The following is a 43,416-nucleotide window of genomic DNA, read 5'->3' on the forward strand; positions in this document are numbered from 1 at the left end:
AAATGAATATCAACACACTTAGGTTAGAATTTCTTTACAGAACTACAGGCATGAAAAAACGCTAGAAAGAATAATCTTCCTAGCGTTTAAGCATTAATTAAATGTTTCAATTTTATCCATAATAGATTGTAACTCTTCAACATTAAATTGAATTCGTCCATGGAACACAAATTTATTAAAGAACTCATCTAATTGTTCAGGACCTACTAAAACTTTAACACTTGAACTTTGTGCATAATTTGAAATCGTTACATCTCCATCATGTTTAGGATTGAAATACATAATAGACGTTGGCGTATATTTCGTACCTAATTGTGTTTGTAAATCAGTCGCTAACTTTTCAATTGCTTCAAGCTGGTCTGAGTAATTTACAAATGATAAAGAAGATTTGTCATCATTCTGATCTAACACCAATGTTTGAGGTGATTTCGGATCTAAATCAAGTGTGTTAAACACTTGTTCCATCATAGGTAACTCTTGGAATTGATTACCACTAATACCATTGTAAACATGCCCTTTTAACAATTGAGAGTCAATAATATAAAGACCAGTACGTGTTAATACTAAATGACTAATGCGTTGAATATCATTAAACTCATTACTTGGTAAAAAGATATTCGCCATAATATGCATATCATCACGTCGAATACGCTTCTCATTCACTAATCGGTCACGAATACCAATTAATCGCATGTCCGTTACATATTCACTTGTATTTTTAGAGAAAAGTTTTAAAGCATCAATTTCACGATTTTTTCCGCTAATTGTGGCATCGAAATCTTCTTTTTGTCGAGTAACTTGTTTCTTGTTTTCGATACGCTCTTTTTCTAAAGCCTCTTCATGCGACTCAAGCATTTGCTTTTCTTTAAGACTGTATTCTTCTTTCGTATTCTGTTTGATATTATTTTTACTTTTCAAGGTAACTAAGAATAATATTAAACAAATGATTGCTACAACAATTGCTGCAATTAAACCAATTTCTATTGGTCCAAATGAATTCATTAAAACAACGCTCCTTCAGACTGTAGACAATTTCTTTCAGTCATTATACTTAAAATTACTTTATCGACAAGCTTACTTCTTTACTATCAATAGTCCTAATTATAATAGAAATGATTAATAATTTCGATATAAAACATCAAATTTTGTATAGAGGTAATTATGCTTGTACAGCATCTTTTAAGACATTAACTTTGTCTAATTTCTCCCATGGTAATAGGACATCAGTACGTCCAAAGTGACCATAAGCTGCTGTTTGTTTATAAATTGGTTGTTTTAAGTCTAACATTTTAATAATGCCCGCTGGTCTTAAGTCAAAGTGTGCTCTAACCGCTTCAACTAATTGTGCTTCTGATACTTTACCAGTATTAAATGTATCAATAGAAATCGAAACTGGTTCAGCTACACCAATTGCGTAAGCTAATTGAACTTCACATTGATCAGCTAACTCAGCTGCGACAATATTTTTAGCTACATATCTTGCTGCATATGCTGCTGAACGGTCTACTTTAGTTGGGTCCTTACCACTAAAGCAACCGCCACCATGACGCGCATAACCACCGTACGTATCTACGATAATTTTACGTCCTGTTAAACCAGCGTCACCTTGAGGTCCACCGATTACGAAACGACCTGTTGGATTAATAAAGAATTTAGTTTCGTCATCAATTAAGCCTTCTGGTACCGTAGGATAAATGACATGTTCTTTAATATCACTTTGAATTTGTTCTAATTCAATATCATCAGCATGTTGAGATGATACAACGATTGTATCGATACGTTTAGGTTTGTCATCTTCATCATATTCTACAGTTACTTGAACTTTACCGTCAGGACGTAAGTAATCTAAAATACCATCCTTACGTACATCTGATAGACGTTTAGCAAGTTGATGAGATAAGAAGATTGGTAAAGGCATATATGTTTCAGTTTCATTTGTAGCGTAACCAAACATTAAACCTTGGTCTCCTGCACCAGTTGCTTCAATTTCTTCTTCTGAAATATCTTCACGGTACTCTAATGCTTTATCTACACCTTGTGCAATGTCTGGAGATTGTTCATCAATTGCAGTTAATACTGCCATTGTTTGATAATCATAACCATATTTTGCGCGTGTATAACCAATATTTTTAATTGTTTCGCGTACAACTTTAGGGATATCTACATATGTAGAAGTTGAAATTTCTCCTGCAATTAAAGCCATACCTGTTGTCACTGTCGTTTCACAAGCGACACGTGCATTTGGATCATCTTTTAAGATTTCGTCTAAAATGGCATCAGAAACTTGGTCAGCGATCTTATCAGGGTGGCCTTCAGTCACTGATTCTGAAGTAAATAAACGTTTATTATAAGTCATGTTTTGCTCCTTTTATTATTTAAATTTACGAAAATTCTCTTTCAAATTGTGAGCTCAAAATAAAAGAGCCCTCTTCACTATAAAAGATAGAGAGAAGGCTCTTAAACGTCCATTCGCTCTTATCGTTCAGACCATATATGTCTGCAAACGGTTTGGCACCTTTCTTTTGTTAAAAAGAGGTTGCTGGGTTTCATTGGGTCCATGTCCCTCCACCACTCAGGATAAGAGAATCCGTTACTAACTATACTACCGAATCCCCTCATCAATGTCAATTTCGATTTTTAAAAGTTTTTGTCTTTTCCAGGTGGAATAAATAAGGCAATATGTTATACTAATTTAATGTAAAGGCTTACACGAAATATTTCAATAAATTGATGCTGGAGGGATTGGGTATGTCAGTAGATACATACAGCGAAACACCTAAAATTAAACATTTGTTAGAGAAAGAAAGCTCACTGTTTCAACTTTCTACTACACAACTTTACAACAAGATTTTAGATAATAACGAGGGCGAATTAACTGAACTAGGAGCAATCAATGCAAGTACAGGTAAATATACTGGACGTTCTCCTAAAGATAAATTCATCGTAACTGAACCTTCTTATAAAGATAATATCCACTGGGGAGATATTAACCAACCTATTGATGAAGAAACCTTCTTAAATCTCTATAATAAAGTTTTAGACTATCTTGAAAAAAAAGATGAACTTTACGTTTTCAACGGCTATGCTGGAAGCGACAAAGATACTCAACTTAAACTAACGGTTATCAATGAATTAGCATGGCATAACCTATTTGCACAAAACATGTTTATTAGACCTGAATCAGTTGAAGAAGCTAAAAATATTAAGCCAAACTTCACAATTGTTTCAGCACCTCATTTCAAAGCAGATCCAGAAGTAGATGGCACTAAGTCAGAAACATTTGTTATTATTTCATTCAAACATAAAACAATTTTAATCGGTGGTACTGAATACGCTGGGGAAATGAAAAAAGGAATCTTCTCAGTAATGAACTACTTATTACCAATGCAAGACATTATGAGTATGCACTGCTCTGCAAACGTAGGTGACAAAGGCGATGTAGCTTTATTCTTCGGTTTATCAGGAACTGGTAAAACAACGTTATCTGCTGCACCTGACCGTAAATTAATCGGTGATGATGAACATGGTTGGAATAAAAATGGTGTCTTCAATATTGAAGGTGGATGCTATGCTAAAGCAATTAACCTTTCAAAAGAAAAAGAACCTCAAATCTTCAATGCTATTGAATATGGTACAATTCTAGAAAATACTGTAGTTGATGAACGCGGTCGTGTAGATTTCGACGATAACACTAATACTGAAAATACACGTGCAGCTTACCCTATTCACCATATCGATAATATTGTGTTACCTTCAAAAGCAGCACATCCTAATACGATTATCTTCTTAACTGCAGATGCATTCGGAGTACTTCCTCCAATTGCTAAATTATCTAAATCACAAGCAATGTATCATTTCTTAAGTGGTTTCACTTCTAAACTAGCTGGTACAGAACGCGGTGTAACAGAACCTGAACCATCATTCTCAACATGCTTCGGTGCACCATTCTTACCATTAAACCCTATTAAATATGCTAATTTATTAGGTAAATTAATCGATGAGCATGATGTAGATGTTTATTTAGTAAACACAGGATGGACTGGCGGTAAATACGGTGTAGGACGTCGTATTAGCTTACACTATACACGCTACATGGTTGACCAAGCTATTACTGGTAAATTAAAAAATGCTGAATTCATTAAAGATGAAAAATTCGGCTTAAGCATTCCTACTGAAATGGAAGACGTACCTAAAACAATCTTAAATCCAATCAACGCATGGAGCGATTCAGATAAATATCGTGCTCAAGCTGATGATTTAATTAAACGCTTTGAAGATAACTTCAAAAAATTCGGTCCGGAAGTTAAAGAAATTGCTGAAACTGGCGGATTCAATAAATAATTATTAAATAGGAAAATGCCCACTCCACTGACATCTTGATGATGTATCAGTGAGACTGGGCATTTTCTTTTTGTTCTTCAATTTTTTTCATCCAATCATGAATATAATTCAACGCTTCTTTCATTGCTTTAGGGCGTGGCACATGACCTTCTTCTAATTGATAGAATGTATCGTACAGAGCCTCCTTTTTCTGCAACTGTTCTTCCAAGTAATAACCTTGATGAATGCCAACCTGCCAATCTTTGCCTCCATGTACAATCAATATTGGTGGGCTCGTACTATCAATTGATTTGAGTGCATCACGTTTCTCATACTCGTCTTTATCTTTCTTCGGATGACCAACCATCCGTCTCAACATGCCACGCAAATCTACTCGTTCTTCATACATTAATCGCACATCAGAGACGCCACCCCATGCAATATAACTATCAACTGGATAATCTTGGAAAGTTAGCAACCCTTGAAGTCCCCCTCTTGAGAATCCAATCATATGTACATAAGCCTTTGGATATTTCTTTTTTAAAATGTGCACGAGTTCTGTCACGTCGTTTAAATCTGCACGACAAAATTCATCTCGACCTTCACTACCATTACTTCCTCTATAATATGGTCCTACAACTAATGTATTTAAATTCGCAAACTGCATCAATCTCGCAGCACGTACACGTCCAACTTGCCCCTTGCCTCCACGTAGATATATCACTATACGTTCTACATGCTCATTGTAAGGCGTCATTTGTAAGGCTTTGACTTTAAGATGATTAACCTCATACGTTATCTCTTCAAAACGGTGCGTGTGTGATTCAATCGGCATTTTTTTAGTAGCTATAATACCCAAGCTCAATCACCCTCTCCAAACATTTGAGAATAGCGTCATCTTGAATTAAATAACTTTGATACGCTTCAGAAATATCATCAATACGCTTAAATAGCTCTGGACCCTTAGTTTCTAAGTAGTCATTTTTATTTTGAATCTCTTTGACATCAATGACATAAACATCTTTAGCAAACTTAGAGCCATCATTAGTATGCACTTGATATTGAGCAATATAATTTATATCATCAGCAATTGCACCTGTTTCTTCGAACAACTCCCTCTCAATCGCTTGTTGACTAGATTCTCCTTGTTCAACTTTACCACCAGGAAATTCAATACCTCTTTGTTTATGTTGCGTAAATAATAGCTGTTTTCTGAAAATGGGAATAGCTAAAACGTGATTACCATTCGGTTCATCATTATTGGTTTTAAACTGCATTGTGACACGTCTATTATCTTTATCTACAAACTCCACGTTCCTCACTACTCCTTTGAATGTGTTAAACTGTTTAATAATCAATCAATGCTGGAGGGTTCCTATGTTTAAAAAATTCTTTTTAGGCATTATTCATATATATCAACGCTATATTTCACCTATGACGCCACCAACTTGTCGCTTCTATCCTACTTGTTCAGAATATACTAGAGAAGCAATTGAAGTCTATGGCGCCTTTAAAGGTGGATATATGGGTGTGCGTCGTATTTTAAAATGTCATCCACTTCATAAAGGTGGTTTTGACCCTGTCCCTTTGAAAAAAGATAACAACGATCATCACTCATAAGGTATTAATTGTGTTTTATTAACGATTGGGGGATTAAAATGAATCAATCCCTCTTTTAATTTCCCTGTACCTTGCGTAAAATCTTTATCAAAATAATAGCCATTTGGTGTAATATCTCCTGGATAATCTCCTTCGTTTGCTAGTAAGGCTGTAAAGTAACGGCTCAAACCATACTCGTACATTCCGCCAACTACCACTTTAACTTGGTGTTGATGTAAAGTTTGAATTAATTGTTGTGCTTTATCAAACCCACCTACTCTAAATGGTTTAATAATCACCACTTCGATTGGATAACGCTCAATGATTGAAATAATCGCTTCTTCATTAAGTGCTTTTTCGTCTATAGCAATAGGTGGATAATTATTTAAATCTACTTCATTAAGTAGAGATAACGATTTAAAAGGTTCTTCGATGTATATAATATTTTGCGACGTCACTTGTTCTACCTTTTCCAAATCACTAATAGTTAATGATTCATTAGCATCTAAAGCTAAATAGTAATTGTGCTTGAGATGTGTATCTAACTTACGAATATCCTCATTTAAATGATTAGACCACTTAAGCTTAATGCGAGGCGGTTGCGTCGTTTGAAGTGTTTGTAACTGTGACTTCGTTAAACCACTAGCAGTCGCACCATACTCTACGGTGAAACTAGGTAGCTGATGATACATTTGATAAATTGCCATCACTGCTGTACAACGTGCTGCTGGATAAGACTCAAGCTGATTCAAATATGGCTCCCAATCCGTAAAACTATTAAATATAACTCCTTTAATGTTTCTCGCCCAATCTTCTAAAATGCTTTTTACAGAATAAATAGTTTCTTTATCATACCAATTTGTTTCAAACGAATTGCATTCTCCAAAATATAACTGATTTTCATCAGTAACTAATTCTATAATAAGCGCTTTTCGATGTGTCATTTCCACTTTAGGCGTAACAATTGGAGAATGAAATGACGCATTATAATAATAAAAATTGACTTTTTTAATTTTCATACTGATTTACCTGTGAAATCACTTTATTACGTTGTAACTTTCCAGTAGAAGTATAAGGTAATAATTCTGTACGATGATAATATTTAGGAACTTTATATTTAGCTAATTTATTTTGTAAAAATTGGATAAGTTCATCATGTGAAATTTCATTTTCAGAAACATAATAAAGCACTGGAATTTGGCCCCATGTTTCGTCATCCTGTGGCACACATACCGCGTCTTCTATACCCTTATATTTCTTAGCAATCGTTTCAATTTCATATGGATAAATGTTTTCGCCGCCACTGATAATCAAGTCTTTACGACGATCATAGACCATAACATAACCTTCATCATCAATTTCAGCAATATCGCCCGTTTTGAAATAGCCATCTTCAAACGTGTCATCCAGTTGCTTAGGATATAAATAGCCATTCATGACATTATTTCCTTTGATAAGAAGCTCTCCATGCCCTTCTTCATTTGGATTTTTAATTTTAACTTTCACATTTTCACTTGGTTTGCCAACAGTATCATAACGTTGCGCAAGCATCTCTGGCGTTGCAGTTAAGAATTGAGAACATGTCTCCGTCATCCCAAACGAATTATAAATTGGTAAGTGATTACTAAGTGCTTGATCAATTAACGTTGATGATAACTTCGCGCCACCTAGTAATATTTTTTCAATTGAAAATGGTTGATTTAACCCCGCATCCATGAGCCATTTTAATGTCTGTGGTACAAGTGACACATGAGTAGGTTGCTCTTCTTCTATAATATTAAGCATTGTTTGAGTATCATATTTCTTTAAAATGGGAACTGTGAAGCCTTCAATAATTGAACGTAAAATCACGCTTAAACCTGAAATATGATAGATAGGCAGTACAGATAGCCATATTGTATCTTGATCAAAGCCTAAACTCTGTTTACATCCTATGGCACTCGCATAATGATTTTCAAAGGTTTGTGGAACTGCCTTTTGAGGACCTGTAGTACCAGAAGTAAACATAATTGAAGCAATGCGCGAAATGTCGAACGTTTGCGTATTCGAAGAAGGTTCCAATGTGTTCAATTCATTGAAAGATACAATTTTAAAAGAAGATAAGTCAAAATTCGTAGTCGTAATAATTGTAGAAATATCTACAGAGCACATTTGATTAATCATTTCTTGTTGCGTCAGACGTGTATTAATCATAGCAACTTCAATATTAGCTAACCAGCATGCGTTCACCAATATTACTGAGTCAATGTCATTATGAATATATAGCCCTACTCTATTTTCATTTAATGATATTAACTGTTGAGATAATTCGAAAGCACGATGATATAAATCTTCAAACGTCATAGCAAATTTACCATCAGTAACTGCAATTTTATTTTTATTCTTTATACTTTGTTCTTTTAACCAAAAATCCAAAATACATTCCTCCATATAATATACATATTTATTATAACGATTTTCTTTAGAGTTAGCAGTGGATGTGATTAAAAGAATTAAATAATTATCTCCTAGATTCATTACATAAGTGTTAAAAATAAAAAAGAAGACAATTTGAATTGCCTTCTTTCTTAATTCATTAGCTCATAACAAATATTAATCATTTTGAGCTTCAATATGGAGAGTATGGGATTCGAACCCATGAGACGCGATAAAGCGTCTACACACTTTCCAGGCGTGCTCCTTCAGCCAGACTCGGACAACTCTCCCCTATTATAAAATTGTATAAATAAAAAAACAGAAGCGATATTTCACTTCTGTTTGGATGACTCCTACGGGACTCGAACCCGTGTTACCGCCGTGAAAGGGCGGTGTCTTAACCGCTTGACCAAGGAGCCATGGCTCCACAGGTAGGATTCGAACCTACGACCGATCGGTTAACAGCCGATAGCTCTACCACTGAGCTACTGTGGAATAATGTTAATAATGGAGCGGGTGATGGGAATCGAACCCACAACATCAGCTTGGAAGGCTGAGGTTTTGCCATTAAACTACACCCGCGTAGTAAACGATTATGGGGCGGTTGAAGGGAATCGAACCCTCGAGTGTCGGAACCACAATCCGATGCGTTAACCACTTCGCCACAACCGCCAAAGTGTAAATGGTTCAGGACAGAGTCGAACTGCCGACACATGGAGCTTCAATCCATTGCTCTACCAACTGAGCTACTGAACCATAATAAGTAAGTAATGGCGGTCTCGACGGGAATCGAACCCGCGATCTCCTGCGTGACAGGCAGGCGTGTTAACCGCTACACTACGAGACCTACTAAATTATGTATTGCGGGAGGCGGATTTGAACCACCGACCTTCGGGTTATGAGCCCGACGAGCTACCGAACTGCTCCATCCCGCGCTAATATTATTATTTATTTCTTAAAATCAAGTACTTTATTAGTATATCATTTAAGTCTTAGTAGTGTCAATACTTTTTTTAATTAAATTTTACATTTAATTAATTTAAGCTTTATATATTTATGCGATAATTACTTTTTAAGCACCGCTCTTTTGAATACTTTATTAGTATATATACTATGCACTTTATAGTCAATAACAATTACAAAGTATTTTGTGTAAAAAAACGCTACACTTAGAAAATTTTAATTAAATATACGAATTGGATATTAATTACCTTAGTAATGCCCGATAAAATGCTACTTTTGCTCATAAAAAATCACCGTTTAACCTTTCTTATAATGATTATAGATTAGGCCAAACGATGATGTATATCCCCTATTTAATTAATAATCACTCTAAATTATCTTGTCATATAGATTTGCATTCTTTCTTGAAGTTCGGTAAAAGAAACAAATCCTTCTTCTTCAAGAAAATGGCCGCCCTCTTCTACGATTCTCATATGACCACCCAATGTTTCGAGAAGTTTTTCTGTTTCTTTATATGAAACATGTTGATCTGTTTTAGAAGCTAATCCATAAAAACGTTTAACTTTACTTTTAATCGTAGAATAATCAATATTTATTGGATCGATATTGACATTTTTGTCTATATCTTCAGCATCTTCTTTAAAACCAGCTATACTGAAAAATCCTGCTAATGATTCTTCAATATTCAAATCTTCAATATATTTCAATGCTGCTATTGATCCAAATCCATGTGTAACAAAATATGTATCTGAGCTAGGAATTTCAATTTGCTTATTCATTTCTTTGACCCATTGATGAATATTATGGTTATTATCATTATCTAAATGAAATAATTGAACATTATAGCCTTCCAATTTCAAATTATGTTGCAACCATTCATACCAATGATTATGTGAATCTCCTATACTTGAGTGAACAATAATGACATTTGTCATAGTTAATCCTCCTATTGAATAATTGATTGGTTTAACTTAACTTTATTTAAACATAACTTAAAATAAAACACTTTAAAGAGACGGTTTAATTCTCTAAAAAGTGTTCTAATATTATCCATTTATAATTCATCTATAAGTTCTTCTACTGCATTTTTCCCTTGTTGAATACAGTCAGGTAGTCCTACTGCTTCAAAGGGTGCACCAGTAATTCGCAAACCTTTATACGTTGCTTTCACATGATTCTGGATTTCACGTATTTGTTTAATATGGCCGATATGGTATTGTGGCATACTTTTTGGCAAACGATTGACGATAGTAAAATCTGGATCACCTTTGAAGGTCATCATTTTATTCAAATCACGACGAGCAATCGCTGCTATTTCTTCATCTGTATGATCATCTACTACAGTATCACCAGGTTTACCTACATAAGCACGTATTAAAACTTTGCCTTCAGGGGTTGTAAATGGCCATTTTTTCGTAGTCCATGTACAAGCAGTTATATTCGTATGACTTGTTCTTGCGATAACAAACCCTGTACCATCATACGTATTCTCGATGTTCTTTTCATCGAATGCGAATACAACCGTCGCTACCGTAGTTGAATCCATTGAATTAAAGTAATTAAACGCCTGATCGTGATTAAACCATTTCATGAAAGTGTGATGAGGTGTTGTGACTAAGACACCATCAAATGGTTCGCTTCCACTATTGGTAACTATTTCATAATTATCTTCATTGATTTTTATATCGTCGACAGGGGTATTGTAGCGAATTGTTACGCCTTTAGATGTCACATCTTCTTCTAATGCTTCAATAAAAGAACTTAGCCCATGTCTAAATTGTTTAAATTGGCCTTTAGGCGCGCCTGGATATAATTGGCGCTGCTTAATGCGCTCTGCCTTTTCATGTTGCATTCCTTTAATTAAACTACCAAATTCTTCTTCTTTTTCTTTAAAATTAGGAAATGTACTCATAAGACTTAAATTGTCTATGTCTGTACCATATATACCACCCATAAGTGGCTCAATTAGATTTTCAAGAATTTCATTTCCTAAGCGTCGTCTAAAGAACTCCCCTACTGATATATCATCCTTCATTTGGATTGGAGATTTAAATAAATCTAGACCTGCTCTTAACTTTCCAAGTGGCGAAATTAATCTCGTTTTAAGAAATGGTTTAATATCTGTTGGAATGCCCATGATTGAGCCACCAGGAATAGGATAAAGTTTATTCTTCGCAAAAATGTAAGACTGACCTGTTTGATTAGTGATTAAATCATCTTCTAAGCCGATATCTTTAGCAATATCCGTCATAATCGTCTTGCGCCCTAAGTAAGATTCTGGCCCAAGTTCAATCGTATAGCCATCTTTGCGATAAGTTTGAATTTTACCACCAGGTCTTTGAGTTGCTTCAAAAATAGTTACATCAATCTCTGGTTTATAATGTTTAAAATAATATGCGCTAGCTAATCCAGTAATTCCAGCACCTATAATTGCAACTTTTTTACTCACTATGAGTCCCTTCCTTTATTAAAAAACTGTTTTTACTTCATCAACGATTGCACCAATAAATAATGGATGTGTATCTGGCATAGCTGGGCGGTAATAATTTGCGCCTACTTCCTCACATACAACTTTACATTCATAATCGTTATCATACAAAACTTCTAAATGTTCACATACGAAACCAACAGGAGTATAAATAAAGTTTTTATAATGATGTTCGTTGTAAAGGTCACGTGTTAAATCTTGAACGTCAGGCCCTAACCATGGCGTGCCTGTATTCCCTTCAGATTGCCAGCCTTGCGCCACATGTAAAATATTAGATGAAGATGCTAAGCGTTTCATTGTATCTTGTAGTTCATTTGGATAAGGGTCGTTATTTTTTTCAATAAGACCTTTAGGTAAACTATGTGCAGATACAACTAAAACTGTTTCATCATGTTCTTCACTAGGAATTTGTTCTAACGTTTCATTAATTTTATTAGTCCAATATTCAATAAATTTAGGTTGTTGATAGTAGTGTTCAACATGATAAAGTTTAATACCGTATTTATCCGCTTCTTCTTTCGCACGTTTATTATAAGAACCAACTGAGAAGCTTGAATAATGAGGCGCTAGCACTACAGTTACCGCTTCTTCAATACCATCTTTATTCATTTTTTCAACCGCTTCTTCAATAAAAGGAGAAATGTGTTTTAATCCTAAATACAATTTGAATTCCACGTCTTCATATTCATCGTTTAAAGCCTCTTTCAATGCTTCAGCTTGACGGTCAGTTGTACCTGCTAATGGAGAAAGTCCTCCAATAAATTCATAGCGCTCTTTTAAATCTTGAAGTTCTTCTTCAGATGGTTTTTTACCATGTCTAATATCTGTGTAATATGGTTCAATATCGCTTTCTTTGTATGGTGTGCCATACGCCATAACTAATAAACCTACTGTCTTAGTCATTATATAAAACCTTCCCTTTTATTATAAATTGCTATATTAACAATGATTATTTTTGTGTGTAATCATGCACAAATTGTGTCACGCGTTTAAGTGTATCTGGTTGAACTTCTGGAAAAACACCGTGTCCTAAATTAAAGATATGTTGACCTCTTTCTAATCCTTCGTCAAGAATAGATTTAATTCTTTTCTCAAGAACTTCCCAAGGCGCAAGTAATAAAGATGGATCTAAATTGCCTTGAAGTGTTTTATTAACGCCTAAATGATTCGCTTGTGTAATGGATGTACGCCAATCTAAACCTAGAACATCAATTGGTAAATCATTCCATTCATTAATTAAGTGACTCGCTCCAACACCGAATAGAATAACCGGAACATCATAACGTGATTTAATACCATTAATTAATTGTGTCATAGATGGTTTAATATAGTAGCGATAGTCTTCAACATTAAGTGCACCTACCCATGAATCAAAAATTTGAATCAATTCAGCATCTGCTTCAACTTGAGCTGCCACATAATCAATAGAGATCTCTACAAGGTGATTCATTAACGCAAACCACGTTTCTTCATCTCCATACATCATTGCTTTCGTAAAGTTGTGATTCTTAGAAGGTCCGCCTTCAATCATATATGAAGCCAATGTAAATGGTGCACCAGTAAAACCGATTAATGGAACATTTAGTTTTTCTTGGGTAAGAATTTTAATTGTTTCTAATACATAAGGTACATCTCTTTTAGGATCTATCTGAGTAAGTTTTTCTACATCTTTAACAGATTTAATTGGATTATGAATAACTGGACCAATGCCTGATTTAATTTCCACATCTACCCCAATTGGTTTAAGTGGCGTCATAATATCTTTATAAAGAATAGCAGCATCCGTATTATAATTGTCTACTGGTAAATGTGTTACATAAGCACATAATTCTGGTTGGTGTGTTATTTCAAACAGTGAGTACTTCTCTTTCAATTTGCGATATTCTGGTTGTGATCTTCCAGCTTGGCGCATAAACCATACAGGTGTATGGGATGTCTGTTCACCTTTTATTGTTTGTAAAATCGTATTATTTTTATTATGCACCATAATATCCTCCTAAATTAAAATCATTCTTATCTATAATATCATATCACGTTTATTTTATCGTTTATACTACATTAAATGTCATAAAAATGACATAGCACTTTAGTATATATATTTAATGAATATAAAATTACTTTTAACAGTAATTATAAACTATTTAATATAAACAAAACTATCATTCATAAGGTCTATTTTAACTTTAAAATAATTAAATTATATAAATAATTGATATAGCAACAATCCCTATTTAATCGTATAATAAAAGCAATAAGGGAGGTATGATTCATGAAAATATATACAACTTACGGAACTTATGGTTACTTAAATCAAATCCGCTTAAATAACCCAGAAAGAAATTTATTTTTATTTTCTACGGATGATTCTTCTGTCATTATTGAGGAAACAGAAGATAAATCAATATTAAAGCACCCTACTGTTTATGATACAGTCGTTGAAATCAACGAATTAAGTAATGATCATTTTTATTCAGCATTATTCATCCCAACTTCAGATGATCATTCATATCAATTAGAAAAGAAACTTGAAAATTTAGATTTAAAATTAGAAAACTTCGCTGGTTTTAAAAGTTACCGCTTCCTAAAACCTGAGGAAGGCACAACTTATAAAGTATACTTTGGCTTTGCTAATCGTCAAACATACCAAGACTTTAAAGAATCAGATTTATTTAAAGATTACTTTTCAAAAGAAGCGTTAAGACGCTACTTTGGTTCAAGTGCACAACATTCTAGCTATTTTGAAAGATATTTATACCCAATTAAAGATTAGTATTATAAAAAATAAAGGTTGTCTTAGTTAATTGAGATGTATTTCTCACTAACTTGAGACAACCTTTTTTATTTAATCTTTTAGTAAAGATTCTTGATATTGTAATTTTTTGATTGTACTGCGAATAGTAAGCCATCCTACTATAAAGAAGACAATCGCGAAGATAAAGTATTGCGGATAAATGATAACAAACGTTATGGAGAAAATAACCCCAATGATTATCATTAAACGATATAAGAACTTTTCATAGCCTTTAATCACTTCTGCATCTGATACCGGCCAAACTTGAGGCCATAATCCATATGCTTGTTGAGTATAGAATTGAGACATTTGTAATAAAATAATGTACATAAATAGGCTTCCAATAATCACTGTAACAATTGGGAATGATAACCAAATCATCAAAATAAGTGCAATCACAAGTAATCTTAAGATGATTGTAAATGCATCTCTTCCCCTCATGAAGCTACGCGTAAATAAATATAAATACATATTTTTAGAGTTAAAACGTTGTCCTTTAGGCGTTGGTAACAAGAAGTCCAAATATTGTCGTCTTACTGCACTTTCTTTTAAATGTTTAACATCAGTAAACATATTAACGAATTTATAGTAATTTGTATGATGACGTTCTTCAATTAATATCATGCGTTCCCATGGGAATAAGTAGCTATGCTTCATTTTCGGAAGTAAGAAAATCGCTAGCACTAATATAATTGTAAAAATAATTCCCCAGTACATTTGATGACCTAACACTAAATAATATGCTAATCCATTAAGTACAAATAAAATGATATTAAGAGACCAACTTTGTAAATGTGATTGGTACCACTTCCATCTTAGTAATAAAGCAAGAAACGGATGAATAAGGACTAAAACGATAAAGAAAATATAGCCTAAACTTAGTCCATGATTAAGTTTGTAAAATAATGGAAATAACACGATTAATAAAATGATTTGGATAATGATTCGGTTGAAATAGCTATATCTTAAGCTTAAATTCATATATTCTTTCATGTGCTTCTCAAACGGTAAAAGGAATATACGGTCAGCATCTTTTAAAAAAGTTCTCATTGGAAATATAGATGTGATTGCTAAAACAAGACTCGCAAACAAGGCATAATCGATGTGTGTTGGCATATGTTTTAACCATTGGCCATAACCAAGAATGAACGCGCCAAGTAGTATTAATAAGAATACTGAGAAATGCCCATTAAATATAAATTTATTATAATAGCTTTTTTCCTTACGAATCGCTTTATGACGCTGTTGAAATAATGCTATAGCTGATTTATTCATGTATGTTGCCCACCTTGTGTAACATGAATATAAATGTCATCAAGTGTATGGTGATTTAAGCCTGTTTGCTCACGGAGTTGGTCTAAATTGCCAAAGCCTACAACTCTACCTTTATCTAGAATAATGAAGCGGTCACAATAACGTTCTGCCGTTGCTAGAATATGCGTACTCATCAATACTGTTCGTCCTTCATTCTTCTTCTCTACCATTAAATCAAGCATAGACTGAATACCTAAAGGATCGAGTCCTAAGAATGGTTCATCGATAATATATAGTTCAGGATTAACAATAAAGGCACAAATAATCATAACTTTTTGTTTCATCCCTTTTGAAAAGTGACTCGGGAAGACTTTAAGTTCATTTTCTAATCTAAATGTTTTTAGTAACGGACGAGCACGTTTCATAGCTTCTTCTTCACTAATTTGATACGCCATTGCCGTCATAGCGATATGCTCTTCTAATGTTAATTCTTCATAAATCACTGGTGACTCAGGTATATAGGATAACTTTCTGCGATAAACTTCAATATCATCGGTGATATTTGTATCTGAAATAGAGAGCGTACCTTCCATAGGCGTTAATAATCCCAACATATGCTTAATTGTTGTACTTTTACCTGCCCCATTAAGCCCTATTAAGCCTACGATTTCTCCCTCTTTTAATTCAAAATTTATATCTTCAATTACAGGACGTTTGCCGTAACCTCCTGTAAGATGTTCAACTTTTACTGTCATAAGGCACCTCCATGACTTACATTGTACCAAAATCATTCTCTAACTACTAAAGTTAGCTATAGCTTACTAACGAAATTTTAATACAGTAATGATATAATATTGAATAAAATAAGGCATAAGGAGTGTATTCAAATGGCAGAAACAGTATTTGGTAAAATTTTAACTGGCGAAATTCCAAGTTATAAAGTTTATGAAAATGAGTACGTATACGCTTTTTTAGATATTTCTCAAGTGACTAAAGGTCATACTTTATTAATTCCTAAAAAAGCTTCTGCAAATATTTTTGAAACAGATGAAGAAACAATGAAACATATTGGTGCTGCAATACCGAAAGTAGCAAATGCTATTAAAAAAGCATTCAATCCTGATGGTTTAAACATTATTCAAAATAATGGCGAATTTGCTGATCAATCTGTATTCCATCTTCATTTCCATTTCTTACCACGTTATGAAAATGATATTGATGGCTTTGGTTATAAATGGAATACGCATGAAGATGAAATTGACGATAATAAGAAAAAAGAAATTGCAGAGCAGATTAAAGCTCAATTTGAATAATTCTGCATATTGTATGTCTTTAAAGGGTAATATAAAATTAAATTGAGTTTTAAAAAATTAAATTTACGATATTAAACTAATAATTTAATTTAAACTTATTAAAATGACGATATATTAAGTGAGGAGAATATAATATGAAAGTAACACGCGTATTATTTGGTATTGGTGTTGGCGTAGCAGCTGGTGTCGCTGTTTCATGGATGAACCGTGATGATCGTGGCGTAATTGAAGGCGATACTAATGGCGTTAAAGTGCCAACTGGTGCTCGTTCTGAATTAGAACGCGAAATCGAGTCAGTTAAACGCAGTTTCCACAACATCATTGATTATAGTAAACAAGTAAAAAATGACGGTGTGCAATATGGTAGCGAGATTGGCGATGAATTCAAATCATTAATTGGTGACTTTAAATCAGATATCAATCCTAATATTGAAAAATTAAAGTCACATATTGAAAATCTGCAAAATCGCGGTGAAGAAATCAGCAATACATTTTCAAAGGATAAAAAATAATATTGTTGATAGTTAATGAGGAGTAAAATAGGAATCTATTTAAAGATTTCTGTTTTACTCTTTTTTGTTTATTAATTTCATTTTTAACTGAATGAAATAAAAAATAGCTTCTTCACTTTGCCGGTATGTGTAAATATTATCTTGATTTTATCTATAGTAAGTTAGATAATACTTAGCGTATATATGACCTATTAAGAGGTGGAATTATGTTTCTATGCAAACAGCAAATCGATATTCACGCTCGTTTTGGGATACCAAGAATAGCATTTCTTAGCTTTGTAACTACGGTGATTGCGTTTTTAGTAAGCTATGAAATTATGTATTACTTTGTTGATACACCGTTATCAGATAGATACTTTTTAATTTTATTATTTTTTTTATTTATGATGTATCCTATTCACAAATTTATTCATTTGTTATTCTTTTTACCTTATTTCAAATCTTTTAGAGCGCATAAATTAAATAAAAAGCGTTATTTACCATATTTTAATACGTATGTCAGCACACCTGTGCACAAAATTTATTTTTGTATTAATTTAGTTATGCCTTTTTTAACTATTACAAGTATTTTAATATTCTTAACTACGCGTTTTCCAGAATATGGACATTATTTTATGTTTTTATTAGCATTAAATTCTGGCATTTCAGTTATGGATTTTTTATATTTGAAAATAATTATTTTTTCTAATGAAGGACAGTTTATTGAAGAACATCAAACAGGCATCAGTATTTTAAATAAAGTACCCTACCATTCACCATATTAATATTTAGGAGTGGAACAGAAATTTAGATAATTTCTTTACAACCCCAACTTGCTTTGCTTGTGGACTTTCTTTTTGAAAGTCTTTTTGTTGGGGCCCCAACCCCAGTGGGCTTTCTTTTCGAGAGGTTATGGTCAACATGTAAATCTGCCTATATGTTAGCGAAGGCTGAGACAATCTACTTTGTCTCAGCTTTTTTTAATTCTTAAGTCGTATAGGCACTACTACTTTGGTAGTAGTGCGTTGGTTTCTAATTGGTGAAGCGCTTAGAATATGTTATAGTTACGTTGTTATTAATGTAAAAGGAGCTATCAACTATGAAAATTATGAATAAATTAATTGTTCCGGTAACAGCAAGTGCCCTGCTTTTAGGTGCTTGTGGTAATCATTCTACTGATTCGGAAAGTAATACGCTTATTTCTTCAAAAGCTGGAGATGTAAAAGTTAAGGATGTAATGAATAAAATTGGCGATGATCAAATTGCAAGTACTTCATTTAGCATTGCCTTAAATAAAATTTTAGCTGATAAATACAAAGATAAAGTCGATACTAAAGATATTGACAATAATATTAAAAAAGAAGAAAAACAGTATGGTGGTAAAGATCAATTTGAAAGCATGCTTAAACAACAAGGTATGACTTTAAATGATTATAAAGAACAGAAAAAACTAGCTGCTTATCAAAAACAATTATTAGCAGACAAAATCAAAGTATCTGATAAAGAAATAAAAGATAATACTAAAAAAGCTTCACACATTTTAATTAAAGTTAAATCAAGTGATAGCGATAAAGAAGGCTTAAGTGATAAGAAAGCTAAAGCTAAAGCTGAAGAAATACAAAAAGAAGTTGAAAAAAATCCAAGCAAATTTGGAGAAATCGCTAAAAAAGAATCAATGGATACATCTAGTGCTAAAAAAGACGGTTCATTAGGTTATGTTGTTAAAGGCCAAATGGTAAGCAGTTTTGAAAAAGCCTTATTCAAACTTAAAGAAGGCCAAGTATCAGACGTTGTCAAAACAGATTATGGTTACCATATTATTAAAGCCGATAAAGAAGACGACTTTGATAAAGAAAAATCTAGTCTAAAAACTAAGATCATTGAGCAAAAAGTTCAAAAAGATCCTAAATTATTAACTAATGCATATAAAGACTTACTTAAAGAATACAATGTAGACTATAAAGATAGAGACATTAAAAAAGCTGTAGAAAATACGATTTTAAATCCAGACAAATTAAAACAGCAACAATCTCAACAAGATAGCTCATCTGCTGGCCTATCTTCATAATTTTCAAAAGTTAAAAAGTTATTAAAAACGATAGTTGCAACTGATTGAAGTTGCAACTATCGTTTTTTGTATTATCAAGATATTTTATTTTTAATCTAGTTTCTCTGGGTTGTAGAATTGACGATTTTCCATACCAAAAATACGTTCTGTAAATTGCCCTTTTTCTGTTTTCTTGAAAGCTTTTTCAAACATGTTCATTTTTGCATCAATATTATCGATGAAGAATAAAATTTCCGCTTCTTTTAAATGTGGTAATTTAGGAGAACCGAATTCCATTTTACCGTGATGCGCTAAAATCATGTGACGTAACAACATGACTTCTTCGCTTTCTATGCCAAGTTCTTTAGCAGCTTCGGCTACTTCATCACTTGCGATTGAAATATGACCAAGTAAATTACCTTCAACGGTATATGTCGTCGCTACAGGACCGCTTAGTTCTCTCACTTTTCCTAAATCATGTAAGATGATAGAACTATAAAGTAAACTACGATTTAATAATGGATAAATATCACATAGTGATTTAGCGATTCGTAACATTGTTAAAACATGATAGCTTAAGCCACTCGCAAAATTATGATGATGTGAACTTGCTGCAGGATAAGTGAAAAATCTGTCTTGATATTTTTTTAATAAGTGACGTGTAATACGTTGTAAAGTCGCATTTTCAATATCTAATATATAATGTGAAATTTCTTCTTGTAATTCAGCTGGTGTTAAAGGTGCACCATCAATAAAATCTTGCGCTTTAAATCCTTCTTCAGGTTTAGCCAATCTAATTTGATTGATTTTCATTTGTTTGCGTCCTCGGTAATTAATAACATCACCTTTAACCCAAACAATTTCTTCAGGTTTCAAAATTTGCATTTCTTCTTTTGTAACTGTCCACAGTTTTGATTCTATATCGCCACTTTTATCTTGTAAGAAAAGCGTCATATAATCTTTTCCCTGAGCAGTAACGCCTTGTGTTGCTCTATGAATCATGAAGAAATTTTCAACTGAATCTCCTGGATTTAATTTCTCTACGTTTCTCATCGTTTACCGCCTTCCTCTATTTTATTTAATATCAGCATTTCTTTAGAAGGAATCGTAGTATCTTTTGTGCATGTGAAGTAAAGCACTTGATAATCATATGCTAACTCTCTTAAATAGTTTAACATCATTGATTTTCTTTGTTTATCAAAATGTACGAACGCATCATCTATTATGATTGGGAATGGATAATATGGTCGTAATACTTTGATTAAACTAATTCTTAACGCTATATATAATAATTCTTTTGTTGATTGACTTAATTCTAATGGATGGTACATCTGTCCATTATGATGTTTGACCATGATTGAATCATTTTCGTAAGTAATCAAATTATAATTATCATTTGTTAAAGATTTAAAGATAGTAATGGCTTCATTTATTACTTGTGGTAAACGTTTATCTTTAATTTGCTTAATGTGCTCATTTACTAGCGCTTCTAAATAACTTAAACTAGCCCAGTCTTTAGCGATGGAGTTCATTTTATTTTTTAAACTATGATAGTTATGACGTAGTTCTGATAACGTCTTATCTGTTTCCATTTGATTAATTTGTGCAGTTAATTCGCTTACTTCCATTTGTTTCCCTAAATACTGATCATTATAATCATCTACTTGTTGCGCTAACAACTGATCTTCATCTTCCACTTGAACCGTTGTTTTACTACTTAAAATAGAGCTATCCTCATAAGAAAAGTGGTGATTTTCTAAATAAGTAGTTAAATCATTAAAACGCGCTAAATTTTGTTGATACTGTTGATATTGCTCATAATGTTGATAATAATCTGTTTCATTATCTACATTAATGAAGTTAAACAATGATTGAAGTGTTTCGTCATTTTCAGTTAATCTAAGTTTTAACTGTTTTATTTCATTTCCTAATAATTGAAGTTGATTTTGCAATTGATTTTTCTTTTCTTTATTTGCTTCGTAGGTAGAAAGCCACTTTTTCATGTCATTAAATAAAGATATTTTATTAAAGTGAGTTAACTCATGAGCAATTTGGTTTTGCGCTTTTTCATAAAATGAAACTAATTTTTGATTTAATTCATCTCTTTGTTTAATTAAATCTTTCAGATGATTATCGTTTGTCTTTAATTGATTCATTGTAGTGAAACTACCAATTAATAACTCATCAGTCATTTTTTCAGGTAATTTAATATCAGTCTTAACTTCTTGTAAATTGCTAGATATCTCATTCAAGTCCTTATTTGTTTTATCTAATAACTTTTGCTGATGTGCTGATTTATTAATTAAGACATTTTTACTTTTAGTAGCGTTATTCCAACGTTCACGAAGATGATATTGTTGATCTAAATCAAAGTTTAAATCATAATTTGCTTCTAATTCTTTTATTTGTTGTTCTAAGTTACTAATTTCATCACTAAACGTTTCACTATAATCCACGTCTTTTGATTTCGTCATGAATATGCCAACGACAAATAATATTGTAAGAATAGTAAAGATGATTCCAAATATCATATTGGCTGTAATAAATGAAAAGATAGTTAATCCTAAACCAATTAAGCTTAAAACAATAAAACTAACTCTTAACCACCAATTACGTTTATTCTTTCTTTCTTTTTCATTTTCAAATGTTTCTTTTAATTTGTTGTATAAATTTTCTTTTTCATGAAGTTCTAATTTTTGTTGATTATATTCTTTTTTCTTTTCAAGTGACGTTTCGGAAACTAATTCTTTTTCTAGCGTTGTAATCTCTTTAGCATTCGCTTGTTGTTCGATTTTAATTTCGTCAATGATTCTTTCAATTTGTTGTTTCTGACTTTCTTGCTCGTTACGTTCTTTAATTTTTTGGCTCACATAGTTCTTCATTGCTTCAGACGTATCTGTTTCATGATGGACATCTTGCCAGCCTAAATTTGTTTTTAGTGTTTGTTGTTCTCTTTGAGAGTCATCGATCTCTTTATTCAGTGATGCAACTTTTAATTCATTTTGTTGAATAGCACTTTCTTCTTGAGATAAACGATAGAAATTGTTAACTGCTTCTTCTGTTGGAAGTTCAATTTCATTAAAGTCTCTTTCAACTTTCTTTAATCTCTCTTCTTGTATACTGATGTCTTTTTCTAATGATTGCTTATAACGGGCAGCCGTTTCGTATCGTTCAATCCCTTTTTCAGGGAATTTAAGTGGCTCGATATTTAACTTTTGTTCTAAACTTTTCCACTCTTGTGCTTGCGGATGAATAGCGAGTTCTTTTTGTTTATTTTCATGCATTTTAGATAATTGAGTTAAATTATCTTTAAGATGCGTTAAATGACGTTGAGATTTATCTCTATCATCTATTAAACGATGATACTCGTTTAACTTCGCTTCTTCATTTCTAATTTGTAATTCTATCTGTTTTAAATCTTCAATTTGTTGATTTAAAATCGGATTCTTCCCTGCTTTTTTATAAAGTGTAGCTTTCTTTTGGGCAATCATATTTCCCATTGAAGTGAATTCAGATGAACCAAGCGCACCTGCTTCTAATAGATAATTTTGTAATTGCTTTTCATCCATATTGCGATGTATATCTTGTAAACCTAAAACATTAAAAGAAAATATGCCTTGATATGTTTTTTTAGAAATATGATTTAGTTTCTTCTTCAACCATGCTTCATCACGAATAAGTTCATTTTCAAGATAAACTTTAACGTCCCCTTGCGCACTTCCTTTAATACGTTCAACAACTACTTCGGATTTATCATCAAAGATGAGTGTAAGTTTCCCACCATATTGATTACCCATACGAGGTTCTAGACGTGGTTCTTTCTCTTTTTTCGTTGGAAATCCAAATAATATTGAATGGATAAATGCTTGAATAGTAGATTTACCTGCCTCATTTTCACCATAAATTTCAGTAAATGAATCGTTAAAAGTAATCTTTCGTTCTACAAATTTACCATATCCATAGATTTCAAGTGATTTAATGATCATAGTTATCACCTCGCATGTCTTCTTTCAATAATTTCTCAGCTCGATTAACTAACTCAACTTTATCGAAATTAGTATAATCATCTAAATATTTGGAAGCTCTAGGATTTAAATATAGTTCAGTCATCGCTTCTTCGAATAACTTAGTGTCATCAATTAATTCTTTTGAGAATTCTCGAACAAGTGGCGCGTCTTCGTTTTGAATATAATTAAATATTAAATCTTCAATGACTATAAAGTGATTCTCATTTTCTTCATACTCATCAATCATAGCTTTGATTTGGCTAATATCTTGAGGTGATATCGCTTTTTCGCTATCTATATCTAAAGTCAGTCTATAGAATGCTTTCCCTTGAGAACGCACACTATCTTTGAATTGTTGTACTACTTCATAGATGCCTTGTTTATTCGTTTTATCCGTCTCAATTGTAGCTGTATCGAAACGAATAGATTGTGTAGGAATAAATTTCGTTGTAAGTTTTAGGCTATCCCCTTCAACAAGCAAACAACCTTTTTCTCCTTGCTCTCCAAAATGTCTACCTTGAATATTACCTGAATAATGAATTGGCGGCATATCGCTTAATTCTTGACGTTCATGAATATGGCCCAGTGCCCAATAATGATAAAGTTTACTTTTTAAGTCTTCTAAAATAAATTCTGTGTAGCGATTTTCAGCACTTGATTTACTATATGTGCCATGAAGCATACCAATATGAATGCCGTTAGCACCTTGGCTAGATGGATATTCATCAATTTTATTTTCATAACTTGCATTATTTTGATAACTAAAACCATGTATATTAATTGTTTCGCCATCTTTAGTTATCGCTTGATATGTTTCAACTCTATTTGAAAAGACAGATACATTATTAGGCCAATCATCTGTAATTCTTTCAGTTAATGGGTCATGATTCCCATGGACTATGTATACAAAGATTTGTTCTTTTTCTAAACGTTTAAATTGTTCTTTTAAGAATACTTCAGCACGTAAAGTACGATTCTCTTGATCAAATAAGTCTCCTACAATAAGTAAAAAATCTACTTCTTCTTTAAGAGCAATGTCTACGATATTTTTAAAACTTTCATAAGCACTATTTTGCACATCTTCAAAAATCTTTGGCGCTAAATGGCTTTTAGATTTGAAAGGACTATCAAGGTGCAAATCCGCACAGTGAATAAATTTAATCATCAGTTTAGGCTCCTTAGTATTAGGATTAGATGTCTCTATTATGTATTTATATATTTTATCATATCTTATTTTATTTGGGTCGATGAACATTAAACATTAAAAAAAGCTACAAGACTTTCTATAAGTAGAAAGTTTTGTAGCTTTAGACTGACAATTACTCTATCAGTCTTTATATAAACATTTCATTATCTAAAACCTAAGCTATTAATTAGTCAGCGTAGATTTCATCTAAAGGTTTTACGATAATTTGATTAATTTCTTGGAATACTTGGCTCATTTTTTGTTCAGCTTGCATTAATTCAGAAATATTTTCATCTTTTTCAATTGCTTGAGCTTGTTCTTGAGCTTTAGCTAAATCTTCCTCAGGAATTTCTTCACCTTGCATTTGTTTTTGTTGGAAGTTTAATTGAGTTTCGCGGAACTCATCAAATAATTTTTTAGATTCTTCATTGTCTTTAACTTTAGAGAAAGCATCTTTAATTGCTTTGTATTCATCGCTATCTCTTAAAGCTTGTTCTAAATTGTTTGCGTAATCATATAAATTTACTGCCATGTCTATATTGCACTCCTTCGTGTAATGATGTTTTAACAACTCTTTATTACCATAACATATTATGGTTCGTTAGACAAAGATTGCGACTAGACCTTGGAAGAAACCAATAATTCCTCCTAAAATAAAGCCTAATGACATAATTAATTTAAGTTCTTTATTCGCAATCTCAATAATTAAACGTTCAATATAATCCAAATCAAATGTATTAATTTGGTCTTCTACTAATTTACGTAAATTAATTTTTTCCATAATTGTTGAAACATGTTTTGACGCTTGTTCAACAACTAAATTTGTAATTTTATTAGCAATTTCTACTTCTAAATAATTAATAAATTGAGGTGCCAAATCGCTAAATGGCGTATTTACTTTATCATTTAAATTTAAATAAGATGTTAGCCATTGAGTTGTAGACTCAGATATTTTTGAAAATTGCTCTTCTTTTACCACTTGTCCTAAAGATTGATTTTTTAGTGTTTCATACTCATTATGAATGACTTGATCAATAATGCCTTTCGCCTTAGGATGACTTGTTAAACGTATTAATTCATGTTGTATTCTGTCGGCAATGCTCTCTTTAGTCATAAACATTTGTAACAGACCAACAATTTTTCCTTTTTCAGCAAAAAATGTATCTAACATATCGTAAATATCGCGAGCGCCTTTGTCTGAAGATAAATAGATACGTGCTCTTTCACATAATAAATCACCGACGTTCTCCATCTTATCATCAATCATTGAAATAGCTTCTTGAGGTAAAATCTCTGCGATAGGTACATGGCGATGCTCTTGATAATATTGATTTAGTTTATTAGAAATTGTGTCATCTAATTTATCATTAATTAGATAATCGATATCAATATCAAAATTATGTGCAAAATTTCGAATCGTCGCATCATCACGTCTAAGTTTAGAAATTTGTTCAACAACAAATTCATTAATCGTTGCTCTTGTATTAGGTTCATTTAATTTATTATGAATAACGGACTCGGTAATGAGATGTTCTTCGATGACTTGCCCAATCTTAGTCGCAATTTCATCTCTACGTTTAGGAATAAGCCCTGGCGTAAATGGAATACGCATTTTAAAGATGTAATGAGGCTTATAGGGGTGAAATAACATGCGAATCGCAATTACATTGGTCACGCCACCAATGACCGCCCCCACTACAATCATAAAAAGTATTACTAAAAAAGCTTGCATTGGTTATTCTCCTTATTGTGTTATAACATTAAGCAAATTATATCATGCACTGTCTAAAATCTCATGACTGAATAGCTAAAATAAGTTAATTGTAATTTGCTTATAACTATTTCTTCAATGTATCTAAAAAGACGAATTTATTGCACATTCACAACAAATCCGTCTCAACATTCTAATTTATTATTTAAAATAGTGATTAAATCATTAATAGATTCTTCTATCACTTTATTAATCTGTTTACACTTTACTAGACGTGCATTAATTCTTCTTTAGCATTTCTGTTAAAGTAAGTTTCAGCTTCTCTTAATTTCGCTGTACCAAAGATGGGTTGTTTCTCAGAGTTAAGTACTCTATAGATATTGCTTACTTTATTGCTTTGTAAGATGAAACCATTACGAGTCTCGATTGTATTCCAATAAATATCACTAGTTGTAGAATGGTTAGGGTATGCACAGTGATTACGTGAGATTGTTTGTACAATTTCAAGTGGGTCACAACCGAACGTATTATTTAATACGTCAGAATCTCTAAATAATGCACAAATTGATACGCAAGTTGTCCAGTTAGGTAACACGCGTTCTTTCTCGATTTGAACTAATGTTTTCTTTGAAAGGCCAATTGTTTGAGCCATAGTATCTTGCGTATAGCCCGCTTCAATTCTTACCATTTTAAATTTTGTTTGAATTAAATCTGTAAAACTCTGTCTATCCATATTTTGTTCTCTACCTTTCTAATAGGGGTTATATTCTCCGGACGCAAGAAATTGCAATAATACACATTTCTTGAAACACAAATTACATCTTAATATATTTTCAATAAAATGAAAAGAGGAATTTTTGTTTTTACATACAATTTTATTAAAGGCAAAATTGTCAAAATAATTAAACAAGTTTAATAAATCATTTATTTTTAAAAGAAATTGTTTTGCAATATTAATTTTTAATACCTTAAAGATCTTATTTTGAATAAATTTTTATATTCTCTAGTTAAATGAGTTTATTTTCAATTGCATAAATTGCTGCTTGGGTACGATCTGTTACTTCTAATTTATTGAAAATATGACTTACATGCGTTTTAATTGTTTTTTCTGAAACAAATAATGTAGAGGCAATTTCTTTATTCGTTTTACCTTTAACCATTTCACGCAATACTTCAATTTCTCTCTTTGATAACTTGTTATTAAAATGCGGTTTCTGAGACATAGAAGCCATGACGTTTTTTGCTTCAGGATGAATCACCTTTTCATCATTCAACACTTGTAAAATAGTATTAATTAATTTCTGTGGTTCGACGTCTTTCATTTCATAACCATCTGCACCCTTACTAAGTGCTGACATTACATGCTCATCATCTACGTAGCTTGTTAATACGAGTACTTTTATTTCTGGATAATGTTTTTTAACGTATTCTGTCACTTCAATGCCATTCATTCCAGGCATGACTAAATCTAATAAAATAATATCTGGTAAAGCATTCTCTTTTAAATCATCTATGAAACTTTGACCATCTGCAAAACTAGCTTGAACTTCTAAGTCCTCTACTGTAGACAGTAAAAATTCTAATCCTTGTCTTACAATATGATGATCATCGATTAAAATTACCTTTGCCAAATGTTAAACTCCTTCCCCTACTTTGTTAATGGAATATCAAATTGGATATTTGTACCTTCATTAATCTCTGAATGAATATGTAAGTGTCCTTTTAACAAATGAATTCTTTGATTTAAGTTCTTCAAACCTTGTGATTGATGACTACTATGTGCTTTAGTATCAAATCCAATACCTTTATCTTTAATTTCAACGTATAACGTATCATGTTGTTGTTTTATAGTTACATAGATAGTATTTGTATGGGCATGTTTTTTCGCATTATTCATTGCTTCTTGTATCATTCTATAAACATGCTCTTCTATTGTATTAGACAAATCAATTAGTCCGTCAATTTCAATATTCAAATTTATACCTAATACTTTTGCATAATTTCTTAGGGCATGCACTAAACCATGTTCAAGTCCTACAGGTTTCAATTGCCATATTAATGAACGCATTTCATTCACGGCATTTTGACTCGTTTCTTCAATAGTTTTAAATGCCCGCTTTGCTATGTCATCTGACGTAATATCGTGTGCAGCATGGGCAGTTAATTTCAATGAAAAGAGCATTTGATTCACAGAATCGTGTAAATCTCGAGCTAAGCGGTTACGTTCATTAATACGCGCCGCTTCTTTCTCCTGATCAGTTAAGTAAATTCGCTTGATTGCTGATCCTATTTGTAATGCGACTGATTCAAGCAGTTCCAAATCTTCTTCACTATATTCAGAAGTATGAGGGGTCGCCACATTTAATAAGCCATATTGTTCATCACCTGAACGGAGTGGTACTGTTGCGTGATGTGTAATATCATCTGTTGCTTCTTGATATGCTTGAGCTGCTTTATTAATTCTTGAACAGTTGATAATATTTGATGCTTTCGTCAATCTTTGGTTATGATATGCTTTTACACACCAGCATGAACCTTCTGACATGTATTGACAGTTATTAGCTTGTAAAGCACCAGGAAGATAAACGTCTGCTACTAACTCATGTTTTCCTTCATCATTAATAAAGAAGATCCATCCTGTAGTGAAATTACTGCCTTGTATTAAACATTTCAATGCACCGTTCATCATACTATAGAGCTCTGTTTCTTCATTAAGATATTCCGCAATTTCTTTTAATAGCGCTAAACGAGTTGGTTTTTCCATCTTATTCGCTCCAATTAAATTCTTATTAGCATTATATCATTATACCGTGTGTTTTTATTTTTTTAAATTTTTAAAATGGACGCTACGTGTTGGGGTAGCATTTTCAAAAAATGAATAATTAATATCAATTTCATTCAGAGAGCTATCATTCGCAACGCCTAATACAACGAAGATATGATATGATAAATGCGTACTTAATAGGAGGATTCTATGAAATTTAAAATACCTGAGACTTATAATGATTTCACTTTAAGAGAAATCTTTCAAACGTTGAAATTACCAAAAAAAGACTTACATCAACTTAATATGTCTAAAGAAATTACAGTTAATGATGCGCCCGCTAAACTGACATCTAAAGTATCTACTGGAGACAATGTTTACATTCCTACGCCTGAAGAGAAAAGTAATTATTTACCAAGTTATCGATATGCGCAAGTTAGCTATGAGGATGATGATTTAGCGATTGTAATGAAACCTAAAGGGGTTAAAACGCATCCTAATGATTTAAAAGAGAGCAATACATTAATGAACCACGTGATTTATACGGTTGATAGTGACTATGTCGAGCCTATTCATCGATTAGACCAAGAGACAGTTGGTTTACTAATTGTGGCTAAAAATCCATTAATGAAGAAGATTTTAGATCGTATGTTGGAAGATAATGAAATTACGCGAATTTATAAAGCGAATGTAAAAGCGCTATTACCTCTAAAACCTCAAACAATTGATATGCCAATTGGTAAAGATAAATTCCATCCGAATAAACGTCGTATTTCAAATACAGGTCAACGCGCTATCACGCATATTTTATCTTCTGAGATGGTTAAAGAAGGCGTATGTCAATTAGATATTAAACTTGATACTGGTCGTACTCATCAAATTCGCGTGCACTTAGCTGAGATTGGTCACCCTGTAATTGGAGATCCACTTTATGGAGATTCCACACTAAGACAATTGGAACTTAAAAGTTATCAAATAGAGTTTAAACACCCACTTACTCAAGAACTCATTTCAGTTAGTTTAGATGATATTTAAACTAAGTATAGATATAAAAAAGGGGAGTGGTACAGAAATTAAGTAAATTTCGTCGTCCAACCCCAGCTTGCTTTATTAGTGAAATTTCTTAATGAAATTCTCTGTGCTGGGGCCCCGCTCCCCGGCAAGGATGACTAGATTTGAAAAAAGCTTGATTTAAGCGCATTTTCAAACCAGTCAGCTACTGCCAATATATATTAGCAAAGGCTGAGACATTTTAATTTGTCTCAGCCTCCTTAATTTTTATTCAATTAATGAGGATCAACCATATCTTCAGGTTTAATCCATTCTTCAAATTGTTCTTCAGTAACATAACCAGAATCAATTGCAGATTCTTTTAATGTTAATCCTTCTTTGTGTGCTTTTTTAGCAATTTGAGCTGCTTTTTCATAACCGATATGTGGGTTTAAAGCAGTAACAAGCATTAATGATTGATTTAAGTAATTATCAATATTTTCTTCAATTGGTTCGATACCTACTGCACAATTATCATTAAATGTTTGCATACCATCAGCTAATAAGTAAATTGATTGTAATGTATTATGCAGAATAACTGGTTTGAATACATTTAATTCAAAGTTACCTTGTGAGCTAGCAAAGCCAACTACACTATCGTTACCCATTACTTGTACTGCTACCATTGTTAACATTTCACATTGTGTTGGGTTTACTTTACCAGGCATGATTGATGAACCTGGTTCATTTTCAGGGATAGAGATTTCAGCAAGTCCAGCTCTAGGTCCTGAAGCTAACCATCTCACATCGTTAGCAATCTTCATTAAATCAGCAGCTAATGCTTTTAATGTACCATGTAATTGCACTACTTCATCATGAGATGTTAAAGCATGGAATTTATTCTCAGATGACACAAAGTCATATCCAGTATTCTCAGAGATAAATTTTGCTACTTTATCACCAAATTCAGGATGCGCATTAATTCCTGTACCTACCGCTGTACCACCGATTGCTAAGTTTAGAATATGTTTTTTAGATTCAGATAATAATTCTTCACATTTATCTAACATATAGCGCCAACCACTAATTTCTTGGCCTAATCTAATTGGTGTCGCATCTTGTAAATGTGTACGTCCAATCTTAATAATAGATTGGAATTTATCTTCTTTTTCTTTAAAAGTATCGCGTAAATGTTTTAAAGCAGGTTCTAATTTAGTTTCTACTTCATGATATAACGCAACGTGCATTGCTGTTGGGAATGTATCATTAGAACTTTGTGATTTATTCACATCGTCATTAGGATGAATAGATTCATCACTACCATGTTCTTTTAAATATTCATTAGCCACATAACTGACTACTTCGTTGACATTCATGTTACTTTGTGTGCCACTTCCTGTTTGCCATACGACTAATGGGAAATGTTCATCTAATTCACCTTTTAAAATTAAATCACATGCGTGAACGATAGCATCTTTTTTAATGTCGCTTAATTTACCAAGCTCATGGTTAGCTAGCGCTGCGCCCCTTTTCAATTGAGCAAAACCGTATACAACTTCAATTGGCATACGCTCTTTACCTACTGGGAAATTGCGTTTACTTCTCTCAGTTTGAGCGCCCCAATATTTATCTGCTGGTACTTCAATTTCTCCAAAAGTATCATGTTCAATTCTTACTGACATTTGATGATCTCCCCTTATATGCTTATTTAACTTAAGTATAGCATTAATTAAATTCAATGAGCAATGAACAACTAAAACGGTTTCATAATGAAAAAACCACTTGAATCAGTTTCAAGTGGTGAGAACTTTATTCAGTTATTCATATTTGATTTTTACAGCTTGTACGACCGCTATAGCGCTTAAAATATATAAGATAACACTTAATACTAAAGTAACCGGACTTAGTGTAATTAATACACCTAAAAAGCCTGATAATCCTTGATAAAAATCGTTTAATGTATACATTAGAATTGCAGTGACAAGTATACAACATATTACACTTATGATTACGCCTGTCTGATTACTTTTAATAAAAGGTTTTGCCGTAACATCATCAATTAATCCTTCAGATAAGTTTAATTGTAATTGTACGATTTTGAATAAAATAGGCAAGTATAACGTTCCTAAGGCAATAGGAAATCCTTTTATTGATAATAGACTCACGATAATCGTTGCAATTGTAATGTGTAGCCAATATTTATGCAACATCGATATTGCTCCTCATCTCTTTTATTAATACATATTTTACCATATAAAATGTGTTGCTTTTGTGTAAATTAAAAAAGCGAGCCAGAAGTCACTTAGTAACTAAAATGAATTCTTTGACCCGCTTCAACTTACTTTACTTTGTTTATAATATTATATAGAGATATGCCTCTTTTTTAACTCAAGATTAATCTAAATCAGAGCGAACATCTGAATCATGTGATTGACTAAATTTCTCTTCATCATTTTCCTCAGAAATTTGCTCCATTTCTTTACCTAATTCCTTTAAATCATCTAAGTCTTGAACCATTGCATTCTCTTCTTCATGATAATTCAATTCTGTTTCTTTTTTATCAGACATCATTTAAACCTCACTTATAGATTTATGCAAAATGAGCAGTAAAGTATTCTTTAACGTCTTCAGGTAAACCTTCAGCAGCAGCTCTATCTAATACTACTGTTACCATACGATGTACTTTTAAATCTGCTGGTTCGAAGCTTGATTTACCATTTTCCTCATATAATTTTTTAACAAACTCGCGTTTACTTCCGCCAGTGATAACTAATACTACTTCACGTGCTTTCATTAAGCCTTGTCTAATATTTACATTTAAGCTACCTTTTTCATCAATAGAAGTCACTTGTAAAATAAGCTTACCTTTGTTTTCTTTAGTTTTAATTTTGTCATCAATAAGAGATGCTGCATCATCGTCTAAGTTAATAGGATAAATTTGACTTGATGGTACACCTAATGCTTCATAAAAAGAACGGTTTTCATCATAATCTAAAATGTTGATTTGACTGAAATCTACAGGATTACGATCTACATCTTTTTTTAATTCATCTAATACTGGTGCAGTTTCTCTATCTAAATGTAGCCCTGCAATAGTTGTAGGATTGTTGTTAAATTGCTTTCTAATGATGTCCGCTGTGAATTGTGCTACTTGGTCAACATCATTAAATACTTTAAAGTTCATTGCCATTGTTATTACACTCCTCTTGAATCTCATTTGTCTTAAAAAAACGGTATTATATAATAAAATACCCTTATGACAAGTGAATCAAACTAATTTAAAATGTTATAATAATTCACTAATAAATATAACATTTTTTATTGTATAAATGCATTTAAATATGAATGAGTTTATCGTTTTACTTATAATAAGCCTGGGAAATTTTGCTGGCGAAGCGCTTCATAAATCAATAAAGCTGCAGTATTAGATAAGTTTAATGAACGAATATTTTCACTCATTGGAATTCTTAATGCTGTATCTGCGTATTTTTCTTTAACCCAGTCAGGTAAGCCTGTTGTTTCTCTTCCGAAAATAAAAAATAAATCAGTATTTGGTTTATTAAAATTAAAATCGCTGTAAGTTTGCTTACCAAATTTTGTTAAAAGATAATATTCTCCCTCAGTCACTTCAAAAAATTCTTCAATACTTTCATGATACGTTATATTCACATGCTCCCAGTAGTCTAATCCAGCACGTTTTAACATTTTATCATCTGTACTAAAGCCTAAAGGTTTGATTAAATGTAGATTTGTATTTGACCCCGCACAAGTACGTGCTATGTTTCCTGTATTTGCAGGTATTTCAGGTTGAAATAATACGATATGATTTGTCATTTATTGTTTCCTCATTTCTAGTCCTTTTAACATTTCAACTTGAACTTCTTCTAGTTCGTCATCGTAATGTTCTTGTATAAATTCACGAGCCGCTTCACCAAGAATTTGTCCAATTGCCCAATAAGCTGTTCCCCTAATCATAGGTCTTGGATCATTCATAGCAACTTCTTTTAATTCTGGTATAGCAGTTTCTTCATTAAAGTGAGCCAAAGCTATTATAGCATTTCTTTGGATGGGCTTTTTTCCTCTCCAAGCGCCTGCTAGGTGCCCATAAGTATTTTTAAATTCTTTATTACTCATTTGTAATAATGGCACTAAACGTGGTTTTAGTATTTCTGGTTCTAAAACGATATCATCATGAGTAGTATTAATACCTCTATTTTTAGGACAAACTTGTTGGCAAGTATCACAACCATATAAACGGTTACCAATTTTATAACGATATTCATCTTGTAAATAACCTTTAGTTTGCGTAAGAAAACTAATACATTTTTGTGCATTTAATTGACCATTACCAACTAATGCACCAGTCGGACAACGGTCCACACAAATCGTGCAATCACCACAACTATCTAATACTGGGTCATCAGGTTCAAATGGAATACTAACTAACATTTCTCCCAAATATGTCCACGTACCTAAATCAGGGTTGATAATAAATCCGTTACGACCAGCAAAGCCTAACCCAGCTCGTTCCGCCACTGCTCTATCAGAAAGCACGCCTGTGTCCACCATACTTTTAATTTCTACATCTGGCACTTTAGATATTATAAACTCAGCTAATTTATCTAATCGCTTCTTCATAATTGTATGATAATCTTGACCCCATGAGGCACGCGCAAACATACCTCTTCTGTCTCCTCTTACACTTTTAGGAGCACCTTTTAATTTATTAGGGTAACCGACTGCAATAGCAATGATAGAGCGCGCAGTTGGCAGACTTAATTTAGGTTCCGTACGTAAAGCGATATCAGATTCTTCAAACCCTGAAGCATAGCCTTTCGCATGATAATCCTCTAACTTTTGTTTTAGTTCATCAAATGGATCTGCAGTTGTAAAACCGATGCTATCAATTCCAATAGTATAAGCATAGTCAATTATTTCTTTTTTTAGCTGCTTATAATCCACTAAATCTTCCTCCTATAAAAAATATCCATAGGACATTGTAACACAAAGGGATATTTAAAGATGCAAGATTTATCTCAATAAAAAAGAGCGGAACAGAAATCATTAAGATTTCATAATTCCGACTCCATTCTTAAAATCTTATTTAAAGGTAGTGACTACTTATAACACTCTAGCGAGGAAGTTCTGAGTTCTTTCATGTTTAGGGCTATTAAAGATATGTTGAGGGGTGCCACTTTCGACAACATAGCCATCAGCCATAAATACTACTCTATCACTTACATCTTTAGCAAATCCCATCTCATGCGTCACAACTACCATCGTCATACCTTCTTTAGCAAGTTCTTTCATTACTTTAAGCACCTCGTAAACAACTTCTGGATCAAGTGCTGAAGTTGGTTCATCAAATAAAATGACGTCAGGATGCATAGCTAATGCTCTTGCAATTGCTACCCTTTGTTTTTGACCACCTGACAATTGAGCAGGATACACCTCTGCTTTTTCTTCTAAACCGACTTTTTTGAGTAGTGCTTTCCCTTCTTTTTTCAAATTTCCTAAGTTATCTTTTTTTAGTAATTTAGGCGCAAGTATCACATTTTCTAGTACTGTTTTGTGTGGAAATAAATTGAAATTTTGAAAAACCATACCCATTTTCTGGCGTAACGTATCCAAATTCGTACTTTTTTGCGTTAATTCATTACCTTCAAAAATGACCTTTCCATTCGAAGGTGTTTCAAGTAAATTCATACATCTTAATAATGTACTTTTACCACTTCCTGAAGGCCCTATAATAGCGATTACTTCACCTTTATGTACTTCTAAATTGATGTCTTTTAACACTTCATTTTTCCCGAAAGATTTATTTAAATTCTGAACTTTAATCACTGGCTTTCATTCTCCCTTCAATTAAACTCATTATTCTTGATAAAGAGAAAGTTAATACAAAATATAATACTGCTGCAATAATTAATGGTGTAAATGGATCGAATGAAATACCTTGAACAACTTGAGCGTTAAACATTATTTCACTTACACCAATTGTTGAAACAATTGATGATTCTTTAATTAATGTTACGAATTCATTACCAAGCGCTGGTAAAACATTCTTTACTGCTTGAGGTAAAATAATGTGGAGCATCGTTTTAGAATAGTTCAATCCTAAGCATTGTGCTGCCTCTGTTTGTCCTTTATCTACAGCATTAATACCAGCTCTGAAAATTTCTGCAATATAGGCTGAGGAGTTAATAACTAACGCTATTGTTCCACATATTAATGCTGAAACATCTAATCCTAATACAGCTGTAGTACCAAAGAACACTAAAAATACTTGAACAAGTATTGGAGTACCTCTAAGGAATTCAACATATACAGAAGCTATCCATGATAATAATTTAAATTTACTTAATTTCGCTAAAGCTATTAAGGCACCAATTATCGCTCCAAAGATCACTCCAATAAAAGAAATTAAAATTGTATTTTTTATTCCTTTAATAAAGAAAGCACCATATTTACTAAAGAAATTCCCATCATCTTGCATTTCTTTTGCTGCTTTATCCATATATTGATCAATCATCTTTTTATCTTTAACTTCTTTAATTGTTTTATTGATATGTTCTAATAAAAGTGGTGAATTTTTAGGAACTGCAATCACTGTGTCTTTTTTAGCCTCATTAAAATCAGCATTATCAATTACTAAATCCTCATTTTGTTTTGCATAAGCTTCAGCTACTGGTTTTTCAACAACCAAGCCTTCTACTTTTTTACTTTTTAAAGCTAAAATAGCATCCGGCAAGCGGTTTAACAAACTTAAATCAACATTCTCAATTTCTTGTTGCGCTATCTTTTCTTGTTCAGTACCTTTTTGCGCTGCAACTTTTTTATTAGCAAAATCTTTTAATGAACGGTATGTATCTTTATCACTTTTTCTAATTAATACCACATTACTTGACTCCATATAAGAATCAGAGAAGTCTACTTCTTTTTTTCTTTCTGGTGTTGATGTCATACCAGAAATAATAATATCTATTTTTCCAGTTTTTAAAGCACCTAATAAACTATCAAATTGCATATTCACAATTTTTAGTTTTAGATGATTATCGTCAGCTATTTTTTTGGCTAACTCTATATCAACACCTGCATAAACACTTTTGCCATTGACTGTTTTTTCGAATTCAAGTGGTGCATAATCAGCTGATAGACCCACTTTCAATTCTCCACTTTGCTTAATTTTTTCCCACTTAGCATCTTCATCAGCGTGAGCTATTGGTTCTATGTATATTAAAGTCATACTAATTAAGATTGCTATGATGATTAACTTAGAAATATATTTCATAGGCAACCTCCTTTTGGTTTTAAATTATTATACATATTAACGAATTATTATGCAATATTAATTTTAAAAAAATAAAGCACTTATCTCGTAAAGTTAAGATAAGCGCTTTATTATTAATGTTATTGTTTAGGTATTTCAAAACGATAAATACTATCTGTATATGATGGTATTAATTTTTTGCATATTTCATGTATAATGAACGCACTTACGAAAGGAATAATTAGATATCCAAAAGTTAATAGGATGATATTCATTGTAATATTACCAGGCATACGGTTTAACGCGTTGATAGGGCCTACTAGTCCAGTGTAGCCAAATCCTGCTGATAACGGCGTACCCTTGATACCAATTGCGTATGCAAGAATACCTCCTATAATACCGTTTAAAGCTAAAGGTATAGCTATGATGAGATGCTTGAAATAAACAGGAATCATCATTTTAGCAGCACCAATAAATAGTACAATATTTACACCAATTGAATTGACGCGTAGTGATCCAAAGAAGAAGGTCACACAAGCCGCTACAATACCCATATTAGCTGCCCCACTACCTAATCCTGAAAGTCCAATTGCAGTAGCGATAGCAACTAAAGATATTGGTGTAACCATTAATAAAGCATATGTAACACTTATCAATATAGTCATTAACAATGGATTTAGTTCAGTAAATGAATTAATCATATGACCAAGTGCTTTAGTAATAGTCTGTACATAAGGGAGTGTTAATAATCCAATCAGTCCACTTACTACTGGAATTAATACAGGTAATATAATCATTTCAAATGAACCTAATTTACCTTGTAAAAGTAAATAAAAAGCACATGCAATAATCACAACTATAATTGTGTTAATAATATCGCCTATACCTTTCAATGCAATGCCATTCGCACTAAACTGTATCGCGCCAGAACCTAACATTGCTGATACACCAACCATACTTGCACCAGCCCCACTGAAACGAAATTGATGCGCAGCTAATATACCAATAATAAATGCCATAAATGACTGAATCACAGTCACAATTTGAAATATTACTTCTAATGTGGGATGACCCTCTTTAAAAAACTTTAAAAGTTCCCCTAATAGAGCATTAGGTAATAATGCTATAACTACCCCTGCCCCAACCGCATTCAAAATATTGCTAAAAAAATATTTCATAGTCAAACGTTGTTTATTCATAGTAGCCTCCGTTTCCAAACATTAGCTTTATATTAGTACATTATCCATTTATAAACAATATAAATTAAAGACTTTTATTGATTCATTATTGAAATGTTGAGGTTTTAATTACGATTTTTGGACCCCATTTTTACAAATAATTGTTTCGGGGTCCATTCGGGGCCTTTTTTATTAGTTTTATATGGTGTCTAATAAAAAAGAACCCCCTATAAATCAAGGTTTCTAGTGTGTAAAAGTGTTTTAGTGATATAACTCTAAAAGATAATAAGAAAGCAGTACATATAATTGAAAATATATAACCTCCAGTGACTATAATTGTCATCTCAAAATCTTTCAGTGACCAGTCAGTGGCCAAAAAAGGCTCTATAATAAATTGGACTGATGACTAAAAATCATCAGTCAAATTTTTATGTTTTGAATACAAAAATAGCGCAATTACCTCTATAATTATTAGCTACCACACCAAATAAAAAAGAAAGGTAATGCGCCTATGTGTAAGTCTATATTAAATACATTAAGAATTAAAGATAAAAATCTAAATTTTTCAGATGAAGTGACTGAGAAAAAATATAAAGGACGAAAGAGTTTGTTTTACTATGCAGAGCTTACTTATCAACCTACACATTGTGAAAACTGTTTAACTAAAAACGAAAATTTCTCTATAGTGAAAAATGGGAAGAAAACTTCAACGATTACTTTACTTAAAATTATGGAAATACCTGCTTATTTAAAGCTTCAAAAACAAAGATTTTATTGTAAAACATGTGATAGTTATTTTACTGCTAAATCTAATATTGTCGACGATTATTGTTTTATTTCTAACAAAACAAAACTTGCAGTTTTAGATAAAGCACAAGAATACCGCTCTCAAAAATCTATCGCTAAGTCATGCTTAGTATCATCAATGACTGTATCTAGAGTGATTAATCAAGCGGCAAGCGACGTAGGTCAGTCTTCTTTTGATGCTTTACCTGAACACTTAATGATGGACGAATTTAAAAGTGTTAAAAATGTAATTGGAAAAATGAGTTTTATTTATGCAGATGCTGTATCACACCGCATCGTAGATGTGGTAGCGGATCGTAAGTTAAAATCGCTGAAAGATCATTTTTATCGTTATTCTTTGAAACTAAGACAAAAAGTCAAAACTGTAACGATTGATATGTATGAACCCTATATGTCGCTAATCAAACAATTATTTCCTAATGCGAAGATTATTATTGATCGTTTCCATATTGTTCAATCTTTAAATCGAGCGTTAAATATGTCTAGAGTTCATATAATGAATTGTTATAGAACCTCTAATAGACCGCTTTACAATAAATATAAAAGTTATTGGAAACTATTTCTTAAACCTTTTGAAACGCTAGAGGCATTTAATTATCGTAAAGTCCGTTTATTTAAAGAGTGGAAAACCGAAAAAGGAATTATGAATTACTTATTAAGTGTAGACGTTGAATTATTTAATACATATCACTACGTTCATGAGCTAAGACGATTATTAAAAGAAAACCAAATAGAGAAATTTACTCATAAACTCTTTTCTATTCATCTTTCAGATGTGTGTCCTAGATTACGTCCAGTCATTAGAACTTTAAGAAGATTAACAGCTTTCATTGAAAACTCCATGATATATTCTAACCTGACCAACGGTCCGTTAGAAGGAATTAATAATAAAATCAAACTCATTAAAAGGGTATCTTTTGGTTATAGAAATTATGATAATTTACGTAATCGAATTATTATAACTTCGCGACTATTTGCCTCAACAACAAAAAAAGAGATTAAACAACCTAAGGTTGCTTAATCTCAATATTAGGACTCATCAGTCCGATTTGACGTAGAGCCCCAAAAAATAGTTTCTAAACGTGTCTAAAAGCATAAAAAAAGAGTGAAAACGTTGATTTAACAACATTTTCACTCTAAAAATTCCTAAAAGAATTTAAATAAATACCGGCGGTCGGGGTCGAACCGACACTCCAATGAAGGAACGGGATTTTGAGTCCCGCGCGTCTGCCAATTCCGCCACGCCGGCACAATTTAGATAAATAAAAAACTTCCATCTGGAAGCAATATATGGAGCGGAAGATAGGACTTGCACCTATATCTCGTTCCGGGAAGGAACGTATTCTAAAAATTGAAATACTCCCGCGCTATATTAAATTATGGAGCGGAAGATAGGACTTGCACCTATATCTCATTCCGGGAAGGAATGTATTCTAAAAGTTGAAATACTCCCGCATTATATTAAATGGAGCGGAAGATAGGATTTGCACCTATATCTCGTTCCGGGAAAGAACGTATTCTAAGAGTTGAAATACTCCCGCATTATATTAAATGGAGCGGAAGATAGGACTTACACCTATATCTCATTCCGGGAAGGAATGTGTTCTAAAAGTTGAACTACTCCCGCATAGTAAGTTGGAGGCGGCAACCGGATTTGAACCGGTGATAAAGGTTTTGCAGACCTCTGCCTTACCACTTGGCTATGCCGCCAATAAAAAAACTGGGCTAGCTGGATTCGAACCAGCGCGTGACGGAGTCAAAGTCCGTTGCCTTACCGCTTGGCTATAGCCCATTAATATTATAAGGGCGGTTGAAGGGAATCGAACCCTCGAGTGTCGGAACCACAATCCGATGCGTTAACCACTTCGCCACAACCGCCATGGCAGGGACAGTAGGAATCGAACCCACATCAAAGGTTTTGGAGACCTCTATTCTACCGTTGAACTATGTCCCTATTAAATAGATGGTGGAGGGGGGCAGATTCGAACTGCCGAACCCGAAGGAGCGGATTTACAGTCCGCCGCGTTTAGCCACTTCGCTACCCCTCCATGAGATGGTGCCGGCCAGAGGACTTGAACCCCCAACCTACTGATTACAAGTCAGTTGCTCTACCAATTGAGCTAGGCCGGCAATCTAAAATGGTTCAGGACAGAGTCGAACTGCCGACACATGGAGCTTCAATCCATTGCTCTACCAACTGAGCTACTGAACCATAATAAGTAATGGCGGTCTCGACGGGAATCGAACCCGCGATCTCCTGCGTGACAGGCAGGCGTGTTAACCGCTACACTACGAGACCAATCTAAATTGCGGGAGGCGGATTTGAACCACCGACCTTCGGGTTATGAGCCCGACGAGCTACCGAACTGCTCCATCCCGCGATAATGAAAAATAAATGGCGGAGGAAGAGGGATTCGAACCCCCGCGGCCCGTTAAGGCCCTGTCGGTTTTCAAGACCGATCCCTTCAGCCGGACTTGGGTATTCCTCCACATTTTATAGGTAATTTGCTATTAAATTATTAGATGGCGGTCTCGACGGGAATCGAACCCGCGATCTCCTGCGTGACAGGCAGGCGTGTTAACCGCTACACTACGAGACCAAAAAGACGGAGGAAGAGGGATTCGAACCCCCGCGAGCCGTTAAGCCCCTGTCGGTTTTCAAGACCGATCCCTTCAGCCGGACTTGGGTATTCCTCCAAAATTATATGGACCTTGCAGGACTCGAACCTGCGACCGAACGGTTATGAGCCGTTAGCTCTAACCAACTGAGCTAAAGGTCCAAATTATAATTCTACAACTATTAATTAGTGGCGGTGGAGGGGATCGAACCCCCGACCTCACGGGTATGAACCGTACGCTCTAGCCAGCTGAGCTACACCGCCGTTATCTAGTTTGTAAATTTGAAATATGGTGGAGACTAGCGGGATCGAACCGCTGACCTCCTGCGTGCAAAGCAGGCGCTCTCCCAGCTGAGCTAAGCCCCCATATTTTATAAATAGTTCCTATCGGGAAGACAGGATTCGAACCTGCGACCCCTTGGTCCCAAACCAAGTGCTCTACCAAGCTGAGCTACTTCCCGTAAGAGAACGCGCCCGATAGGAGTCGAACCCATAACCTTTTGATCCGTAGTCAAACGCTCTATCCAATTGAGCTACGGGCGCAAAATAATAATGGTGCCGAGGACCGGAATCGAACCGGTACGGTGATCTCTCACCGCAGGATTTTAAGTCCTGTGCGTCTGCCAGTTCCGCCACCCCGGCACTATAAAATTAATGGAGCGGAAGACGGGATTCGAACCCGCGACCCCCACCTTGGCAAGGTGGTGTTCTACCACTGAACTACTTCCGCATATGCGGGTGAAGGGAGTCGAACCCCCACGCCGTAAGGCGCTAGATCCTAAGTCTAGTGCGTCTGCCAATTCCGCCACACCCGCGTATACATGTGAGCCATAGAGGATTCGAACCTCTGACCCTCTGATTAAAAGTCAGATGCTCTACCAACTGAGCTAATGGCTCTTAGATGGTGCCGGCCAGAGGACTTGAACCCCCAACCTACTGATTACAAGTCAGTTGCTCTACCAATTGAGCTAGGCCGGCTATTTAATTTGAATGGTGGAGAATGACGGGTTCGAACCGCCGACCCTCTGCTTGTAAGGCAGATGCTCTCCCAGCTGAGCTAATTCTCCATTCTTATAAGCCTGGCAACGTCCTACTCTAGCGGAACGTAAATCCAACTACCATCGGCGCTAAGGAGCTTAACTTCTGTGTTCGGCATGGGAACAGGTGTGACCTCCTTGCCATTGTCACCAGACAAGTGAATGAT

At 33.4% G+C, this 43,416-nt stretch carries 38 protein-coding genes, 36 tRNA genes, 1 rRNA gene and 1 riboswitch; of the genes, 9 read left to right on the forward strand and 66 right to left on the reverse strand.

Features of this window, described 5'->3' with window-relative positions:
- Nucleotides 1-93 precede the first annotated feature (93 nt).
- The gene (locus LIX58_RS11920; RefSeq protein ID WP_126566166.1) at nt 94-1,002 is read right to left on the reverse strand and encodes an NERD domain-containing protein; all 909 of its coding nucleotides are present in this window, start codon (nt 1,000-1,002) and stop codon (nt 94-96) included.
- Nucleotides 1,003-1,159: 157 nt separating this feature from the next.
- Nucleotides 1,160-2,356 carry a methionine adenosyltransferase gene (gene metK, locus LIX58_RS11925; protein WP_126566168.1) on the reverse strand — a complete coding sequence of 399 codons (1,197 nt, stop codon included), beginning with the start codon at nt 2,354-2,356 and terminating at the stop codon, nt 1,160-1,162.
- 116 nt (nt 2,357-2,472) lie between these two features.
- Nucleotides 2,473-2,584, reverse strand: a riboswitch (SAM riboswitch).
- Nucleotides 2,585-2,748: 164 nt separating this feature from the next.
- Here metK and pckA point away from each other — a divergent pair.
- Nucleotides 2,749-4,341 carry a phosphoenolpyruvate carboxykinase (ATP) gene (gene pckA, locus LIX58_RS11930; protein WP_154838289.1) on the forward strand — a complete coding sequence of 531 codons (1,593 nt, stop codon included), beginning with the start codon at nt 2,749-2,751 and terminating at the stop codon, nt 4,339-4,341.
- Between the two features lie 46 nt (nt 4,342-4,387).
- Here the strand turns inward: pckA and LIX58_RS11935 are convergent, their stop codons facing one another.
- Nucleotides 4,388-5,155 carry an alpha/beta hydrolase family protein gene (locus LIX58_RS11935; RefSeq protein ID WP_371869268.1) on the reverse strand — a complete coding sequence of 256 codons (768 nt, stop codon included), beginning with the start codon at nt 5,153-5,155 and terminating at the stop codon, nt 4,388-4,390.
- 4 nt (nt 5,156-5,159) lie between these two features.
- Nucleotides 5,160-5,633: an RNA deprotection pyrophosphohydrolase gene (gene ytkD, locus LIX58_RS11940; protein WP_154838291.1), complete on the reverse strand. Its 474-nt coding sequence runs from the start codon at nt 5,631-5,633 to the stop codon at nt 5,160-5,162.
- 64 nt (nt 5,634-5,697) lie between these two features.
- On the opposite strand from ytkD, the gene yidD reads away from it, so the two are divergent.
- Nucleotides 5,698-5,940 carry a membrane protein insertion efficiency factor YidD gene (yidD, locus tag LIX58_RS11945; RefSeq protein WP_154838292.1) on the forward strand — a complete coding sequence of 81 codons (243 nt, stop codon included), beginning with the start codon at nt 5,698-5,700 and terminating at the stop codon, nt 5,938-5,940.
- On the opposite strand, the gene menC is transcribed toward yidD, so the two are convergent.
- The 14 genes from menC to hemE form a co-directional block, all read right to left on the reverse strand.
- Entirely contained in the window at nt 5,931-6,938 is a 1,008-nt protein-coding gene (gene menC / locus LIX58_RS11950) for an o-succinylbenzoate synthase (protein WP_226386353.1), read from the reverse strand. The two genes, yidD and menC, sit on opposite strands and share 10 nt — an antisense overlap.
- Nucleotides 6,928-8,334 (reverse strand): o-succinylbenzoate--CoA ligase, encoded by a 1,407-nt coding sequence (menE, locus tag LIX58_RS11955; RefSeq protein ID WP_154838294.1) that lies wholly within the window; start codon nt 8,332-8,334, stop codon nt 6,928-6,930. The genes menC and menE overlap by 11 nt, the downstream gene beginning before the upstream one ends.
- A gap of 199 nt (nt 8,335-8,533) precedes the next feature.
- Nucleotides 8,534-8,624 (reverse strand) — tRNA-Ser (locus tag LIX58_RS11960).
- 57 nt (nt 8,625-8,681) lie between these two features.
- Nucleotides 8,682-8,753 (reverse strand) — tRNA-Glu (locus LIX58_RS11965).
- 1 nt (nt 8,754) lies between these two features.
- Nucleotides 8,755-8,829 (reverse strand) — tRNA-Asn (locus LIX58_RS11970).
- Nucleotides 8,830-8,842: 13 nt separating this feature from the next.
- Nucleotides 8,843-8,916: transfer RNA gene (locus tag LIX58_RS11975), tRNA-Gly, on the reverse strand.
- A 14-nt stretch (nt 8,917-8,930) separates the two neighbouring features.
- Nucleotides 8,931-9,006: transfer RNA gene (locus LIX58_RS11980), tRNA-His, on the reverse strand.
- Between the two features lie 11 nt (nt 9,007-9,017).
- Nucleotides 9,018-9,090, reverse strand: a tRNA-Phe gene (locus LIX58_RS11985).
- Nucleotides 9,091-9,105: 15 nt separating this feature from the next.
- Nucleotides 9,106-9,181, reverse strand: a tRNA-Asp gene (locus LIX58_RS11990).
- A gap of 14 nt (nt 9,182-9,195) precedes the next feature.
- A tRNA-Met gene (locus tag LIX58_RS11995) sits at nt 9,196-9,269 on the reverse strand.
- 402 nt (nt 9,270-9,671) lie between these two features.
- Nucleotides 9,672-10,232: an RBBP9/YdeN family alpha/beta hydrolase gene (locus tag LIX58_RS12000; protein WP_154838433.1), complete on the reverse strand. Its 561-nt coding sequence runs from the start codon at nt 10,230-10,232 to the stop codon at nt 9,672-9,674.
- A 119-nt stretch (nt 10,233-10,351) separates the two neighbouring features.
- Complete coding sequence (hemY, locus tag LIX58_RS12005) at nt 10,352-11,746, reverse strand: protoporphyrinogen oxidase (protein WP_154838432.1); 1,395 nt, start codon at nt 11,744-11,746, stop codon at nt 10,352-10,354.
- Between the two features lie 18 nt (nt 11,747-11,764).
- The gene (gene hemH / locus LIX58_RS12010; protein ID WP_154838431.1) at nt 11,765-12,688 is read right to left on the reverse strand and encodes a ferrochelatase; all 924 of its coding nucleotides are present in this window, start codon (nt 12,686-12,688) and stop codon (nt 11,765-11,767) included.
- Between the two features lie 46 nt (nt 12,689-12,734).
- The gene (hemE, locus tag LIX58_RS12015) at nt 12,735-13,772 is read right to left on the reverse strand and encodes a uroporphyrinogen decarboxylase (protein WP_154838430.1); all 1,038 of its coding nucleotides are present in this window, start codon (nt 13,770-13,772) and stop codon (nt 12,735-12,737) included.
- Nucleotides 13,773-14,054: 282 nt separating this feature from the next.
- Between hemE and LIX58_RS12020 the strand changes: the two genes are divergently transcribed.
- Nucleotides 14,055-14,555 (forward strand): signal transduction protein TRAP, encoded by a 501-nt coding sequence (locus LIX58_RS12020; protein ID WP_154838429.1) that lies wholly within the window; start codon nt 14,055-14,057, stop codon nt 14,553-14,555.
- Between the two features lie 72 nt (nt 14,556-14,627).
- Here LIX58_RS12020 and ecsB read toward each other — a convergent pair whose 3' ends face one another.
- The gene (ecsB, locus tag LIX58_RS12025) at nt 14,628-15,851 is read right to left on the reverse strand and encodes an ABC transporter permease EcsB (protein ID WP_154838428.1); all 1,224 of its coding nucleotides are present in this window, start codon (nt 15,849-15,851) and stop codon (nt 14,628-14,630) included.
- Nucleotides 15,848-16,585, reverse strand: a complete 738-nt coding sequence (gene ecsA / locus LIX58_RS12030; protein WP_154838427.1) for an ABC transporter ATP-binding protein EcsA — start codon at nt 16,583-16,585, stop codon at nt 15,848-15,850. The genes ecsB and ecsA overlap by 4 nt, the downstream gene beginning before the upstream one ends.
- Before the next feature lie 132 nt (nt 16,586-16,717).
- On the opposite strand from ecsA, the gene LIX58_RS12035 reads away from it, so the two are divergent.
- From LIX58_RS12035 to LIX58_RS12050, 4 genes are all read left to right on the forward strand, one after another.
- Entirely contained in the window at nt 16,718-17,143 is a 426-nt protein-coding gene (locus LIX58_RS12035; protein WP_126566202.1) for an HIT family protein, read from the forward strand.
- A 134-nt stretch (nt 17,144-17,277) separates the two neighbouring features.
- Nucleotides 17,278-17,655, forward strand: a complete 378-nt coding sequence (locus LIX58_RS12040; protein WP_126566203.1) for a YtxH domain-containing protein — start codon at nt 17,278-17,280, stop codon at nt 17,653-17,655.
- A gap of 206 nt (nt 17,656-17,861) precedes the next feature.
- Nucleotides 17,862-18,419 carry a DUF3267 domain-containing protein gene (locus tag LIX58_RS12045; RefSeq protein ID WP_126566205.1) on the forward strand — a complete coding sequence of 186 codons (558 nt, stop codon included), beginning with the start codon at nt 17,862-17,864 and terminating at the stop codon, nt 18,417-18,419.
- 314 nt (nt 18,420-18,733) lie between these two features.
- The gene (locus LIX58_RS12050) at nt 18,734-19,702 is read left to right on the forward strand and encodes a peptidylprolyl isomerase (protein ID WP_126566207.1); all 969 of its coding nucleotides are present in this window, start codon (nt 18,734-18,736) and stop codon (nt 19,700-19,702) included.
- 90 nt (nt 19,703-19,792) lie between these two features.
- Here the strand turns inward: LIX58_RS12050 and yhaM are convergent, their stop codons facing one another.
- From yhaM to LIX58_RS12090, 8 genes are all read right to left on the reverse strand, one after another.
- Nucleotides 19,793-20,734, reverse strand: a complete 942-nt coding sequence (yhaM, locus tag LIX58_RS12055; protein ID WP_154838426.1) for a 3'-5' exoribonuclease YhaM — start codon at nt 20,732-20,734, stop codon at nt 19,793-19,795.
- A complete protein-coding gene (locus LIX58_RS12060) occupies nt 20,731-23,667 on the reverse strand; it encodes an ATP-binding protein (RefSeq protein WP_226386354.1) in 2,937 nt (978 codons plus the stop codon). Before LIX58_RS12060 ends, yhaM begins: the two co-directional genes overlap by 4 nt.
- The gene (locus tag LIX58_RS12065) at nt 23,657-24,853 is read right to left on the reverse strand and encodes a metallophosphoesterase family protein (protein ID WP_154838424.1); all 1,197 of its coding nucleotides are present in this window, start codon (nt 24,851-24,853) and stop codon (nt 23,657-23,659) included. The genes LIX58_RS12060 and LIX58_RS12065 overlap by 11 nt, the downstream gene beginning before the upstream one ends.
- 208 nt (nt 24,854-25,061) lie before the next feature.
- Nucleotides 25,062-25,406 (reverse strand): YlbF/YmcA family competence regulator, encoded by a 345-nt coding sequence (locus tag LIX58_RS12070; protein ID WP_126566216.1) that lies wholly within the window; start codon nt 25,404-25,406, stop codon nt 25,062-25,064.
- A gap of 69 nt (nt 25,407-25,475) precedes the next feature.
- Nucleotides 25,476-26,606 (reverse strand): DUF445 domain-containing protein, encoded by a 1,131-nt coding sequence (locus tag LIX58_RS12075; RefSeq protein WP_226386355.1) that lies wholly within the window; start codon nt 26,604-26,606, stop codon nt 25,476-25,478.
- Nucleotides 26,607-26,853: 247 nt separating this feature from the next.
- A complete protein-coding gene (locus tag LIX58_RS12080) occupies nt 26,854-27,318 on the reverse strand; it encodes a helix-turn-helix transcriptional regulator (protein ID WP_103298845.1) in 465 nt (154 codons plus the stop codon).
- Nucleotides 27,319-27,592: 274 nt separating this feature from the next.
- Nucleotides 27,593-28,216: a response regulator gene (locus LIX58_RS12085; protein WP_126566221.1), complete on the reverse strand. Its 624-nt coding sequence runs from the start codon at nt 28,214-28,216 to the stop codon at nt 27,593-27,595.
- Nucleotides 28,217-28,233: 17 nt separating this feature from the next.
- Entirely contained in the window at nt 28,234-29,349 is a 1,116-nt protein-coding gene (locus LIX58_RS12090) for a GAF domain-containing sensor histidine kinase (protein WP_154838422.1), read from the reverse strand.
- A 210-nt stretch (nt 29,350-29,559) separates the two neighbouring features.
- Here LIX58_RS12090 and LIX58_RS12095 point away from each other — a divergent pair, with 210 nt between their 5' ends.
- On the forward strand, nt 29,560-30,384 hold the full coding sequence (locus tag LIX58_RS12095) for an RluA family pseudouridine synthase (RefSeq protein ID WP_126566226.1): 825 nt from the start codon (nt 29,560-29,562) through the stop codon (nt 30,382-30,384).
- A gap of 251 nt (nt 30,385-30,635) precedes the next feature.
- On the opposite strand, the gene fumC is transcribed toward LIX58_RS12095, so the two are convergent.
- The 9 genes from fumC to LIX58_RS12140 all read right to left on the reverse strand — a co-directional run bounded on the left by fumC (nt 30,636) and on the right by LIX58_RS12140 (nt 38,808).
- Nucleotides 30,636-32,021, reverse strand: a complete 1,386-nt coding sequence (gene fumC / locus LIX58_RS12100; RefSeq protein WP_154838421.1) for a class II fumarate hydratase — start codon at nt 32,019-32,021, stop codon at nt 30,636-30,638.
- A gap of 135 nt (nt 32,022-32,156) precedes the next feature.
- Nucleotides 32,157-32,549 carry a hypothetical protein gene (locus LIX58_RS12105; RefSeq protein ID WP_126566231.1) on the reverse strand — a complete coding sequence of 131 codons (393 nt, stop codon included), beginning with the start codon at nt 32,547-32,549 and terminating at the stop codon, nt 32,157-32,159.
- Nucleotides 32,550-32,733: 184 nt separating this feature from the next.
- Nucleotides 32,734-32,910, reverse strand: a complete 177-nt coding sequence (locus tag LIX58_RS12110; protein WP_371869263.1) for an SAS053 family DNA gyrase inhibitor — start codon at nt 32,908-32,910, stop codon at nt 32,734-32,736.
- A 19-nt stretch (nt 32,911-32,929) separates the two neighbouring features.
- Nucleotides 32,930-33,529: a 6-phosphogluconolactonase gene (locus tag LIX58_RS12115; RefSeq protein ID WP_186805213.1), complete on the reverse strand. Its 600-nt coding sequence runs from the start codon at nt 33,527-33,529 to the stop codon at nt 32,930-32,932.
- Nucleotides 33,530-33,702: 173 nt separating this feature from the next.
- The gene (trmL, locus tag LIX58_RS12120; RefSeq protein ID WP_154838420.1) at nt 33,703-34,173 is read right to left on the reverse strand and encodes a tRNA (uridine(34)/cytosine(34)/5-carboxymethylaminomethyluridine(34)-2'-O)-methyltransferase TrmL; all 471 of its coding nucleotides are present in this window, start codon (nt 34,171-34,173) and stop codon (nt 33,703-33,705) included.
- Nucleotides 34,174-35,301, reverse strand: coding sequence for a tRNA epoxyqueuosine(34) reductase QueG (gene queG, locus LIX58_RS12125; protein WP_126566238.1), 1,128 nt, complete (start codon nt 35,299-35,301; stop codon nt 34,174-34,176). It lies immediately after the preceding gene.
- Between the two features lie 159 nt (nt 35,302-35,460).
- Nucleotides 35,461-36,183, reverse strand: coding sequence for an amino acid ABC transporter ATP-binding protein (locus LIX58_RS12130; protein ID WP_126566240.1), 723 nt, complete (start codon nt 36,181-36,183; stop codon nt 35,461-35,463).
- Complete coding sequence (locus LIX58_RS12135) at nt 36,176-37,630, reverse strand: ABC transporter substrate-binding protein/permease (RefSeq protein ID WP_154838419.1); 1,455 nt, start codon at nt 37,628-37,630, stop codon at nt 36,176-36,178. Before LIX58_RS12135 ends, LIX58_RS12130 begins: the two co-directional genes overlap by 8 nt.
- A 119-nt stretch (nt 37,631-37,749) precedes the next feature.
- A complete protein-coding gene (locus tag LIX58_RS12140; RefSeq protein ID WP_154838418.1) occupies nt 37,750-38,808 on the reverse strand; it encodes a PTS transporter subunit IIC in 1,059 nt (352 codons plus the stop codon).
- 490 nt (nt 38,809-39,298) lie between these two features.
- Between LIX58_RS12140 and LIX58_RS12145 the strand changes: the two genes are divergently transcribed.
- On the forward strand, nt 39,299-40,615 hold the full coding sequence (locus LIX58_RS12145; RefSeq protein WP_226386171.1) for an ISL3 family transposase: 1,317 nt from the start codon (nt 39,299-39,301) through the stop codon (nt 40,613-40,615).
- A 144-nt stretch (nt 40,616-40,759) separates the two neighbouring features.
- On the opposite strand, the gene LIX58_RS12150 is transcribed toward LIX58_RS12145, so the two are convergent.
- The 29 genes from LIX58_RS12150 to rrf form a co-directional block, all read right to left on the reverse strand.
- Nucleotides 40,760-40,843 (reverse strand) — tRNA-Leu (locus tag LIX58_RS12150).
- Nucleotides 40,844-40,885: 42 nt separating this feature from the next.
- A tRNA-Gly gene (locus LIX58_RS12155) sits at nt 40,886-40,960 on the reverse strand.
- Between the two features lie 14 nt (nt 40,961-40,974).
- Nucleotides 40,975-41,049 (reverse strand) — tRNA-Gly (locus tag LIX58_RS12160).
- 11 nt (nt 41,050-41,060) lie between these two features.
- Nucleotides 41,061-41,135, reverse strand: a tRNA-Gly gene (locus LIX58_RS12165).
- Nucleotides 41,136-41,146: 11 nt separating this feature from the next.
- A tRNA-Gly gene (locus LIX58_RS12170) sits at nt 41,147-41,221 on the reverse strand.
- Between the two features lie 9 nt (nt 41,222-41,230).
- Nucleotides 41,231-41,304: transfer RNA gene (locus tag LIX58_RS12175), tRNA-Cys, on the reverse strand.
- Between the two features lie 10 nt (nt 41,305-41,314).
- Nucleotides 41,315-41,386, reverse strand: a tRNA-Gln gene (locus LIX58_RS12180).
- A gap of 13 nt (nt 41,387-41,399) precedes the next feature.
- Nucleotides 41,400-41,472: transfer RNA gene (locus LIX58_RS12185), tRNA-His, on the reverse strand.
- 2 nt (nt 41,473-41,474) lie between these two features.
- Nucleotides 41,475-41,548, reverse strand: a tRNA-Trp gene (locus LIX58_RS12190).
- Between the two features lie 10 nt (nt 41,549-41,558).
- Nucleotides 41,559-41,642, reverse strand: a tRNA-Tyr gene (locus LIX58_RS12195).
- Nucleotides 41,643-41,648: 6 nt separating this feature from the next.
- A tRNA-Thr gene (locus LIX58_RS12200) sits at nt 41,649-41,724 on the reverse strand.
- A 9-nt stretch (nt 41,725-41,733) separates the two neighbouring features.
- Nucleotides 41,734-41,806 (reverse strand) — tRNA-Phe (locus LIX58_RS12205).
- A gap of 11 nt (nt 41,807-41,817) precedes the next feature.
- Nucleotides 41,818-41,893: transfer RNA gene (locus tag LIX58_RS12210), tRNA-Asp, on the reverse strand.
- A gap of 8 nt (nt 41,894-41,901) precedes the next feature.
- Nucleotides 41,902-41,975 (reverse strand) — tRNA-Met (locus LIX58_RS12215).
- A gap of 15 nt (nt 41,976-41,990) precedes the next feature.
- Nucleotides 41,991-42,083: transfer RNA gene (locus LIX58_RS12220), tRNA-Ser, on the reverse strand.
- Between the two features lie 35 nt (nt 42,084-42,118).
- A tRNA-Asp gene (locus LIX58_RS12225) sits at nt 42,119-42,194 on the reverse strand.
- 7 nt (nt 42,195-42,201) lie between these two features.
- Nucleotides 42,202-42,291 (reverse strand) — tRNA-Ser (locus tag LIX58_RS12230).
- Between the two features lie 9 nt (nt 42,292-42,300).
- Nucleotides 42,301-42,374, reverse strand: a tRNA-Ile gene (locus tag LIX58_RS12235).
- 28 nt (nt 42,375-42,402) lie between these two features.
- A tRNA-Met gene (locus LIX58_RS12240) sits at nt 42,403-42,476 on the reverse strand.
- Between the two features lie 26 nt (nt 42,477-42,502).
- A tRNA-Ala gene (locus LIX58_RS12245) sits at nt 42,503-42,578 on the reverse strand.
- A gap of 21 nt (nt 42,579-42,599) precedes the next feature.
- Nucleotides 42,600-42,673: transfer RNA gene (locus tag LIX58_RS12250), tRNA-Pro, on the reverse strand.
- Nucleotides 42,674-42,681: 8 nt separating this feature from the next.
- Nucleotides 42,682-42,755, reverse strand: a tRNA-Arg gene (locus LIX58_RS12255).
- Nucleotides 42,756-42,765: 10 nt separating this feature from the next.
- Nucleotides 42,766-42,854 (reverse strand) — tRNA-Leu (locus LIX58_RS12260).
- Nucleotides 42,855-42,867: 13 nt separating this feature from the next.
- Nucleotides 42,868-42,942: transfer RNA gene (locus LIX58_RS12265), tRNA-Gly, on the reverse strand.
- 3 nt (nt 42,943-42,945) lie between these two features.
- A tRNA-Leu gene (locus LIX58_RS12270) sits at nt 42,946-43,027 on the reverse strand.
- Between the two features lie 9 nt (nt 43,028-43,036).
- Nucleotides 43,037-43,109, reverse strand: a tRNA-Lys gene (locus tag LIX58_RS12275).
- A gap of 5 nt (nt 43,110-43,114) precedes the next feature.
- Nucleotides 43,115-43,190: transfer RNA gene (locus LIX58_RS12280), tRNA-Thr, on the reverse strand.
- A 13-nt stretch (nt 43,191-43,203) separates the two neighbouring features.
- Nucleotides 43,204-43,279, reverse strand: a tRNA-Val gene (locus LIX58_RS12285).
- 10 nt (nt 43,280-43,289) lie between these two features.
- Nucleotides 43,290-43,404 (reverse strand): 5S ribosomal RNA (gene rrf, locus LIX58_RS12290).
- Between the last annotated feature and the right edge of the window lie 12 nt (nt 43,405-43,416).

Origin of the sequence: Staphylococcus sp. Marseille-Q1834 (genome assembly GCF_916858875.1) — a bacterium.
Taxonomy (GTDB): Bacteria; Bacillota; Bacilli; order Staphylococcales; family Staphylococcaceae; genus Staphylococcus; species Staphylococcus pragensis.

What these genes read in the sequence shown, in the direction of transcription:
- LIX58_RS11920 (WP_126566166.1), bottom strand. Translation starts at nt 1,002, where the DNA reads ATGAATTCATTTGGACCAATAGAAATTGGTTTAATTGCAGCAATTGTT.
- metK (WP_126566168.1), bottom strand. Translation starts at nt 2,356, where the DNA reads ATGACTTATAATAAACGTTTATTTACTTCAGAATCAGTGACTGAAGGC.
- pckA (WP_154838289.1), top strand. Translation starts at nt 2,749, where the DNA reads ATGTCAGTAGATACATACAGCGAAACACCTAAAATTAAACATTTGTTA.
- LIX58_RS11935 (WP_371869268.1), bottom strand. Translation starts at nt 5,155, where the DNA reads ATGCCGATTGAATCACACACGCACCGTTTTGAAGAGATAACGTATGAG.
- yidD (WP_154838292.1), top strand. Translation starts at nt 5,698, where the DNA reads ATGTTTAAAAAATTCTTTTTAGGCATTATTCATATATATCAACGCTAT.
- menC (WP_226386353.1), bottom strand. Translation starts at nt 6,938, where the DNA reads ATGAAAATTAAAAAAGTCAATTTTTATTATTATAATGCGTCATTTCAT.
- LIX58_RS12000 (WP_154838433.1), bottom strand. Translation starts at nt 10,232, where the DNA reads ATGACAAATGTCATTATTGTTCACTCAAGTATAGGAGATTCACATAAT.
- hemH (WP_154838431.1), bottom strand. Translation starts at nt 12,688, where the DNA reads ATGACTAAGACAGTAGGTTTATTAGTTATGGCGTATGGCACACCATAC.
- hemE (WP_154838430.1), bottom strand. Translation starts at nt 13,772, where the DNA reads ATGGTGCATAATAAAAATAATACGATTTTACAAACAATAAAAGGTGAA.
- LIX58_RS12020 (WP_154838429.1), top strand. Translation starts at nt 14,055, where the DNA reads ATGAAAATATATACAACTTACGGAACTTATGGTTACTTAAATCAAATC.
- ecsB (WP_154838428.1), bottom strand. Translation starts at nt 15,851, where the DNA reads ATGAATAAATCAGCTATAGCATTATTTCAACAGCGTCATAAAGCGATT.
- ecsA (WP_154838427.1), bottom strand. Translation starts at nt 16,585, where the DNA reads ATGACAGTAAAAGTTGAACATCTTACAGGAGGTTACGGCAAACGTCCT.
- LIX58_RS12035 (WP_126566202.1), top strand. Translation starts at nt 16,718, where the DNA reads ATGGCAGAAACAGTATTTGGTAAAATTTTAACTGGCGAAATTCCAAGT.
- LIX58_RS12040 (WP_126566203.1), top strand. Translation starts at nt 17,278, where the DNA reads ATGAAAGTAACACGCGTATTATTTGGTATTGGTGTTGGCGTAGCAGCT.
- LIX58_RS12045 (WP_126566205.1), top strand. Translation starts at nt 17,862, where the DNA reads ATGTTTCTATGCAAACAGCAAATCGATATTCACGCTCGTTTTGGGATA.
- LIX58_RS12050 (WP_126566207.1), top strand. Translation starts at nt 18,734, where the DNA reads ATGAAAATTATGAATAAATTAATTGTTCCGGTAACAGCAAGTGCCCTG.
- yhaM (WP_154838426.1), bottom strand. Translation starts at nt 20,734, where the DNA reads ATGAGAAACGTAGAGAAATTAAATCCAGGAGATTCAGTTGAAAATTTC.
- LIX58_RS12060 (WP_226386354.1), bottom strand. Translation starts at nt 23,667, where the DNA reads ATGATCATTAAATCACTTGAAATCTATGGATATGGTAAATTTGTAGAA.
- LIX58_RS12065 (WP_154838424.1), bottom strand. Translation starts at nt 24,853, where the DNA reads ATGATTAAATTTATTCACTGTGCGGATTTGCACCTTGATAGTCCTTTC.
- LIX58_RS12070 (WP_126566216.1), bottom strand. Translation starts at nt 25,406, where the DNA reads ATGGCAGTAAATTTATATGATTACGCAAACAATTTAGAACAAGCTTTA.
- LIX58_RS12075 (WP_226386355.1), bottom strand. Translation starts at nt 26,606, where the DNA reads ATGCAAGCTTTTTTAGTAATACTTTTTATGATTGTAGTGGGGGCGGTC.
- LIX58_RS12080 (WP_103298845.1), bottom strand. Translation starts at nt 27,318, where the DNA reads ATGGATAGACAGAGTTTTACAGATTTAATTCAAACAAAATTTAAAATG.
- LIX58_RS12090 (WP_154838422.1), bottom strand. Translation starts at nt 29,349, where the DNA reads ATGGAAAAACCAACTCGTTTAGCGCTATTAAAAGAAATTGCGGAATAT.
- LIX58_RS12095 (WP_126566226.1), top strand. Translation starts at nt 29,560, where the DNA reads ATGAAATTTAAAATACCTGAGACTTATAATGATTTCACTTTAAGAGAA.
- fumC (WP_154838421.1), bottom strand. Translation starts at nt 32,021, where the DNA reads ATGTCAGTAAGAATTGAACATGATACTTTTGGAGAAATTGAAGTACCA.
- LIX58_RS12105 (WP_126566231.1), bottom strand. Translation starts at nt 32,549, where the DNA reads ATGTTGCATAAATATTGGCTACACATTACAATTGCAACGATTATCGTG.
- LIX58_RS12110 (WP_371869263.1), bottom strand. Translation starts at nt 32,910, where the DNA reads ATGATGTCTGATAAAAAAGAAACAGAATTGAATTATCATGAAGAAGAG.
- LIX58_RS12115 (WP_186805213.1), bottom strand. Translation starts at nt 33,529, where the DNA reads ATGGCAATGAACTTTAAAGTATTTAATGATGTTGACCAAGTAGCACAA.
- trmL (WP_154838420.1), bottom strand. Translation starts at nt 34,173, where the DNA reads ATGACAAATCATATCGTATTATTTCAACCTGAAATACCTGCAAATACA.
- LIX58_RS12135 (WP_154838419.1), bottom strand. Translation starts at nt 37,630, where the DNA reads ATGAAATATATTTCTAAGTTAATCATCATAGCAATCTTAATTAGTATG.
- LIX58_RS12140 (WP_154838418.1), bottom strand. Translation starts at nt 38,808, where the DNA reads ATGAATAAACAACGTTTGACTATGAAATATTTTTTTAGCAATATTTTG.
- LIX58_RS12145 (WP_226386171.1), top strand. Translation starts at nt 39,299, where the DNA reads ATGTGTAAGTCTATATTAAATACATTAAGAATTAAAGATAAAAATCTA.